This is a genomic window from Pseudoalteromonas sp. S408 (assembly GCF_005886645.1).
Taxonomy (GTDB): Bacteria; Pseudomonadota; Gammaproteobacteria; order Enterobacterales; family Alteromonadaceae; genus Pseudoalteromonas.
Genome location: NZ_PNDY01000011.1, coordinates 57,672 through 115,342, shown reverse-complemented (window position 1 = coordinate 115,342; position 57,671 = coordinate 57,672). Strand labels below are relative to the sequence as shown.

Sequence of the window (57,671 nt, the reverse complement as noted above, 5' to 3'; positions counted from 1 at the left end):
TTGCTATTCCCAGTTATATTGGTGCATTTACGCTTTACGCGGCATTTGGCCCTGGGGGAGAAATAAATAATCTATTAGGATTTGAAACACCCCCTATGTATGGGTTATCAGGTGCTGCAATAGTTATGACACTGTATACGTTTCCATTTGTAATGATGACGACCCGATCATCGTTATTAAGTTTAGATGCCAGCATGGTAAACGCAGCACGTACATTGGGTATGTCGATGACACAAAGTGTATTCAACGTTATTTTACCCCGTGTAGTGAATGGCATTGCTGCTGGGTCGTTATTAGTGGCACTTTATACTTTATCTGACTTTGGCACCCCAGCCATGATGCGTCTTGATACCTTTACACGTGTTATTTATGTTGAATACAACGCCTTTGCACTGGGTCGCGCAGCGATGCTGTCGCTTCAGTTAATGGTTATTGTAGGTTTTTTACTACTTATAGAATCACAAATAAAAACGGCTACTGAGCGCCATGGCCGCCCTCTTATTTTATTTCCAAATAAGCTACAACTAGGTGCTATATTTACTCTGTTCGCTCCTGCCCTACTACTGGCTATAGGTTTACCACTGGCCATATTTTTTATATGGCTTGCGAGAGATGGCGTAAGTAATTTTGACTTTACAATTGCATGGCACTCTACTTATGCGTCTGCGCTTGCTGCTATTGTGGCAGTTATCGTAGCTGTGCCAGTTGCACATGCAGCCCTCAGTGGTAAAGCTGGTCGAATTATGGAGCGAGTAACCTATTTTGGCTTTGGCATACCTGGCATTGTAATGGGCACGGCGCTCGTTTATGGCGGGTTACAATTACCATTTTTATATCAAACTTTAGGGTTATTAATCATAGCGTATATGCTACGTTTTTTACCCCTAGCGGTTGGTTCAATTCGCACCAGCACCGAACATTTAGATCCAAGCTTGGTGAAATCTGCTCGCGTCCTTGGCGCAAGCCCGCGTGAAGCCTTTACGCGTATTACCTTGCCTTTAACCATGCGCGGTATCGTGGCTGGTGGCGCATTGGTGTTTTTAGAATCAATGCGTGAACTTGAAGCAACCTTATTATTAGGTCCAACAGGGTTTGAAACTCTGTCTACTTATTTATGGCGTGTATACGAAGCTGGCTATTTTGGCCGAGCTGCCATTCCTGGGCTGTTATTAGTGGTGATCTCTGCTTGTGGTTTAGCTATTATGATGTCTGGCGAAAAACGTAACCAGTTTGAACATTAAGGATTAGAAGTAAATGCTATCTGTAAGTCAGTTGTCTATAGATTATGGCAGTAATCGTGTTGTAAGCGATTTAAATTTAACGCTTGGTGAAAACGAAATCCTAATGCTTGTTGGTCCAACCGGTTGTGGTAAAAGTACAATATTACAAGCACTCGCAGGCTTAATACCTATCTCTGAAGGTGAAATAAACGCAGATAAATGGCGTGCAACCCCTAATAAATCGGTGCCCCCTGAAAAGCGCAGTGTAGGTATGGTTTTTCAAGACTTTGCGTTATTTCCGCATTTAACGGTTGAGCAAAATATTTATTTTAAATTAAAAGATAACAGCGTTGCGAATCATTGGATTAACTTACTTGGTCTTGAAGAGTTTAGGACTAAGAAACCTGCAACTCTGTCTGGCGGTCAAAAACAACGTGTTGCTCTAGCACGTACCCTTGCCCACCAGCCAGAATTTGTATTACTCGATGAGCCGCTATCAAATTTAGACGCAGCTTTAAAAGACATGTTGCGTTGGGATATACGAAATGCACTTAAAAATGCGGGTGTGCCTGCTATTTGGGTAACACATGACCAAGAAGAAGCCCTATCTGTTGGTGACCGTGTTGGTATTTTGAAAGGCGGAAAAATACAACAAATTGACACTCCCGAAAAATGCTTTAGTACCCCCGCTAATCGTTTTGTTGCGCGTTTTTTGGGTGAAGCTAGCTTTATAAAAGGCACGTTAAATAATGGCCAAGCACTTACCGACATTGGTAATGTTCCCGCTCACGGTGTTGACTGCGCTCTAGGCGATGTTGATGTCTTATTGCGTCCAGACGATGTTTTATTAGTGCAAAGCAGTGTAGGTAATAATGGCGAAGTTATTTGGGTACGTTTTGAAGGCGGAAGCCGATTATGCGCAATAAAACTTGCCTGTGGTACTGTAGTTACTAGCCGTGTGAGTCATGAAGTGGTTGTTCACCCTGGTGATAACGTGCATGTTTCGCTAAGCACTTCTCATCCACTGGCGGCATTTAAAAGCTAGCGGATTAACCATGTTACTTTGGAGGAAACTATGAACGGACCAAACCCAAATAACCCATCCCCAATGCCAGGGTTTCCTCAAGTAGGTTATTTAAAAAATTTTATTACTTCACCTAATATCGAAGTGGGTGATTATACATATTACGACGACCCTGATGGGCCTGAACACTTCGAAAAAAATGTCCTTTATCATTTCGATTTTATTGGAGATCGTCTCATCATAGGTAAGTTTTGTGCGATAGCCAAAGATGTGACCTTCATAATGAATGGGGCAAATCATCAAAGTGCTGGTTTTTCTACCTACCCTTTTTTTATATTTGGTAACGGGTGGGAAAAGTCTGCACCCCAACTAGGTGATTTACCTTTTAAAGGCGATACTGAAATAGGGAATGATGTGTGGATTGGCTATAACGCCACCATCATGCCTGGGGTAAAAATAGGAAGTGGCGCAATCATTGCCAGTAAATCGGTAGTGACCAGCGATGTACCTGCTTATGCTGTCGTTGGTGGGAATCCAGCAAAAATAATCAAACAGCGTTTTGACGATAAAACGATTAGTGCACTGCTATCCATAGCATGGTGGGACTGGAGCAGTGACAAAATCACTACTCATTTAGATGCTATAACTCACAATAATTTAGATGTATTGTCTAAACTTTAGCACTACCACTCAAACATATACGCCATTTTACTTATCGTTTTAAGCGGCACATTATGCGAGTTACGTTTAGCGTATAGGTGCTGCATAGATTTATCTTTAACTTCACCCACAATCACTTCTTTTACTTGATAACCTAATGCAACAGCTGCTTGAGTGTATGCCACAAATTCCCATTTTTTAATATTGGTGTTGTCTACAATTACCAGCGGAATGTCTTGTGCGAGGGCCTGTATAAAACGGGCTAAATTTAAATTATGGTATTGGGGTAATTTAAATTTATCAAAGTGATATTCACCCTGCTCGTTTAAAAAGTAATCGTCTGTTGAGCAAATTAAATATTGGCTTTCATCTGCAGTCGCTAATTCGTCTGCTAAATTTTGTGCATAATACGACTTACCGCTTCCAGGTAGTCCACGTAAAATAAAAACTTGTTTCATAGCATCCATTTCTAAAGTAATGGTCATTATTGAGTAATCAAAAAATATATAATGCCACAAAATCGTTAAACTTCAGAGCAGCAAATAATAAACTTAGTCATTTGTGCCTTAAAATCGACTAAAAATAAACCGCATTGATAAAAACTTTTAAAGAGTTGCCCGCAACAGTTTTTTTATTTTACTTTACTAGGTAAGATACAGGGTTCTAGTACAGCACCTTCTATTAATAAAATAGAGCGTATGTGTTGTACATATTTAAATAAATAAAGTTAGGCAACTTATATCATTGGAGTGAAGATGAGCCATTTAGCGATTTCAGAGCTATTAAAAGGCAATGTTGCGGTAGACAGCCAAGTAACAATTAAGGGCTGGATCCGTACTCGCCGCGATTCAAAAGCAGGAATATCATTTTTAGCCGTTCATGACGGTTCGTGTTTTGATCCTATTCAAGCGGTAGTTCCTAATTCACTAAATAATTATGATGAAGTTACTAGCTTAACAGCCGGTTGTTCTGTATCGGTTACTGGTGTTTTAGTTCAATCTGCTGGCCAAGGTCAATCGTTTGAAATTCAAGCTAATTCAGTAAAAGTTTTAGGTTGGGTAGAAAACCCAGATTCATACCCAATGTCGGCAAAGCGCCACAGCATTGAATACTTACGCGAACACGCGCACCTTCGCCCTCGTACTAACATGATTGGCGCTGTTACACGTGTACGTAACTGCTTAGCACAAGCTATCCATCGTTTTTATCACGAGCAAGGCTTTTATTGGATCAGTACGCCAATTATCACAGCAAGTGACTGTGAAGGCGCAGGTGAAATGTTCCGTGTATCGACACTCGATATGCAAAACCTTCCACGTACAGATAAAGGTGATGTTGATTACAGCGAAGATTTTTTTGGTAAAGAAGCATTCTTAACTGTATCTGGCCAGTTAAACGGCGAAACTTACGCGTCTGCAATGTCAAAAATTTATACGTTTGGCCCAACTTTCCGTGCAGAAAACTCAAATACTTCACGTCACTTAGCTGAATTTTGGATGGTTGAACCAGAAGTTGCGTTTGCTGATTTAGAAGACATCGCAAAACTTGCAGAAAACATGCTTAAGTACGTATTTAAAGCGGTACTTGAAGAGCGCCGTGACGATATGGAGTTTTTTGCACTACGTGTTGAAAAAACAGCCATTAGCCGTTTAGAAGAATTTGTAGAAAAAGACTTTGCCCAAGTTGATTACACTGACGCAGTAGAAATACTTAAAGCCTGTGGTAAAAAGTTTGAGTACGCTGTTGAATGGGGTGTAGATTTACAATCAGAGCACGAACGCTACTTAGCAGAAGAACATTTTAAAGCACCTGTAGTAATTAAAAACTACCCACGTGATATTAAAGCATTTTACATGCGCCAAAACGAAGACGGCAAAACCGTTGCCGCTATGGACGTAGTTGCACCGGGTATTGGTGAAATTATTGGTGGTTCTCAGCGTGAAGAGCGTTTAGATGTGCTTGATGCGCGCCTTGAAGAAATGGGCTTAAACAAAGAAGACTACAGCTGGTACCGCGATTTACGTAAATACGGTAGCGTACCGCATTCAGGCTTTGGTTTAGGTTTTGAGCGCTTAGTTGCTTATGTAACAGGTATGGGCAACGTACGTGATGTAATTGCCTTCCCTCGTACAAAAGGCAGCGCAACGTACTAAAATTTAGATTAATAAGTTGTTTTAATATTTAAAACCAGCCAATTGGCTGGTTTTTTTATAACAATAACTTAGCGTATAAAAAAAGCCGCAGCACCCATAAGGCACCACGGCTTTCAACCAGAATAGTTTTAATAAATGACTATAGTGCGCTTTCTAATTGCGGTAACACATCAAATAAATCGGCAACGAGTCCGTAATCTGCAACTTGAAAAATAGGCGCATCAGGGTCTTTGTTAATTGCGACAATCACTTTTGAGTCTTTCATTCCCGCAAGGTGTTGAATAGCACCGCTAATACCCACAGCAATATACAGGTTAGGCGCTACAATTTTACCTGTTTGCCCCACTTGCATATCATTAGGTACAAAGCCTGCATCCACTGCTGCACGCGATGCTCCAATAGCAGCCCCCAGTTTATCTGCAACACCATTTAGTAATGCAAAGTTTTCACCATTTTGCATGCCACGGCCACCCGATATAACTACATCAGCTGCAGTAAGTTCAGGGCGCTCTGACTCAGTTTGTTCAACACTTACAAAACGACTTAACTGTGAAGCAGACACCATTTCTACAGTAGTAACAGGCGCTTGGGCTTGATCACCTTGAAGATCAAAACTACTTGCACGAACAGTAATAACTTTCTTGCTATCAAGTGATTTTACTGTGGCGATAGCATTACCTGCATAAATTGGGCGTTTAAACGTATCGGCATCGATTACAGCAATTATTTCAGATATTTGCGCTACATCTAAAAGCGCTGCAACGCGTGGCATAAAATTTTTGCCCGTGGTAGTGGCGCTTGCCACAATATGACTGTAGTTATCAGCAAGGCTCAATACTAAGTCTGTCATGCTTTCAGCTAGTTGATGCTCATAAACAGCGTTGTCTGCTGTAAGTACCGCATTAACACCTGCAATACTCGCTAGCTTTTCGCTCATAGCGCCTATATTTAAACCTGCAACAAGTACATCTACGTCTAAGCCTAATTTAACAGCGGCGTTAATTGTTTTTGAGGTTTCTGGTTTTAAGGCACCGTTATCGTGCTCTGCAATTACAAGTGTTTTCATTTAAATCACCTTTGCCTCTGTTTTTAATTTTTCTACAAGTTGTGCAACGTCTTCTACAATAATACCGCCACTGCGTTTAGCGGGTTCTTCTACGCTAACAAGCTGAACACGCGGTGTTAGGTCTACGCCTAAAGTATCTGCTGCTATTACATCAAGGGGCTTACGTTTTGCTTTCATTATGTTAGGTAGTGATGCATAACGAGGCTCGTTCAAACGTAAATCTGTCGTAACAATGGCAGGCAATGAAAGGGCTACCGTTTGCAAACCGCCGTCTACTTCACGCGTTACATTTACTTTGCCATCAGCGACAACGACCTTAGAAGCAAACGTACCTTGCCCACGATTAGTCAAGGCTGCAAGCATTTGCCCTGTTTGATTATTATCTGAATCAATCGATTGCTTGCCTAAAATTACAAGCTCAGGTGCTTCTTGCTCTACTATTTTTGCAAGTAATTTAGCAATGTGTAATGACTCTAATTTTTCATCGGTTTCGATGTGAATTGCTTTATCTGCACCCAGTGCAAGCGCTGTACGTAATTGTTCTTGCGACGTTTTAGCGCCAATAGTAACAGCTACCACTTCAGTGGCAGTACCCGCTTCTTTTAAACGGATGGCTTCTTCTATTGCTATCTCACAAAACGGGTTCATCGCCATTTTGACGTTGGCTAAATCTACGTCGCTGTTGTCACTTTTGACACGCGCTTTTACGTTGTAATCTATAACGCGTTTTATTGGTACAAGAACTTTCATAGGAACTCCATAATTATTTAAACCTACAACCTAACGTGTACGTCAACCTATTTATTTTATGAAATCAGACTACTTCCTGTTGACGTAAACGTCAACCTAAAATAACCTTTAACTATTCACAGCCTGTAACGAAAAATTTGCATTGTAATAAATAGGCTGAACACCTTATTCAAATACTGATGCAGTATTGAGTGAGTCCGTCATAAATAAAGAGGTTATTATGGTCGAACGTGAAACCATGGAATTTGATGTAGTTGTTGTAGGCGCTGGACCTGCAGGACTTGCCAGTGCAATAAAACTCGCACAACTTGCACAAGAAAAACAACAAGAATGCATGATTTGTGTTGTTGAAAAAGGCTCTGAAGTGGGTGCACATGTTCTGTCGGGTGCTGTTTTTGAAACCAAAGCTTTAGATGAGTTACTGCCCAAATGGCAAGAGCAAGGCGCACCAGTCACTACAAAAGTAACCAATGATGAAATTTATTGGTTTAATAATGAAGAAAAAGCAACGTCAATCCCCCACTTTGCTACACCTAAAACGTTTCATAATAATGGCAACTATATTGTATCAATGGGTAACGTATGCCGTTGGCTTGCAGAGCAAGCTGAAAGTTTGGGCGTAGAAATATTTCCAGGCTTTAGTGCACATTCACTTATTATTGAAGACGACACTGTAAAAGGCATTATTACAGGAGACATGGGTGTTGATAAAGACGGAAACGAAAAAGACGGTTACATGCCAGGCATGGAACTAAGAGCTAAATACACTATTTTTGCTGAAGGTTGCCGTGGACATTTAGGCAAACAACTTATAAACCAATTTGCGCTTGATGCTGATTCATCGCCTCAACATTACGGTTTAGGTTTTAAGGAAATATGGCAAGTAGATGAATCGAAACACCAAGAAGGAACGGTGGTTCATGGCACGGGTTGGCCGTTAAATGGTGATACAAGTGGTGGTGCATTTATGTATCATAGCGAAAATAATCAGGTCGTTGTTGGCTTAATTGTTGATTTAAATTACGCAAACCCACACTTAAGCCCGTTTGATGAATTTCAGCGAATGAAACATCACCCTGTTTTTAAACAGGTGCTTGAAGGCGGTGAGCGAATTGCTTATGGGGCGCGTGCTATTGCAAAAGGTGGATTGCATTCTTTACCTAAAATGCATTTTCCTGGTGGATTATTAGTTGGCTGTGATGCTGGTACTTTAAATTTTGCAAAAATTAAGGGAAATCACACAGCAATGAAATCAGGTATGGTGGCTGCTGAAGTCATTTTTGAAGCACTTCAAAATGAACAAGCAAATACTGACTTAAAAAATTACCGTATACGATTTGAACAGTCTTGGGCCTATAAAGAACTTTACCAGTCGCGTAACTTTGGCCCGGTAATGCATAAACTAGGTAAGTTTTTAGGGGGTGCATATAACACACTCGATCAGAATGTATTTAATGGTGCTTTACCGTTTACCTTTAAAGACAACGTACCAGACTACTCTACTCTTGTTGATGCTAACATTGCTGAAAAAATACATTACCCCAAGCCTGATGGGTCACTGAGTTTTGACAAACTTTCAAGTGTGTTTTTATCAAATACTAACCATGAAGAGTCTCAACCTTGTCATCTAAAACTTAAAAACGCATCAATACCAATACACGTTAACCTTGTAAAATATGATGAACCCGCACAGCGCTATTGCCCAGCGGGTGTTTATGAAGTGCAAGAAATAGAAGGTAAAAACGAGTTTGTCATTAATGCACAAAACTGTGTGCACTGTAAAACCTGTGACATTAAAGATCCAAGCCAAAACATAACATGGGTTACACCTGAAGGTGCTGGCGGTCCAAATTACCCCAATATGTAGTATCTTTTACATATAAATTATAAACATATCCTAAATTGCAGGGGCTTCGGCCCCTTTTTTGCGCTATGCTGATTAAATAATTAATAAAAAGAGTAAAGTTTATGCCGTCGTCAAATGTTGTTTTTCGTTTTTTAGCAGAGCCCACCGATGTTAATTTTGGAGGAAAAGTGCATGGTGGTGTGGTTATGAAGTGGATTGACCAAGCTGGCTATGCCTGTGCCGCTGGCTGGAGTGGTCATTATTGTGTAACCGTATCGGTGGCGGGTGTTAAATTCAGACGCCCTATTTTGGTTGGGCAAATAGTAGAAGTAGAAGCAAAAATAGCGCATACCGGTAAAACAAGTATGCAAATATTTATACAAGTTCGATGCGGCGACCCAAAAACACAAAACATGGTTGAAACCAACCATTGTGTAATAAGCTTTGTCGCCATGGATGAAACGGGTTACCCCGTTGCAGTGCCAGAGTTTAAAGCGATTACCAATGAAGACATAAAATTAGAAAATTACGCGATTAAGATGAAAGAAATTGCGATAGAAACCGAAAATTTACTTCATCAAGTGTAGTTACGCGTTAGCTAATTTTTGTACTGTAAAAATCACCTAATGCTTTGTAAAAAATACAATTTATTTAAAATCGCTAAGTGTCACTATTTAGCGATTTGTTTAATAAAAAACCTAACCAACCCAAAAACCTAACCCTAAATAACTAGCTCTGCTGGTTTTTTGATCTATTTAATCATTGGCATGTTCACTGCAACTAAGTAATTGAAGTTTGAATAAATCAAACCATATTATTTTTTTAAAGGAGCTATTTAATGATTAAATCACTTTCTCTTTCAGCACTAGCGCTTGCAACGCTTGGTTTTAATTCTGCAGCACAAGCAGATATTTCCGATTTTGATTCTCCGCGTATTTATACCGGTATAGGCTACGGACAATATTCTTTTGAGTTTGAAGACAGTGAAAACGATACTGACTTTGATGATGATGCCCAAATGCTAAAAGGATACATTGGTACACAATTTAATGAGTATTTGAGTGTAGAGCTGGCTTATCAAAATTTTGATGAAGTTAGCGACATTGACAGTAAAGCAGAGATTGATGGTGTGTCATTGGCCGCGCGCTTGGGTATTCCCCTAACTGAAAGCTTTTCTGTGTACGCCAAAGGTGGTTGGTTAGAATGGGATGCTGATATAAAACAAGAACTACCAATTGGAAGCATATCTACATCGCAAGATGGCGGTGATGCATTTTATGGTGCAGGTTTAGAGTTTGCCTTTTCAAGCAATGTACAAATGCGTTTAGAGTACGAACGTTACAAATTAGACGACGATATTGACCCTGATATGGATGTAGCATCTGTATCGTTGCAATACATGTTTTAAACTGTAAACATTATATTTAACAAAGGTAAGCTAAAGCTTACCTTTTTTTCATTAAATATAAACCGCTCAGTCTAAAAGCGCTTTTAAACCACTGGGTCTAAATAAAATTCTTTGTATTAATGCGATAGCATCTAAATACAGGTAGAATAAATCTCTATTCTATTTGTACTTGAGTGACATGAGCGATTACAGCATTTCGGCCGTTGGCCATATACAATCTCCCTATAAACAAAAGTTTGCCATTCCAAGACAGCCGCGTTTAGTGCCTGAAGCTAAAGCCAAACTTATTTTTGCGCCTGACTTTAATCGCGAAGAATTTGTACGCGGCATTGATGAATTTACACACATTTGGTTATTGTTTCGCTTTCATGAAACCGCAGATAAAGGCTACTCAGCCATGGTGCGCCCACCTCGTTTAGGCGGTAATGAACGCAAAGGTGTATTTGCAACCCGCGCTACTTTCAGACCAAACGCCATTGGTATGAGCGCAGTAAAGCTTGAGGGTATAGAATATAAAAATGGCCAACTAAGTTTATTACTTGCCGGAATAGACCTACTTGATGGCACGCCCATCATCGACATAAAGCCCTACTTGCCTTACTCAGATGCCATGCTTGACGCAAGTGCTGGCTTTGCAGATACACGCCCAGAAACACAAATGAGTGTAGAGTTTACCCCCGAGGTGACTTTATTCATTGAGCAGCAAACTCAATACCCTGATTTATTAAACTTTATTAGTAATGTTTTAAAACAAGACCCACGCCCTGCTTACAAAAAACAAAAAGACGGCGAACAGAGCTATGGAATGACTTTGTATAATTATAATATTCGCTGGCACGTTAATGGCGAGCACAACCTAGTAACAAGTATAGAAAAAAGCTAAATAACTCACTTAGCGCTTTTGTGTAAAAGCAACCGCTGGTAAACTTAAGCTCTATTAAAAGAACATATTACTCTATTTCGGAAAAATAATGCGTACCAGTCAATATATACTCGCAACACTTAAAGAAACGCCTTCAGATGCTGAAATTGTATCGCATCAGTTAATGCTTAGAGCCGGTATGATCCGCCGCGTCGCTTCGGGTTTATACACTTGGTTACCCTCTGGTTTACGCGTTTTGCGTAAAGTTGAAAACATTGTTCGTGAAGAAATGGACAAAGCAGGCGCAATAGAAATGCTGATGCCTGTTATTCAACCTGCTGATTTATGGGAAGAGTCGGGTCGTTGGAGCGAATTTGGTCCAGAGCTCATGCGCTTCACAGACCGTCATAATCGTGAATTTGCCCTTGGTCCAACACATGAAGAAGTGATCACTGATTTTGTTCGTAAAGAAGTGAATAGCTACAAGCAGTTACCGCTTACTTTATACCAAGTACAAACTAAAGTACGTGACGAACGACGCCCTCGCTTTGGTGTAATGCGCGCACGTGAATTCACCATGAAAGATGCTTATTCGTTTCATTTGAGCGAAGAATGTTTAAATAATACTTACCAAGCAATGCACAAAGCATACTGTAATATTTTTGAACGTTTAGGCCTAGATTATCGCCCTGTAATTGCCGATACAGGCTCTATTGGTGGTAGTGTATCTCACGAATTCCATGTTTTAGCCGAATCAGGCGAAGACGCTATCGCATTTAGTGATGGTAGCGATTATGCGGCTAACATTGAAAAAGCCGAAGCCCTTGCGCCAACAGAGCCACGTGCTGATGCGACAAAAGAGTTAAAAGCGTTCCCTACTCCAGATGCTAAAACAATTGAAGAGCTTAAAAAGCATTACGGTGTTAAACCACATCGTAGTGTTAAAACTTTAATTGTTTATGGTGCGCCAGATGAAAACGAACAACGCGGTTTAGTTGCCCTTGTTATCCGTGGCGATCACGAGTTAAACGAATTAAAAGCAGAAAAGCACCCGTTAGTTGACTCACCGCTTGAAATGGCAAAAGAAGCAGACATTATTGCTGCAATTGGTGCAAAACCAGGCTCACTGGGCCCTGTAGGATTAACAATGCCAATTATTGTTGACCGCACAGCCAACGTAATGGCTGATTTTGTCGCCGGCGCCAACAAAGACGATGAACACTTTAGTGGTATTAATTGGGACCGTGATGTAACCAACTACGACGTTGCTGATATTCGAAACATCGTAGAAGGCGACCCTAGCCCTTGCGGCCAGGGCACATTACAAATTAAACGTGGTGTTGAAGTAGGCCATATATTTCAACTTGGTACTAAATACTCAGACGCCATGAAAGCAGGCGTATTAAACGAAGATGGCAAAAACCAAGTAATGACCATGGGTTGTTACGGTGTGGGTGTATCGCGTATTGTGGCTGCTGCTATTGAGCAAAACAACGATAAGTACGGTATTATTTGGCCGCAGTCTATTGCGCCATTCGATCTAGCAATTGTACCAATGAACATGCATAAATCTCATCGTATTCCTGATATTGCTAACAACCTTTATCAAGGTTTGAAAGATGCTGGTGTAGATGTATTATTTGACGACCGTAAAGAGCGACCTGGTGTTATGTTTAACGACATGGAACTTGTAGGCGTGCCTTTCACGCTCGTAATTGGCGAGCGTAACCTAGACGAAAATAAAGTAGAACTTAAAAATCGACGCACAGGTGAAAAACTTATGATCGACATAGATACCGCAATCGAAAGCATTAAAGCGGCTATGCAGGCCTAAATACTTACTCGTCATTCAATAACGTTAATATAAAAACCGCTTTTTTAGCGGTTTTTTTTATGGCTGAATTTTGTGTCATATAGCTTTACTAAAAGTGTCGTGTAACTGTCATTTTTTCTCTCTAAAGTAATTTATAGTTAACAAAACTAATGAGGGACACTATGAAAGGCGCTGAACAACAAGCTAAATACCCTGCTATATGGATATCAGATGTTCACCTTGGCTATAAAGATTGTAAAGCTGATTATTTACTCAACTTTCTCAAATCTGTCGACACTGATGTTTTATATTTAGTGGGTGACATTATTGATTTATGGTCAATGAAGCGCCATTTTTATTGGCACCCTTCTCACTATCAAGTACTTAATTGCATTCAACAAAAAGCAGCCAACGGAACACAGGTAATATATATACCGGGAAACCACGACGAAACGTTTAGAAATTATATAAATCAAACCTTGTTAGGCATAGAAGTCCACCAGCAGTATATTCATGTAACTCAAGCCAATAAACGCTTTTTACTTGTCCACGGAGATGATTTTGATAGCGCAACTCGCTATAACAAAATTATTAGCATTGCAGGCGATGCAGGCTACGATTTACTTTTATTTTTAAATCGTTGGAGCAATAAAATAAGAAAGTTGTTTGGGGGTAATTACTGGTCGTTAGCGTCGTGGATAAAAGCACGGGTTCATAAAGCTCGTGAAGCAATAAATGCGTTTGAAGACGCCGCTATTCATGAAGCTAAAAAGCAAAATGTAGATGGTATTATTTGTGGGCATATACACCACCCTAAAATAAAAGTGTGCGACGGCATAGTGTATTGCAACGACGGAGACTGGATAGAAAACTGTACTGCATTAGTAGAACAAGCTGACGGTAAAATAGAACTACTTCACTGGTCAGACACACATGCAATTTTAGACAGCGCCGACATCTCTAACATATCATCGCCACTAATGAGTGATAACACGTCAAAATCCAATAAGTCAGCAGCATAATAACTGCTGACTTTAGTACACGTAATACGTTTTAATCCTTACCTTGATTCTAAAACAAAAAAGCACCACTTAAGTGATGCTTTTTTACAAACTGAAACACTATCTAAATAGTACATCTTCTCGGTTAAACCATTTAACACAAAATGCGAGTAGCGCCCCTGCAATAAGTACGGTTGCTAAAAATATTAGCCCTACAAAGGTGTAGTCAACAGTGCCTTTAATGATGTCTTTAATGGCTAATGCAACGTTAGTGACCGGGATAAATGCGGTTTTAGCTGTCAATTCCATATTTGGCATTATTGAAATAATGATAGGGAAAAACACACCCATACTTAACGGAGCCATATAATTTTGTGCTTCTTTAAACGTTCGCGCATAAATTGAGATAGCTAACGCTAAAGAAGAAAATATGGCAGCCAGTGGAAGTAATAATACAAAAATCATCAGTAAATCAGTTACCGCCAAGGTACTAAAGGCCGTTTTAATAAAGTCTAAGTCTGCAAACGCCAGTGCCACTGCAACCCAACACCCCATACTCACAACCGTAATAGTGGTTGATGCAATAGAGGTAGTCAGTAATGTAATAAACTTACCAAGTACCAGCTCTGTGCGTGTTATGGGTGTAAGTAACAATGTTTCTAATGTTCCGCGTTCTTTTTCACCGGCACCTAAGTCAATTGCTGGGTAAGTAGCTCCCATTAAAACCAATGGGATAAGTAAATAAGGTAAATAGGCACCTATTTTTTCGCCTAAGTTTTCACGTTTATCGGCTGTATCTACTTTCACAACTTCAATAGGGTTAAGAATAGATTTATGCGCAGACTCTTCTATCCCAAAGCTTTTTAACTTTTCGGCTTGTAATACGTCGCTGTATTCTTGCGCTAGCTCTTTGACCCGATCAAATAAAAAGTTTATTGATTTAGCATCGTTAAATACAACTTGCCATTTACTTTGCTCGCCGTTGTCGAGCGTTTTTACGGCATTACTTGGCAAGTAAATACCCATATCTATGTCACCGGCAGTAACACCTGCTTTGAGCTCTTCTATTGTATTAAAGGTTTTACTGCCTTTATAAAGTTCAAAGCTTTTGTGGTAAAACACTTTGTCGGTAAATTCTTGTGCGTATTCGCCGTTAATAATTACGTATGTATTCACTTTTTGATCGGCATCAAGAGCTGCTTGCGTACCAATAAATGCTACAATAGCAAAAATGACTGGAAAAATAAGTACTGGCAATAACACAACAAACATCAGCGTTTTCTTGTCGCGAAGGAGCTCTTTTAATTCCTTTTTATATACTTCAAACATTATGTTTCTCCGTTAATATGTTCATAAACGCTTGGTTTAACTCTTCACTGTTTCCGGCTTGTTTAAACGCTTCAACGGTGCCATCAAAGCAGCTTATGCCTTCGTTAATTACCGCTACGCGGTCACATAACAATGCAACTTCATCTAAATGATGAGTTGAGAAAATAACCGGCGTACCTTGTGCTTTTAAACCTTTGATAAATTCGATCACTGTTTGTGTGGTCATGATGTCTAGACCTGTTGTGGGTTCATCGAGCACAACCACCGCTGGGCGATGAACAACTGCACGGGCTATATTTGCTTTTTGTTTCATACCTGTTGATAAATTTTCAGCACGTTTATCTATAAATTTATGCATATCAAGTAACGTGAAAAGCTCATCACAACGTGAGGCTATATCGCTTTTTTTCATCCCGTGGAGTTTAGCAAAATATTCAATATTTTCTTTTACAGTTAAACGCCCGTATAAACCAGTAGAGCCTGATAAAAAGCCGATAGACTTGCGTCCTAAAAGAGGTTTTTTAACAATGTCGTTGCCAGCAATAGTAATAGAGCCTTCATCGGGCTTTAACGCCGTTGAGATCATTCTTAACGTGGTTGTTTTACCTGCGCCATTAGGGCCTAACAACCCTAATACTTCGCCTTCAGCACAGCGAAAGCTCACGTCTCGGACTGAATGAAAGTAGTCTTTATCTTCACGCGGATCGATATCATCTACTTTATTTTTTTTATGGTCTTTGGTTAGCTTAAAACGTTTTTTAAGCCCGGCAACTTCTATCATGCGCATGTCCTTCGTTTGGGTCTAAAGTAATCCGTATTATTGTAAAATGTGTCGTTTTCATTGTCTTCATGCCAGCCAGGTACACCTAATAATGGTAATGGCGAAAGCTGTGAGTTATCTGCTAAGCAATGATCTACTTTAATCTTCTCATAAAGTACTTGATCAAGGTACTGGTATTGCGTTGCTAAATCTTTACAAAATATTTCATCGGGCACATTTATAAACAATGCTTTTCCTGTAAGCCCAATATAGGGCCGAGTAAGCATTTCGTAATTTGCGTGACCAAACATAAAAGCCTGAATTGACTCTCCCCACTCATGCCGGTGCTCTACAAATGCTTTTTGCCATTGATGATCACGCAGCCAGATTTGCCATTTACTGTTGCTAATGGCAACTACAACACCACATTCATCAAATAGAGTTAGTGCGTTTCGATGTTTTGTGCGCTTAGTTAAACCATATTCGGCAATGTCTTGAACATGACGTTGGTTTATAAGTGATTTGGTTTTAGGAAATAAACACCAAATAAGTCCACCAAATAGGTCGTGCCAATTTTCTGTACGAGTGGGGACTTCACCGGTTTCAAAAATAACTTGTTCGTAGTAGCGATCTGCAAAGTCTATTTTGGCGTCGTCAACAAACTGTATGGGTAAATTATTTTCGTTCGTTGCGTTTAAATAAGGAGTAAACCATTTTGGTGAAGGCCATTGAGTTTGCTCGCTAAGTTTAAACAAGCTGTTTAGGTGATCGAATGCACCCGTTCTTAGGCAATTGGGTTGCCATTGTTCAGGAGGAGTAAAACGCTTCATTATTATAACTTTCTAACTTGTATAGGCCTTTAATTTTGTAACAGTTTACCGCAAAAACTAGCCCTACTTAATAGAAGTTAATATACTAATTTAATCTTAAAACAATAATCGAGTTAATATGAAACGCAATTTTTCTCTTACACTCCTTGCTGGCGCTGTTTTAGCTGGCTGTGCAACAACAAGCATTACTCCATCAGATGTTACCAATGGCTATAACAGTATTAAAGCCGATGAGTTAGCAAAACACATAAAAGTATTGGCATCTGACGAATTTGGTGGTCGTGCACCTTCTTCACCGGGCGAAAAGCTAACATTAGATTATTTAACAAATCAATTTAAAGCATTGGGTTTTGAGCCTGGCAATGGAAATAGCTTTTTACAAGAAGTACCACTTGTATCACTTGAAGCTGATTCAAATATGGTTTTATCAATTGGTGGCAAAGATTACCAATACAAAAAAGACATGGTTATGGGCAGTAGCCGCATTAGTGAAAAAGAAGGCATTGAAAACTCTGAGCTTGTTTTTGTAGGCTACGGCGTTAATGCACCAGAGTATAACTGGAACGATTACGAAGGAATTGACGTGAAAGGTAAAACCGTGGTCATGCTTGTGAACGACCCTGGTTTTGCAACTAAAGATCCAGCTTTATTTACCGGCGATGCCATGACTTATTATGGTCGTTGGACATACAAATATGAAGAGGCAAGTCGCCAAGGTGCTGCAGGCGCTATTATTATTCACGAAACAGCCCCCGCTTCATACCCTTGGTCGGTTGTAGAGAACTCGTGGAGTGGCGAGCAATTTGGTTTTCAAAAAGAAAACAACAATATGGATCGCGTTGCTGTTGAAGGCTGGGTAACAACTGATGTAGCTAAAGAGCTTTTCAGTAAAGCTGGTTTAGATTTTGATACCGTTAAACAAAATGCTGCTAAAGGTGCTTATAATGTTGATATGGGTGATTTAACCGCATCTGTTAATGTCAGCAATACAATTAAAACGTCAGTGTCTTACAACTTTATTGCGACATTACCGGGCAGCGAAATGCCAGATGAGCATGTAATATATTCAGCGCATTGGGATCACTTAGGCACAGATACAAGCCGCAAAGGTGACCAAATTTATAACGGTGCTCACGATAACGCAACGGGTACTGCAGGCTTAATAGAAGTTGCAGAGGCATTTACTAAATTACCTAAGCACCCTAGCCGCTCAATGACATTTTTAGCAGTAACCGCAGAAGAGCAAGGGTTACTTGGCTCTAAGTATTACGCCGCAAACCCTGTTATTGCCGCAAACAAGACGGTTGCTAATATCAACATGGACAGCTTAAATTTATTAGGCAAAGTGAAAGATATGAGCGTGGTAGGCATTGGTAAGTCTCAAATGGATGAGTTTTTAGCGAATGCAGCAAAAGATCAAGGCAGAACTTTATCGGGCGATCCTAAACCATCGTCGGGTGGTTATTACCGTTCTGATCATTTTGCGTTTGCTAACATGGGCATACCTGCAATGTACGCTGGTGGTGGTACACAAGCAGCGGATGAAGAAACAGCCAATTATCGTAAACGAATGAGCTTAGTATTACGCGGCTGTTACCACCAGCCTTGTGACCGTTACCGCGATGAGTGGGATTTATCGGGCGCTGTTCAAGACTTACAATTATTTTATAAAGTCGGTTTTGATATTTCTGAGCAAAAGCAATGGCCTACTTGGAATACAAACTCAGAATTTCAACGCAAACAGCCTAAAATTTAACATCGAAAAACTCAAAGTGAGTAATCGATTTAAATAAACAAATGATATTGATTATCATTTACTAAAAATATACAGTGTTACCCTGTTTATTAAATTGGTAACACTGTATGACCTCGATAGTACAAATAGGACTAATTACGCCCGCTTCAAAACGCTTTGTTAGCCAAAATAAACGTTTATTACTCCCTCTTTTTTTGTTGATATGCTTTGCTGTGCCATCACTTCGTGATATTGCCATTACCGCACTAAGCGACGCGTTTTTTCAAGTCAGTGTATTTGTTGCTGCTACGTTACTGATTTATTACTTCGCTATTGAGCGTTTACCTCAATTGGAGCTTAGTTATCTAAGTGCCAAGTCACCGGCATTAGAGGTCTTTTTTGCGGCTTTACTAGGTGCCTTACCCGGCTGCGGGGGCGCTATAATAGTGGTTACACAATTTACCAAAGGCCAAGCAAGCTTTGGTGCAATTGTTGCCGTACTAACAGCGACAATGGGCGATGCTGCATTTTTACTTTTAGCTACACGCCCTTCTGAGGGCGCTGTAATAATGGCTATAGGATTAGTTGTTGGAACAATATGTGGTGCTGTTGTTAATACAGTTCATAAACACGACTTTTTACGCCCTTCTTTAACAGAACAAACGCGCCAAGTTAAAATATTGCCTACCCACATTATCAGAGTCAGTAAGCCTATTTGGATGTTGGCGATTTTTCCAAGTTTAATCATCGCGTTTTTAATCGCATTTAAAGTGGACTTTAATCAATTTGGAGAGTACACAAACACTGGTATACATTTTTTTGGTGCGGGCATGGCTCTGTTTATTGTCACGGTATGGGCTTACTCGTCTAAAGGCGAAACATATAAACAAATTACCAGTGAGGAGGATGAGTGTAATCCACCCTCTAAAGTGATTAAAGTGCTCCAAGACACACACTTTGTGACTGCATGGGTAGTGGCATCATTTATGTTATTTGAAATACTCGTAAATGTAGCCGGACTTGATTTAAAAACATGGTTTGCCCATTACGCTTATTTAGCACCGCTGATTGCTGTATTCATTGGTTTTTTACCAGGTTGTGGGCCGCAAATAATTGTCACCACGCTTTATATACAGGGCATCATTCCATTTAGTGCTTTAACAGCCAATGCAATTTCAAACGACGGAGATGCGTTATTTCCTGCAATTGCGTTAGCCCCAAAAGCCGCAATAATAGCCACTTTATATACAGCACTTCCTGCTCTGGGGGTTGGCTATGGTTTATATTTTATTTCGTATTAAATTTTAGGCATAAAAAAGCTCAGCGAACGCTGAGCTTTTTTAGGTTAAAACTTTACTTTATACAGCAGCAGGTTCTGCAGCTAACTCTTTTGGATTAGGGCCATAATCGTTCTCGCCTTCATGTGAGTCTTGTGCAAGGAATACAATTAATACAATCCAACCTATGATTGGCACTAACCAAAGTAACTGCCACCAGCCAGAGCGACCAGTATCGTGTAAACGACGTGCGCCAGCACTTAATTGAGGTATTAACAATGCTAGGCTATAAATAGTGCCAATCACAGCTACGCCCATCAGCTCATCAACCAGGCCCAGAGCTATAGATATCAAAAGGTTGATTAAGTAAAACATCCAAAATGCTTTGCGGCGGTTACGTCCTGAAAAATCTGCGTAGCTACGCAGTGCATTCATATAATGTTCCATAATATTTCCTTAGTGTTATTTTTTATATTCCCTAACGGGGTTAGTTTTATTACTTTCTAGCAACACTTGTATCTTAAATAAAAACAGGCTCTTTTAAAACAAAAAACCAGCAAACTGCTGGTTTTTTATAAGTTTAATTTTTAACTCATTGCCATCATCATTGCCGACGGATTTTCTAAGTACGATTTCCATAGGTTATTAAAGCGAGCAATTGTTCCGCCATCAATAACGCGATGGTCGCCAGACCAACTAACTTGCATTATTGCCTTACTTACAACATGGCCGTTTTTATCAAAGCGTGGTAGGTGTTGCAATTTCCCAAGCGCTACAATGGCAACTTCTGGTTTATTAATAATTGGCGTGGCAATTGTGCCGCCAATTGCACCTATGTTTGAAATGCTAATAGTACCGCCTTTTAAGTCTTCAGGTGGTACTCGCCCTTCGCGAGCAGACTCAGTTAGCCGTGTAAGCTCATTGGCCACATCAACAATATTTTTACTTTGACACGACTTAATATTTGGTACCAGCAAGCCAATTTTAGAATCGACGGCTATACCAATATTATGATCGTCAAAATAAGTAAGTTCTGAGCAATCTTCATTTACTTTAGAATTAAGAACCGGGAATTCTTTCATCGCAAGCGAAAGGGCTTTAACAAAGAAAGGCATCATAGTGAGTTTAACGCCTTGTGCTTTATACTGCTCCTTCATTGAAGATCTTAGTGCAATAAGGTCTGTTAAATCTATTTCATCACAAAATGTAAAATGTGGAATCGTTGAAACAGAAGCAACCATTTGTTTTGCCATCGCCGCTTTTATGCCTTTAATTGGCTCGACACGCACACCAGGGGTCTGCGTTTTACTTTCTGTGTTTACTACATTGGCATTAAGTGGTGACGTATCAATACTGTTTGGTACTTCACCTTTAATAAACTCTTCTATATCTTGCTTATAGATACGTCCATTTTTACCACTACCCGGTACTTGTGTTAAATCAACATCAAGCTCACGGGCTTTACGTCTAACAGCCGGTGATGCAACCGCTTTTGTGTTGACCACTTTTACTGGTTTATTCACTTTTACTGGTGCTGCTTGCTCTGCTGCATTTGTTTGCGCTTTTACTACGGCTTGGTTTACATCTATATTTTGTTTAGGTGCAGTTCCAGCAATAGTCATCTGAAACAATGGGCTATGTACTTTAGCTATTTCACCTTTTTGATAATAAAGCTTTTGAACAGTACCTGTGTATTTTGCTGGTATTTGCACAAGGGCTTTATCAGTCATTACATCACAAACAGCCTGATCTTCTTCAATTTCATCGCCTTCGGCGACTAACCAGTCGACTATTTCACATTCGACAATCCCTTCGCCAATATCTGGTAAAATAAAATCTTCTAATTGTTCAGTTGCACCATTGTTGCTTTGTGGTGCATTACTGGGCTGTTGTTTTTCAACACTGGCCTCTTCGCCAGCTACATTCATTGCAAACAAGGGTGCATGTACTTTGGCAATTTCGCCTTTTTGATGGTAGAGCTTTGTAATTACTCCATCGTGCACAGCAGGTATTTGTACCAGTGCTTTATCAGTCATTACATCGCAAATAGGTTGATCTTCACAAACGCTATCACCCTCTTGTACCAGCCATTCAACCACTTCACACTCAACAATGCCTTCACCAATATCGGGTAATATAAAATCTTTAGCCATGGTATCCCCTAAAAATCCATTGATTGTTTAATTGCGGCTAACACTTTGAGCGCATCAGGCACATACTCTTTCTCTAGTGCCAATGGGTATGGTGTATCTAAACCACACACACGTAGAATAGGCGACTCTAAATGGAGGAAGCATGCTTGTTGAATTGAAGCAGCAATCTCTGCGCCAAACCCATTTGTAATAGGTGCCTCATGGCTTATTACCAAACGACCTGTCTTAGTCACTGATTTAGCAATCGTATCTATATCCCACGGCAAAATACTGCGTAAATCAATTACCTCACAATTTATGCCTTGCTCGCTTGCTTGTTTTGCAGCGTCTTCAATAATTTCCATTTGAGCGCCCCAAGCAAGGACTGTAATGTCAGTACCTTCTTGCACAACTTCAGCTTTACCTAACTCTATTGAATAATCTTCTTCAGGTACTTCACCCGTCGATGCGCGGTACAAACGTTTGGGCTCAAAAAATATAACCGGATTGTCATCTTTAATACTTGCACGCAGTAAACCCTTAGCTTGATATGGATTACGTGGTACGACTATTTTTAAACCAGGCGTATGTGCAAAGTAAGCTTCTGGTGATTGCGAATGATACAAACCACCTGCAATACCACCACCATATGGGGTGCGTATAGTTAAGTTACCAACATTAAACTCGTTTCCGCTTCTATATCTAAACTTAGCCGACTCGTTTACTATTTGGTCAAATGCTGGAAAGATATAATCTGCAAATTGAATTTCTGCTAGTGCTGGTGCACCAAAAGCCGCTAAACCATTGGCAAAACCCAATATACCTTGCTCTGTTAGAGGCGTGTTGAATACACGGTGTTTACCGTATTTTTCTTGCAAACCTGAGGTTGCTCTAAATACACCGCCAAAATACCCGACATCCTCGCCAAATATGCACGCTTGCGGGTGTTCATTCATGGTTATATCAAGAGCAGAATTAATTGCATGTAGCATGTTCATTTTAGCCATTACTTAATTCTCCCTGCAGTAACTGGGTAAGCATCTGGGTGCTTTTGTATATGTTCTTTTAGTTCATTATATTGACGAACAAGTGATGGGATAGGTGTGTCGTAAACATCTGACACCAATTCCTCTAAAGCAGGCTTTTGCACTACTTCTGCACGCTTTAGGGCGGCTAAAATATCTTCACGTATAGACTCTTTCGCTTTTAAATCGTCTTCTTCGTTAAGCCACTCTTGTTTTACTAGCCACTTTCTAAATTTTTCTATTGGGCAGGTTTTATAATTCGCTTCTTCGTCTTTTGAACGATAGCCACTTGGATCATCTGACGTAGAGTGCGCACCTAAACGATAAGCTATTGATTCAATTAAAACAGGTTCGCCTTGTGTAGAGGCAATTTCACGGGCTTTTTGCGTTGCTGCAAACACAGCTAGTGCGTCTGTACCATCTACCCTAATTGTTTTTATGCCATAACCCACGCCACGCGAAGCAATACCATCACCTTTAAATTGCTCATCTGCTGGGGTCGAAATAGCATAACCGTTGTTACGTGCAAAAAATATCACGGGTGCTTTATGCACTGCAGCCATGTTTAATCCGGCATGAAAGTCACCTTCAGATGCAGCGCCTTCGCCAAAGTAACAAATAGTCACGTTGTCAATGGTGCTTGCAAGTTCGCCTGTTTTTGCATCTATATGCTTTACTTTTTGTCCATATGCATACCCTGTCGCTTGTGGTATTTGTGTGCCAAGTGGAGAAGAAATTGTCATATAATTTAATTCGTTAGAACCATAATGAATTGGCATTTGACGACCTTTGCCTAAATCTAATTCATTTGAAAACATTTGGTTCATAAATTGGTCTAGCGTAAAACCGCGGTAATGAAGTGCAGCTTGCTCACGGTATTGCGCCATTATCATGTCTTCTTGATCAAGCGCAGCAGCAGATGCCGTAACGGCAGCTTCTTCGCCTAAGCATTGCATATAAAAGCTTACACGCCCTTGACGTTGAGCACCTTGCATACGCTCATCTAATAAACGTATAAAACGCATAGTTTCATAAAGTTTAATTGCAGTATGTTTTGAAATAGCGGGTGCTGTCGCACTTGGGTGAATGTCGCCATCCTCAGTTAAAATACTAAGGGTTGGAATATTAAGCGCATTGCCGTCAATAAATTCAAGCGTATGGTTAATATTCAGCGATACGTTATTTGGATTACTCATAACCTACCTTCTGTTGTTGTCAGTAACATAGTGCCCCTATTACATTATTATTATGGGTGATTATTGCTGAATAAACTTTGCAATATCTGCACTATATTTAATTAAAGCTGCCAACACTTTACGTTAACGTAAAGTGTTATTCAACAAATCTGTGACGAAACAAAAGTAAATATTGGTTAAATATGTGGCAAGTTAACAATACAGCTACTTAAATTTATAGTAATCAGTGAGTTAACTTGCGGCTTAAAGAGGTCTAATGAGTTTAATTATACAAAGTTACTGTCTATTTCCATTGGAACAACTGTTAATAATGCACGTTGTCCTAGTGCTACTTTTGCATTTGGGAATATAATGGCCTCGCCTTCAACGTCTGCATAATAGGGAGTATCACCGTCTGTTGCGAGGAGTTCTCCTTTTGCAAAACCAGTAAAGTTCTCTGCATCATCAGAAAAAGGGAAACTAAAATTATCTTGAGTGCGATTAATTGTACGGTGAACAGCGAACAGCTCAAAGTCTTTTGCATTAAAATGCGGGTATTCAACTTCACTTTGACTAATTAATGCAATTAACGTTTTTTTGGTTTTTTCAAAACGAGTCATGTCGTTTTGCCCAAATGGTTTTACTTGCCCAAGCTCAACTGTGAACGAATCTGCACCATGTACAAACGATGAATAATAACTAAATGTGGTTGCTGGCGACTTCATCATTAAAACGGTATTTACACCACAGCTTAATAAAAACTGTAGCTGTGATTTTTTCCATGGTTTACCATGCAAAAATGGATACACGGCAAACTTTTCATTTTTAGACCCGCGTATAGCCGTATGCAAATCGTAATGACTACGCTCACTGCCCTTTTCGCCTCTAGCAAAAAAGTCACTTACATAACCTTCAAGTTTTGCCGCTCGAACACGTTCGTCGTTCATTTCAATACCATCAACTGTGTGGTGGCCATTAAATAAACGGTTAAGGTTTTCTTCTACAAAACGCAAACCAATATTAATAGATTTAGGGTTACCGTATATAAAAAGCACTCTTTGTTTAAGCTCAAGCTTTTGCAAAATAATTTGTTTTATTAGCTCATCACAAATTTCAATAGGCGCTGTTTCGTTACCGTGTACGGCACTTGATAACACAATATCTTTTGATGTAGTGAGCGCAGGCTGAAACTCAATAACGCCCGTATCGTGAACATTAACTTGGGTACCATTTTTAAGCATAAAGTGGCTAGGCGCTAAATGCCATTCGTTATTTCGGCTAATGGTTAGAAAATCACCGGTTGATTGTAATAAATTTAAATAATCGGGTGTGGCTGACATAATAAAAGCCCTTTATAGTGTGAGAGATACAAAAAAACGGCTGAATAATTCAGCCGTTTTTACATAGTTTAAGCGGTATCAGCTAATTACTGAGTCAACTAACTTTTTAGCTTCTTTTTCTAAAAGAGCTAAATGTGCTTCGCCTTTAAACGATTCTAGGTATATTTTATAAATATCTTCAGTACCCGATGGGCGAGCAGCAAACCAGCCGTTTTCTGTAACAACTTTTAAGCCGCCAATGGCCGCATCATTACCTGGGGCATGAGTTAGCTTTTGTAAAATAGGCTCGCCAGCTAATGTATCGGCTTTTACATCGTCTGCACTTAATGCTTTTAAGCGCGATTTTTGGGCGCTGCTTGCTGGTGCATCTAAACGCTTATAAAGTGGGGAACCAAACTCTTGCTCTAACTCTTTATAAAGCGCTGATGGTGTTTTACCGGTTACTGCAAGTATTTCAGCTGCAAGTAGCCCCATGATAAATCCGTCTTTGTCGGTACACCATACGCTGCCATCAAAACGTAAAAACGCAGCGCCTGCACTTTCTTCGCCACCAAAAGCAAGATTTCCTTTATTAAGGCCTTCAACAAACCATTTAAAGCCTACTGGCACTTCTTTTACTTTACGCGCATTACGCGCAACGACACGATCAATCATCGAGCTCGAAACGAGTGTTTTGCCTATTTCTACGCTGCTATCCCACTCGCGGTGTTTTAATAAGTAATCAATAGCGACAGCTAAGAAATGATTAGGGTTCATTAAACCATCTGGAGTAACAATGCCGTGGCGGTCGTAATCAGGGTCGTTGCCAATCGCTATATCAAAATCATCTTTCAATTTAATTAAGTTAGCCATTGAGTAAGGTGATGAGCAATCCATACGGATTTTGCCATCTTTATCAAGTGGCATAAATGCAAAACGCGGATCGACACTGTCGTTTACTACGGTTAAATCTAAATTGTATTTTTGTGCAATTACAGGCCAAAAATTAATTCCTGAACCACCTAGTGGGTCAATGCCCACTTTAATTCCTGCATCACTAATCGCTTTAAGATTAACGATATTTTCTAAATCGTTAATATACGGCGTCATTAAATCTTCGTAGCGAATAAAACCTGAACGAGAAGCTTTAGCAAATGGAAATAATTCAACCTCAACTAAATCTTCAAGTAATAATTTGTTAGCCCTGTCTTCAATCCAGTTTGTTACGTCTGTATCAGCAGGCCCGCCGTTAGGTGGGTTATATTTAAAGCCACCATCTTCAGGAGGATTATGCGAAGGCGTAACAACAATACCATCAGCCAATTCATTTGGATTAAGTTTGTTATGGCAAACTATCGCGTGGCTAATAACAGGAGTGGGTGTAAAGTCGCCGTCTTGCTGAGTAATTACCTGTACTTCGTTAGCCACAAGCACTTCTATTGCAGAGTTGAACGCAGCTTCACTAAGCGCATGTGTATCTTTACCTAAAAATAACGGTCCAAAAATATCGTTTTGCTTACGGTAATCACAAATTGCTTGGGTAATTGCTAAAATATGGGATTCATTAAATTTCACATCATATGAGCAACCGCGGTGTCCAGATGTACCAAAGGCAACACAATGCTCTGGGTTTTGCTCTAAATCTGGCTCATTTAAATAGTAGGCCGAAACTAATTTAGGAACATTAACAAGTGCCGATTGTGGTGCAGTTTTGCCTGCGCCTGAGTGAATAGCCATTATATTTCCTTACAGGTAATCGCGAATTTTTTCAGCTTGCTCTGCACTGTATCCTAGGCAAAGCGCAACTTCGTGAAGCATCATCTTTTTGCGTGTTGTATTAGAGTTAGTCATAACCCAATATTCACTGTCGGTGATATTTTTTGGATTCATGCTACTTCCACTATTTACTAAATCTTCTTTACTTGTTGCAAAGTAAACACGGTCGCGGCCTTTAATATCAAGCACAGCCGAAAAATCAGATTTATGAGTGCGATAAAATGCACTTAAAATAAACAAAAAACGACCCACAACGCCTTTCTGCATTGCCAGTTCTTCTTTATTTAGTACATTAAAAACGTTAGCATTTTTTTGCTTCACTGGTGTGACAGTTTTGGGGGTCTCAGTGTCCGCTTGTTGAAGCTCTGGCTCAACAGATACTGAAGATGCCGCAGATGCAGTGGTTAATTGTTGATTTTTTATTATTTCTACGTCGGCGGTTAATTGTTTTTCGCCGCTCATATTTAATAAACGACGCAAAATTGTGGATGCACTTTCACCAATACTTTGCGTGTTGCTGGCAATGTATTGATATAACTCGTCGTCTATGTCGATTTGTTTCATGGTCTTCCTGTCATTACGGGTCACATTTTTTTCTCACGCCTGATTATACCCAATCCAATAATAAATGCGAGTTACAACAAGCACTCCCAATCATTTCAAGCATACATACCCGATTAAGCCTGTTTTACTAGATCGATAGGTTAAGTTTTAGCAGATCTATCTGATAAATTGGTTTAAAAGGCACTATTTTTTGCTTTTTTATGTATAGCTCGGCAAACTAAGTCAATATTTGTAGGAGCAATGTATGAAGCTAAATTATAAGCAACTTGGGCAAGGTCCAAATGTTATTTTAATACATGGACTTTTTGGTTCTTTAGAAAACCTCAACGTAATTGCTAAGCCTTTAAGTGAAAACTTTACAGTCACTAATGTAGATTTGCGTAATCATGGCCTATCACCTCACAGTGACGAGATGAATTACCCTGCTATGGCAAAAGACATTGTGGAGTTACTACAACACTTAAATATAGACAAAGCACATATAATTGGCCATTCGATGGGGGGTAAAGTGGCAATGGAACTTGCATTAACTCAACCGCAATTGATTGAAAAATTAGTTGTACTGGATATTGCACCCGTTACCTACCCGCCACGACATACTGAGATATTGAAGGCACTTAACGCAGTTGCCTCTGAAAATATTGAAGACAGAAAGCATGCAGATGTAATAATGCAGCCTTTTATAGATGAGCTAGGAGTTCGTCAGTTTTTACTAAAAAGCTTAGCTAAAAATACAGCCGGAAACTTGACGTGGCGATTTAACTTACCTGTTATTGATAAAAAATATTCAGAAATACTCTCAAACGTTAATGAAAACAATTCTTGTTTATGTAATGCTCTTTTCATTAAAGGAAATGACTCTGACTATATTTTACCCGAGCACCGTACAGCAATTACTACCCGTTTTAAAAACACCTATGCAAAAATCATTCATGGTGCCGGGCATTGGTTGCATGCCCAAAAGCCAATTGCAGTTAATAAAGCAATTAGTGATTTTTTGATTCAAAATTAAAGTTATTTTAATCGCTTGTTTTTAGATGTACGTACTAAATAAATGAATATTTTTATGCTATAATACGCGCCGTTTAATTTAAAGGTTATACGTTGATGGTCAGTCAGTTAATTAACGAATTTGATACCCTAGGGTTGTACTTTGGCTTAGCCGGTATTTTGATATTCATCGGCTTGGCGATTAAAGACGTACTTAAAAGTGGTAATGTACCAAAGTTTGGTCGCTATATAGTATGGACCGTACTCTTTTTAGGCTGTTCAGGCTTTATTGCTAAAGGACTTATTCAAGTATTTTGGCAAGGCGCAGGTGTAGGTTAGGCATGGCGAAGTCAGAAACAGATAGAACAACGCTTGATTTATTTGAATACGAAAAACGACCAGGCAGACCCAAAACAAACCCCCTTTCTCGGGATATGCAGTTAAAGGTTAATAAACGTAATCAAATAAAAAGAGATAAAGCACGTGGTTTAAAACGTGTTGAATTTAAAGTTTCATCGCAGTTATATCAAGCATTAAGTGATATGGCAGATGCACAAAATATTAGCCGCAGTGCGCTGATTGAAACGATTTTACAAGAAAGATTGGCTATTGATACATAAAAGGTTTTAAATCCATGGCAAGTGTAGGCATTTTTTTCGGAAGTGACACAGGTAACACAGAACACGTAGCAAAAATGATCCAAAAAGAATTGGGTAAAAAGCTGGTGGCTGTTCATGACATAGCAAAAAGCTCTAAAGAAGAGATTGCAGAATTTGATTTAATCTTATTTGGTATTCCAACTTGGTACTACGGCGAAGCACAATGTGACTGGGATGACTTTTTCCCTGAACTTGAAGAAGTAGACTTTGAAGGCAAACTTGTTGCTATTTTTGGTTGTGGTGATCAGGAAGATTATGCTGAGTACTTTTTAGATGCTATGGGCATGATCAACGATATTGTTACTGAGCGTGGCGCTATTGTTGTAGGACATTGGTCTACAGAAGGCTACGATTTTGAGGCTTCAAAAGGCATGGCCGATGACAAGCACTTTGTTGGTTTAGGGATTGATGAAGACCGTCAACCAGAGCTTACTGAGCAGCGCGTTAAGGCTTGGTCAGCACAGGTATTCGATGAAATGTGTTTAAGCGAACTCGCAGACTAATTCACACAACATATCGCTAACTGTTTAAATAGTTATCAAACAGTTAGCGTTTTCTTTATTTGCTGCAATATAAATCAATTCTTCTTTGCACTTAAGGCCTATGCACGTTATCCTATTTGTTGCTTATGTGTCGTGAGCATCTTTGCAAGATGTCTAGTATAACCAAATAAAATTGAGACAGATTTAATGACTGATCATAACTTGGAACTTAAAAAAGCCGGTTTAAAAGTAACTTTACCGCGTATTAAAATTTTAGAGATTTTACAATCTCCAGATAACCAACACATCAGTGCTGAAGATGTTTACAAAATTCTTTTGGATTTAGGTGAAGAAATAGGCCTTGCAACAGTATACCGTGTACTGAACCAATTTGATGATGCAGGCATTGTAAGCCGTCATCATTTTGAAGGTGGAAAATCGGTATTTGAATTATCAGGCAGTACTCACCACGATCATTTAGTTTGTTTAAAGTGTGGCAAAGTTGTTGAGTTTGAAGATGAAATGATTGAACGTCGTCAACTTGAAATTGCTCAAGAAAACGGTATTACATTAACCAACCATTCTTTATACCTTTACGGCGAGTGTGATGACAAAGCTGCATGTAAAGCATTTAGCGACGCAAACAGCTAATATAATTTAGTTATAAAAAAACCTGCCAATGGCAGGTTTTTTTGTGTCTAAATTACTACACCCGTAAATTAAAAGGTATAGTAATAATCAACCTATTGAGTTTTAGACCAAGAATCACGCAGACCCACTGTTTGATTAAACACGATATTGTCTGATTTAGAGTCTCGTGAAAAGTAACCCGTTCGTTCAAACTGAAAGCCCTGCTCTGCTTGAGAGTTAGCTAATGAGGGTTCAAGTTTGGCATTATCTAATACAACTAACGACTCAGGATTCAATGTTGTTTCAAACTCCTCAGCTGCTGCTGGATTTGGCACATTGAACAAGCGATCGTATAGACGAACTTCAGCAGTGATGGCCTGTGAGGCCGATACCCAGTGAATAACGCCTTTAACTTTACGACCATCACTTGGGTTTTTACCTAGCGTTTCGTTGTCGTAAGTACAGTAAATAGTCGTTATTTCATCGTTTTCGTCTTTTTCAACTCGGTTAGCTTTAATGACATAAGCACCACGTAAACGAACTTCTTTATCGAGCACTAAACGTTTAAATTTATTATTAGCCTGCTCTTTAAAGTCTTCTCGTTCAATGTATATCTCACGAGTAAATGGTACGTCACGTCGGCCCATTTCTTCTTTATTAGGGTGATTAGCCACCGATAAAGTTTCTATGCTCTGGGCATCATAGTTTTCAATAACCACTTTAACCGGATCGAGTACAGCCATGGCACGCGGGGCATTTTCATTTAAGTCATCACGAATACACGCTTCTAGCATACCCATTTCAACCATATTTTCTTGCTTAGTTACGCCTATTCGTAAGCAAAACTCACGAATTGAAGCCGGTGTATAACCTCGACGACGTAGGCCTGCAATGGTAGGCATACGAGGATCATCCCAACCTTCAACCATATTATTAACAACTAGGTCATTTAACTTACGCTTAGACATAATTGTATATTCAAGGTTTAAACGAGAAAACTCTATTTGCTGCGGATGACACTCAATGCTGATGTTATCAAGTACCCAGTCGTATAAACGGCGATTGTCTTGAAACTCAAGAGTACATAATGAGTGAGTAATGCCTTCAATTGCATCAGAAATACAATGCGTAAAATCGTACATCGGATAAATGCACCACTTATCAGCAGTTTGATGATGATGAGCAAAACGAACACGGTATATAATTGGATCGCGAAGCACCATAAACGAGCTTGCCATATCAATTTTCGCACGCAATACACATTCCCCCTCTTTGAAGCCCCCTGCACGCATTTTTTCAAATAGTGCGAGGTTTTCTTCAGGAGATGTATCTCTGTATGGGCTGTTTTTACCTGGCTCCGTTAAAGTGCCGCGGTATTCACGTGCTTGGTCTGCAGTTAAAAAACAAACATAGGCTAAACCTTTGTTTATAAGTTCAACGGCATAACCGTATAGAGTGTCAAAATAATTAGAAGAATACTTTATTTCACCATCCCAATTAAACCCTAACCACTGAACGTCTTCTTTTATAGAATTAACGTAGTTAATGTCTTCTTTTTCTGGGTTTGTATCATCAAATCGTAAATTACATAAGCCGTTATAATCTTTTGCAATACCGAAATTTAAACAAATTGATTTTGCATGACCAATATGTAAAAAACCATTGGGCTCAGGTGGAAAACGCGTATGCGTTGCAGCATGCTTTTTACTTGCTAAGTCTTCATCAATTCGGGTTCTAATAAAGTTACTTGGGCGATTCTCAATTTCCGCCATAGGAGTACGATCCTCTAAATATTACTTATTAACAAAACTAATGCATTATTACAAAAACAGTCACTAACATACAGCAATAGATTACGCTTTATCTTACTTATTGATTAACTTTAATCCATCTAATCTGTTTTTAACGAATAAAGTTTGTTTTAGCGCAATATTTAATTCATAGAAGCGCTTTATAGTGCGTCAATACCGTACTTTATAAGGATTAAGAGATGGCTACACTTAACCAGCACCGTGTTTATATACCTAGTAATGCACGTGCTAATCATTACTTACTTGCAGAAGTTACCCCTAACGATAGTTTTTACGAAAGCTTTAACTCAATAAACTGTTGTTACGAAAGAATAGCACGACAATTATTTGCAGCATGCGATGAATATGAGCTGCATAATGTGCATATTTTAGCAAACGACAAACTTCCTGTTGTCAGGTTTCATGATGAGTCTTATCAGTTAGAGACTAATAAGCAAATGCTTATTTTTTATAACCCGCGCTATCACGAAGCACACAAACTCTATTATTCAACCGACACGCAAAGTAAAAAAGTGCGCTTACTCTTTTTAGCTACGGGTGATGATATACGAGCTAACTCCGCTGTATTTCACAGAAAAGTCCAAAAAGTATTAACGCTTATGCAAGAACAGTTATTTATTGATCAACCACAATTTAAAGTTCGTGATCATCAACATTTAACTTATGACTTATTTGCCAAAAATAAAGGTAATAAAGAAACCTACGGCTACAAATTGAGGAGTTTGTATCCTAGGTATCAAAATCGTCACTGTGAAATACCTAAAGACCATGCCGAGATGACATACGCGACATTTTCTATTCCTGTTTCAAGGGCTATTAAAACTCAATTTCAAACTTTAATTAACAATGGCGACTTTAATGAATTTTATGATTACTTTTTAGATAGCTTTAAGCGATGTTGTGAAGTGAATAAGCTCACCCATGGTGCTTTAGTGGCAAATGGTGCTAAACCAATTATTCGTAATAGCAAAGTCGATATAAATGAAGGAAATGAAGAACTTCAAAAATTAAGCTTTGAACTAGACAACGAAGAGCAACAAGTAAAATATTTTTACAATAACAAAAAGTTAGTCGAAACAATGCATTTTGTAATCGTTGCTACAAAGCAAAACAAGCAAGAAATTGGTTACGGTAAATTTATGAATCAGGTTGAAAAAACGATTTTTAGTCTTTGTGATGAGCTAGATATAAATAAAGAACGACAAGATTTAACGGTTAGATTTTTTCAACATATAAGTTACCCATTTTAATTGGGTACATAAACAAAAAGGCTCGCTAAATGCGAGCCTTTGCAAAGATTAAACTAAGCTGATTACCAGCCTGTTTTCTCTTTAAGTGCTTTACCGATATCAGCAAGTGAACGTACAGTTTGTACGCCAGCAGCTTCTAATGCAGCAAATTTCTCATCAGCAGTACCTTTACCGCCTGCGATGATTGCGCCAGCGTGACCCATGCGCTTACCTTCTGGTGCAGTAACACCAGCAATGTAAGATACAACAGGTTTAGTTACGTTAGCTTTGATGTACTCTGCAGCTTCTTCTTCTGCAGTACCACCAATTTCACCAATCATTACGATTGCTTCAGTTTGTGGATCTTTTTCGAACATTTCTAGAACGTCGATAAAGTTAGTACCTGGGATTGGATCACCACCAATACCAACACACGTAGACTGACCAAAACCAGCATCTGTAGTTTGCTTAACCGCTTCGTACGTTAAAGTACCAGAACGAGAAACAATACCTACTTTACCAGGCTTGTGGATGTGACCAGGCATGATACCAATCTTAGTTTCGCCCGGAGTGATAACACCTGGACAGTTAGGACCGATCATACGAGTACCTGTTTGATCTAGTTTAACTTTAACGTCAACCATATCAAGCGTAGGGATACCTTCGGTAATACAAACAATTAGCTCGATGCCAGCATCGATTGCTTCTAAGATTGCATCTTTACAGAAAGGTGCTGGTACGTAGATAACTGAAGCAGTTGCGCCAGTTTCTTGTACTGCATCACGTACTGTGTTGAATACAGGAAGACCAAGGTGCGTTTGACCGCCTTTACCTGGGCTAACACCACCAACCATTTGAGTACCGTACTCAAGCGCTTGCTCTGAGTGGAAAGTACCTTGGCCACCAGTGAAACCCTGACAGATAACTTTTGTATCTTTATTGATTAATACAGACATTATTTGCCCTCCGCAGCAGCAACAACTTTTTCAGCAGCGTCTGTTAATGATTCAGCAGCGATGATGTCTAAGTCAGAGCTCTTAAGAACTTCACGACCTAATTCAGCATTAGTACCTTCTAAACGTACAACTACAGGTACATTTACGCCAACTTCTTTAACTGCGCCAATGATGCCTTCAGCAATCATGTCACAACGAACAATTCCACCAAAGATGTTAACTAAAACAGCTTTAACATTGTCGTCAGAAAGGATGATTTTGAATGCTTCAGAAACACGTTCTTTAGTCGCACCGCCACCAACATCTAGGAAGTTAGCTGGCTTGCCGCCATGTAGGTTTACGATGTCCATAGTACCCATCGCTAGGCCTGCACCGTTAACCATACAACCTACGTTACCATCTAATGCTACGTAGTTAAGCTCAAAGCTTGCTGCATGTGCTTCACGTGCATCTTCTTGAGATGGATCGTGGAACTCACGGATTTTTGATTGACGGTAAAGCGCATTACCATCGATACCGATTTTACCGTCAAGACAGTGAAGGTTACCTTCGTCTGTGATTACTAACGGGTTGATTTCAAGAAGTGCGAAATCGAAATCGTTAAACATTTTACCAAGACCCATGAAGATCTTAACGAACTGTTTCATTTGTGTTGGGTTAAGACCCAATTTGAAACCAAGTTCACGTGCTTGGTAAGCTTGAGGACCAACTAATGGATCTATCTCAGCTTTGTGGATAAGTTCTGGTGTTTCTTCAGCAACAGTCTCAATTTCAACACCGCCTTCAGTAGACGCCATGAAAACAACTTTGCGAGAAGCACGGTCAACTACTGCACCTAGGTACAATTCGTTGGCAATGTCTGTACAGCTTTCTACTAAAATTTTAGCAACTGGCTGACCATTTTCGTCTGTTTGGTAAGTAACTAGGTTTTTACCTAACCAGTTAGCTGCAAACGCTTTAACTTCATCGATAGTTTTAACTAGCTTTACACCGCCAGCTTTACCACGTCCACCTGCGTGAACCTGAGTTTTAACAACCCACATATCACCGCCGATTTTTTCAGCAGCTGCTGCAGCTTCTTCAGGTGTATCGCAAGCGAAACCTTGAGAAACTGGTAAACCATATTCGGCAAAAAGTTGTTTTGCCTGATACTCATGCAAATTCATGATGCTTTATCCAATTTTTTATACTAAAAGAGCTGAATACTTTTTCAAATAAACAACTATCCCAAATTGCGCACCTAGTATAGTTGCCAAGGCTTAACATGAAAACCCCAGTACGACCAAAGGCGCAAAAAAAAAGCTGTGAACATCCATTCACAGCTTACATTTTATACAACTAGATTAAACATCTAGTAATAAACGTGTTGGATCTTCTAGTAACTCTTTAATTGTTACTAGGAAACCAACAGATTCTTTACCATCTATTTGGCGATGATCATAAGAAAGTGCCAAATACATCATAGGGAGAATTTCAACTTTACCATTTACTGCCATTGGACGGTCTTGGATTTTGTGCATTCCCAAAATTGAAGACTGTGGCAAATTAATGATAGGCGTAGATAGTAGCGAGCCGAATACACCACCATTTGTAATTGTAAAGTTACCACCCGTCATATCGTCAAGTGTTAGCTTACCGTCACGACCTTTAAGTGCTAGTTCACGGATACCTTTTTCAATTTCAGCAACTGATAACTTATCGCAATCTTTAAGAACTGGTGTTACTAAACCACGAGGTGTAGAAACAGCAATACTGATATCAAAATAATTGTGATATACAATATCGTCGCCATCAATAGATGCATTTACATCAGGGAAGCGTTTAAGTGCTTCAGTGACTGCTTTCACGTAAAAAGACATGAAGCCTAAACGAATACCGTGACGCTTTTCAAAAACCTCTTGGTACTGCTTACGAAGATCCATAATTGGTTTCATATTAACTTCGTTAAACGTAGTTAACATTGCAGTAGAGTTTTTAGCTTCAAGAAGACGGTTAGCAATCGTTTTACGTAAGCGTGTCATAGGAACGCGTTTTTGAGTACGATCACCCATTGGTGCAGCTGGAGCAGCTGACTCTGCTTTCTTAGCTGATGGTGCAGGTGCTTTTAAGAAAGTATCAACGTCTTCTTTAGTTACACGACCGTTTTTACCCGTACCTTTAATTTTAGAAGCGTCTAAGCCTTTCTCAGCAATTAAACGACGTACTGATGGCGTTAATACATCAGAGCTGTCAGCTGAATCAGCAGCAGGTGCAGCTTCTTGTTTTGCAGCAGGAGCTGCGGCTGTGCCACCGGCTTTAACTGAACCGATAACTTGTTCACCAAGAACAGTGTCGCCTTCAGCGTTAATAATATCACCCATAATACCGTCTTCTTGAGCTACCACTTCAAGAACAACTTTATCAGTTTCGATATCTACCAAGTTTTGATCGCGTGTTAACGCGTCGCCAGGTTGTACATGCCATGTAGCAATTGTTGCGTCTGCAACTGATTCCGGGAGTACAGGTACTTTAATATCCACTTCTTTACCTTCTGATGCTGGTGCTGATGGCGCCGCTGGCGCGTCTTCTGATTTTTCTGATTTGTTTGAAGATGTGCTTTCACTCGCAGGCGCTGCATCAGCATCGCCGAGCAAGCCCATAACTTGATCACCAAGTACAGTAGCACCTTCTTCTTGAGATATTTCTGTAATTACACCGTCGTGTTGTGCAACTACTTCTAACACTACTTTGTCTGTTTCAATGTCTACTAAGTTTTGATCGCGAGTTACTTTGTCGCCAACACTTACATGCCATGTAGCAACGGTAGCATCCGCAACCGACTCAGGAAGAACAGGAACTTTAATTTCTGTGCTCATCGCTTATCCTTTATTTTCTATAGTAAGCGCGTCGGCAACGAGCGCTTGTTGTTCTTTAGTATGTACTGACATGTAACCACACGCTGGTGACGCAGAAGCTTTACGGCCTGCGTATTTTAACTTAGCACCTTGTGGAATTGCATCAACAAAATGATGCTGAGAACAGTACCATGCACCTTGGTTTTGTGGCTCTTCTTGACACCATACAAAATCAGTAACGTGTTGGTAACGTTCCATAATAGTTTTCATTTCGTCATGTGGGAACGGGTATAATTGCTCTACACGAACGATGGCAATATTATTTTGTTCCAGCTTACGACGCTCTTGAAGTAACTCGTAGTAAACTTTACCACTACAAAATACAACGCGTTCAACGTCATCAGATTTAATATCATCAACTTCGTCGATCATATTATGGAATACACCATTTGAAAGTTCTTCAAGTGAAGAAACAGCAAGTGGATGGCGTAGTAACGACTTAGGTGTCATAACAATCAGTGGTCGACGAAGAGGTCTGACCGATTGACGTCGTAACATTGCGTAAACTTGCGCTGGTGTAGACGGAACACAAACTTGCATATTATGATCAGCACAAAGCTGCAAGAAGCGCTCTAGACGTGCAGAGCTATGCTCTGGACCTTGGCCTTCATAACCATGAGGTAACAAAATGGTAAGACCACATAAACGGCCCCATTTTTGCTCGCCTGAACTCAAGAATTGGTCAAATACAACCTGTGCACCATTTGCAAAGTCACCAAACTGAGCTTCCCAAAGTACAAGAGAAGTTGGCTCCGCAGTCGCATAGCCATACTCAAATGCAACAACAGCTTCCTCAGAAAGTACCGAGTCAAAAACTTGGAACGTGCCCTGATCTTCGCTTAAATGCTGCAAAGGGAGGTAAGTTGCACCGTCTTTCTGGCTGTGAACAACTGCGTGACGATGGAAGAACGTACCTCGACCAGAATCCTGGCCAGTCATTCTAATATCTGTGCCTTCGGTTGCGATAGTTGCATAAGCAAGAGTTTCTGCCATCCCCCAATCAAGCGGCTTTTCGCCAGCGGCCATAAGCTTACGATCTTCGTAAATCTTTTTAACACGCGATTGAGCTTTATATTGTTCTGGGTAACTAGCTACCTTTTCACCAAGCTCTTTAAGCTTTTCTACCGAAACGCTTGCGTCGTAATCTACATCCCAATCGTGGCCTACGTATTTAGCCCAATCTGAAGAATGAGACGTTTCTGGCTGAATTTCAGATACAACACAATTGCCGTCATCTAATGCATTGCGGTACTCATCTGCAAGGGCTTTAATTTCCTGCTCTGTAAAAGAACCCTCAGCAATTAACTGATCGGCATATACCAGACGTGGAACTGGGTGTTTTTTAATTTTTTGGTACATTAAAGGCTGAGTAGCATTTGGCTCATCAGCTTCATTGTGGCCATGTCGGCGGTAACAAACTAAATCAATAACCACATCACGCTTGAATTTATTTCTGAAATCAAGTGCTATCTGCGTTACAAATGCAACTGCCTCAGGATCATCAGAATTCACGTGGAAAATAGGCGACTGTACCATTTTTGCAATATCAGTACAGTAATCTGTAGAGCGAACATCGTCTTGTTTAGAAGTAGTAAAACCAACTTGGTTATTTACAACAATTCGAATGCTGCCACCACAACTAAAGGCATTAGTTTGAGAAAGATTAAACGTTTCTTGAACCACACCCTGACCTGTTACAGCAGAATCACCATGAATAGTGATCGGGAGCGCTTTTATTCCCGTACTGTCACCCAAACGATCTAAACGAGCGCGTACAGAACCCATAACTACTGGATTAACTATTTCAAGGTGAGAAGGGTTGAAGGCCAAAGCCATGTGAACATTGCCACCTTTAGTAGCAAAGTCTGATGAATACCCCATATGGTATTTAACATCACCAGAGCTAAGGGTTTCTTTATGCTTACCGGCGAATTCATCAAAAAGCTCTGATGGATTTTTACCTAAAACGTTTACTAAAACATTTAATCGTCCACGGTGAGCCATGCCTATTACAGCTTCTTGTTGGCCACTTTCGCCAGCGCGGTGAATAAGTTCTTTTAGCATAGGTACCAGCGCGTCTCCACCTTCTAGTGAAAATCGTTTAGCACCTGGGAACTTAGCACCTAAATATTTTTCAAGACCATCAGCAGCGGTTAATCCTTTAAGGATACGTAGCTTTTCTTCTTTTTCGAATTTAGGCCTAGATTGAACAGATTCTAAACGCTGTTGTAACCAACGCTTTTCTTCTGTCGATGTGATGTGCATATACTCTGCACCGATAGAGCCACAGTATGTGGTTTTAAGCGCTTGGTATAGTTCACCTAAAGGCATAGAGTCTGAACCAACCGCAAAAGACCCTACATTAAACTCTCGCTCAAAATCAGCTTCTGATAAGTCGTGGTAATCTAGCTCTAAATCTCGAACACGCTCTCGTTCCCAAATACCCAATGGATCTAGGTTTGCATTTTGGTGACCACGAAAACGGAAAGCATTAATAAGTTGTAGAACTTTAACCTGTTTTAGGTCACCGCCACTACCCTCTGCTACCACTACTTCTCTATGCTTGTTTTTTGCAAGCTGTGCAAACTGTGCACGAACTTCTGAATGTTTTACTTCAACATCCACACCATTAACTTTTGGTAATTGTTCGAACACTTCTCGCCATTCATCTGGCACAGAAGTCGCATCGTCTAAATACGCTTCATAAAGCTCTTCTACATAAGCAACGTTGCCGCCGTTTAAATGTGAAGATTCTAACCATGCCTTCATCACACCTTCGTGCATTTATAAGCCCTTTTCTTTAGCGCAGAAATTAATAGTTATAATAACAAGATGGCTAATAATTAATACTAGCCATCTTACGTTTCTATATAATTAAACCGAACGGTTTAGTAACATAGATTTGATTTGCCCTATTGCTTTAGTCGGGTTAAGACCCTTAGGACAAACGCTAACACAGTTCATGATACTGTGGCAACGGAACACACTGAACGCATCGTCTAAGTCTGCTAAACGCTCTTCTGTTGCTGTATCTCGGCTATCAGCCAAGAAACGGTAAGCATGAAGAAGGCCTGCTGGACCAATGAACTTGTCTGGATTCCACCAGAACGAAGGACACGATGTTGAACAACATGCACATAAAATACACTCATATAAGCCGTCTAATTTGTCACGCTCTTCAATAGACTGAAGACGCTCACCAGCAGCAGGCGTGTCATTAATTAGATACGGTTTAACTTTTTCGTATTGAGTGTAGAACTGACTCATGTCAATAACAAGGTCACGTACCACTGGTAATCCAGGAAGAGGACGAACTACTATTGTACCTTTACCGTTATTTTGCAACGTTGATAAAGGAGTAATACATGCTAAACCATTCTTACCATTCATGTTAACACCGTCAGAACCACACACGCCTTCACGACATGAACGACGGAATGAAAGTGAAGGATCTTGCTCTTTTAAAAGTAAAAGTGCATCCAACACCATCATGTCGTGCCCATCGTCTATTTGCAAGGTGTAATCTTGCATACGAGGTGCGTTGTCAACATCTGGATTGTAACGATAAACTGAAAATTGTACTTGTGCCATCGTCTCGCTCCTAGTATGTACGTGCTTTAGGTGGAAATGCTTCACGCGTCTTAGGCGCGTAGTTAACTTCACGCTTACTCATTTCATCCGTAACCGGATTATATACTGAGTGACATAGCCAATTCGTGTCATCACGATCTGGGAAGTCAAAGCGAGAGTGCGCACCACGGCTTTCTGTACGGAAGTTTGCAGCTACTGCTGTTGAGTAAGCTGTTTCCATTAAGTTATCAAGCTCAAGACACTCGATACGCTGCGTGTTGAAGTCTGACGACTTATCGTCAAGACGTGCATGCTGTAGTCGTTCACGAATTTCTTTAAGTTCTTGTAAACCAGTAGCCATAGAGTCACCTTCACGGAATACCGAGAAGTTAAGCTGCATACATTGTTGAAGATCTTTCTTAATTTGAACAGGATCTTCACCTTGCCCAGCTGTTGAGTTTTCCCAACGATTATAACGAGCAAGTGACGCTTCTAAGTCTGACTCAGACGCCGCTTTAGATACCTCGACATCTCTTAGGTATGTGCCTAAGAAGTTACCCGCAGCTCGACCAAATACAACTAAATCTAGTAACGAGTTACCACCAAGGCGGTTTGCACCGTGTACAGATACACACGCAATCTCGCCAACCGCAAATAGACCTTCAACTACTTTTTCATCGCCTTGAGCGTTGATTTGAAGTACTTGACCATTTACGTTAGTTGGTACACCACCCATCATGTAATGACATGTTGGTATAACTGGAATCGGCTCTTTAGCTGGATCAACGTGAGCAAATGTTTTTGCAAGATCACATACGCCAGGAAGACGTAAGTTAAGTGTTTCTTCACCTAAGTGGTCAAGCTTAAGCTTGATATGTGGACCCCAAGGACCATCACAACCACGACCTTCACGTATTTCGGTCATCATTGAACGTGCAACAACATCACGAGATGCTAAGTCTTTTGCGTTAGGTGCATAACGTTCCATGAAACGCTCGCCATCTTTATTTAAAAGATAACCACCCTCACCACGACAGCCCTCAGTTACAAGCGTACCTGCTCCTGCAATACCTGTCGGGTGGAACTGCCACATTTCCATGTCTTGCATAGATATGCCAGCACGCGTAGCCATACCAACACCGTCGCCAGTGTTTATATGAGCATTTGTGGTTGAGGCGTATATGCGACCTGCACCACCAGTAGCGAGAACAACTGCCTTTGATTTGAAATAAGTGATTTCACCTGTTTCAATTTCAATTGCAGTACAGCCAACAACATCACCATTATCGTTTTTAACTAAATCAAGTGCATACCACTCAGAGAATACATTTGTTTTGTTTTTAACATTTTGTTGATAAAGGAGATGTAATAAAGCGTGACCAGTACGGTCAGCTGCGGCTGCAGTACGTGCTGCTTGCTCACCACCAAAATTTTTCGATTGGCCACCAAACGGACGTTGGTAAACACGGCCATTTTCAAAACGAGAAAATGGTAAACCCATGTTTTCTAATTCAGTAATAGCTTCTGGGCCAGTTTGACACATGTATTCAATAGCGTCTTGGTCACCGATAAAATCGGAACCTTTAACGGTATCGTACATATGCCATTCCCAGTTATCTTCGTGTGAATTACCAAGCGCTACTGTAATACCGCCTTGAGCGGATACAGTGTGTGAGCGTGTTGGGAATACTTTAGATATTAATGCACACGTTTTGCCAGATTCAGTAATAGCCAAGGCAGCGCGCATACCTGCACCACCAGCACCGATTACTACGGCGTCAAATTCACGAACAGAATATTTCACTTAAACACCCCATAATACAATTAGACCAATAGCTACGTAAGCAACGGCCATTAGGTTTAGAACAAACCCTAAAAATGCGCGTAACTTTGAGTTTTTAACATAGTCTGTTAAAACCTGCCAAAGGCCAATGCGGGTATGAACCATGATGCATATTAGAGTTACTAACGTAAACCCTTTCATAGCTAGGTTAGAGAAGAGGCCTGTCCAGGCTTCGAAAGTGACTTCTGGCGTCGCTAAAAAATAGCCGATAATAAAAATAGCATATGCGCTAATTATTAATGCCGTGGTACGTAAAGATACATAATCTTGTACACCATCACGTTTAAGAGTTGCTTGATTTAAGACCATATCCACACTCCCGCCAATACAGCGAATACAACGCCAAGAGCCATTGCAATTTTAGCGCTTAGGTTACCTGACTCAAGTTCTTCCCAGTGTCCCATATCCATTACCATATGACGGATACCACCAATTAAGTGATAACCTAGTACTGAAATGGTGCCCCAAGCTATAAATTTGGCAATAAATCCGTTAAACAGACCCTTGACGAATTCAAAACTTTCAGCTGACGAGAGAGACTCAGACCAAGCCCAAATGACAAACGTTAAAGCAAAAAATAATGCAACACCGGTGACGCGGTGAAAAATTGATGCTTTAGCCGTTGCCGGCATAGATATAGTTGTTAGATCTAGATTTACAGGTCTTTGCTTTTTCACAGTTACTTGCCCATCTTGCTCACAGTGGAGCTCATCTACTTGCTTTTCTAAAAACCCACCAAATGTTTCTGGTGGAACTATCAAGATAAACGAATTAAAACACTAAAAGTTCACATTAATGTAAATTTTTTGGTGTAAAAATATCTTTACCCAAATACAATACGGTTTAAAACCTCCGTTAGTATATATACCCACAAGGCTTTTTACAATTCTTGTTTATTTAGAGATGTTTGCGAATTAGCCAATAGTATAATACTTATATGATACAGAATATTTATTATACAAATGTGCATAATGTTTATAAAAATTGACTTTAACCCCCTCTTTCACGTTAAAATGCGTAGATGTGCTTAAAACAGATTTCAGAACTTTAAAAATCTAAAAATCAGAATAGATATCTTAATAGGAGATACATAGCGATGGCAGATAAAAAAGCCACAGTTCATATTGATGGACTTGATCCAATCGAACTTCCAATTTATCAAGGCACTGCTGGCCAAGATGTAATCGACGTACGTACGTTAGGTTCACACGGCCACTTTACTTATGACCCAGGCTTCATGTCGACTGGTTCTTGTGAATCTGCAATCACCTATATTGATGGTGGTAAAGGTGTTTTACTTCACCGTGGTTACCCAATTGAGCAACTAGCTGAAGAGTCAGATTACATCGAACTTTGCTATTTATTGCTCAATGGTGAATTACCATCAAAAGAGCAATACGATGCATTTGCTGAGAAAATCACTCGCAGTACTATGCTCGATCAAAAAATTGCCAACTTCTTCCAAGGCTTCCGTTTTGACGCACACCCGATGGCTATGCTTTGTGGTGTTGTTGGTGCTCTTTCTTCTTTTTACCATGAAGATCTAGATATCACTGATGCTGAACAACGCAAAACAAGTGCTGTTAGATTAGTTGCTAAATTACCAACAATTGCAGCAATGGCTTATAAAACAAATATTGGCCAACCTTTTGTATATCCACGTAACGATTTAAGCTATGCAGAAAACTTCTTACACATGATGTTCTCTGTTCCAGCTGAAGAGTACAAAGTAAATCCAATTACTGCTAAAGCCATGGATAAAATATTCATGCTTCACGCTGACCACGAACAGAATGCTTCGACGTCTACAGTTCGCCTTGCTGGTTCTTCAGGTGCTAATCCTTATGCATGTATTGCGGCAGGTATCGCATCTTTGTGGGGCCCTGCTCACGGCGGCGCAAACGAAGCATGTTTAAACATGTTAGAAGAAATTGGTTCAGTAGATCGTATTGACGAGTACGTTGCTAAAGCAAAAGATAAGTCAGACCCGTTCCGCCTAATGGGCTTTGGACACCGTGTTTACAAAAACTTTGACCCACGCGCTACAGTAATGCGTCAAACGTGTCATGAAGTTTTAGAAGAGTTAAACATTCAAGATCCACTTCTAGATATCGCTATGAAGCTTGAGCAAATTGCTTTAGAAGACCCGTACTTTGTTGAGAAGAAACTATACCCTAACGTAGACTTCTACTCTGGTATTATCTTAAAAGCGATTGGTATTCCGACAAGTATGTTCACTGTAATTTTTGCAATGGCTCGTACTGTTGGTTGGATCACTCACTGGGATGAAATGCTTTCTCAGCCTGGTCATAAGATCAGCCGTCCACGTCAAATGTATACTGGTTACACTGCCCGTGACTACGTATCTACTGACAAACGCTAATACTATTTAGCTATAAAAGGCCGCTTTTGCGGCCTTTTTTGTTTTTGGCTACTTGAGTTTAAATTCAAAGTGGCTACAATCCTCGCCAACAATGATAAGGTTGATATTACCATGCCAGAATTAAAGTTTGACATAACGCGTGTGCGACAAGATTTCCCCACATTAAATCAAAGTATTAACGCCTGCCCGCTCGTTTATTTAGATTCTGGTGCAACAACACAAAAACCGCAATGTGTGATAGACACTACTGCTAAGTTTTACACTGATGAAAATGCAAATGTTCATCGGGGGCGCCATACCCTGAGTGAAAATGCGACAATTCAATACGAAAATGTAAGAGCACAAACAGCCACTTATTTTGGTGTTAACAGTAGCGAAATTGTATGGACTAAAGGCGCCACCGAGGCAATTAATCTTGTCGCAAATGGATTGCGTAAGCAAGTCACGGCAAACGATACAATTATAATTACCCCCATTGAGCACCATGCTAACCTTGTACCTTGGCAGGTGCTTGCCCAGCAAACCGGTGCAAAGTTAGCTGCAATGCCACTTAACAAAGATGGAACATTTGATACTGAGCTCTGTTTAAAATTTATCAAAAAGCAAAAGCCTGCAATAGTTGCAATTTCTCATGCATCTAATGCTTTAGGCAATATTACTGATTTGCCCGCTATTATTGAGTGTGCAAAATCACTTGGTGCTATTGTGGTTGTTGATGGTGCACAAAGCGCCATGCATCTGAAACCAAACTTAAAAATTCTAGATTGTGACTTTTATGTTTTTTCAGCCCACAAAATGATTGGCCCAACAGGTGTGGGTGGTTTATACGGGCGCTATGAGCTCTTAAACGACTTAACACCTTATCAGACGGGCGGAGAAATGATTCAAACCGTCACCCTGTATGAAAGCGTCTATAGAGATGCTCCTGCTAAATTTGAGTCTGGTACCCCCAATATAGCTGGGATCACCGCTTTTGGTGCAGCTCTTAGCTACTTAAGCCAATTTCGTCATGCTGAAATATTTGAACATGAACAAGCAGTATTTAATTATGCGCACTCAAGATTAGCTAAAATAGATGGCATTTATTTATACAGCTCAATAAAAAATAATATTGGTACGCTTTGTTTTAACTATAAAGACGAACATCCGTTCGATTTGGCAACATTACTTGACGGTTATGGCGTTGCGGTAAGAGCTGGTCATCATTGTACTCAACCATTAATGGCACACTTAGGAATTAACGGCAGTGTCAGGGCAAGCTTTGCATTTTACAATAATTACAGTGATGTAGATAAGTTTATAGATGCACTTCAAGCGTGCATTGCAATATTAGACTAATTTGGGATAACTAATGACAAATACATTTAACAAGGTGAGTGAGTCAATAAGAAGCGCATCTGTATGGCAGCAAAAGTACCGTGAAATCATGCTACTTGGTAAAACATTACCTAGCTTACCTACAGCGCTTAAGATTGATGATGCTTTAGTACCGGGTTGTGAAAGTAAAGTATGGATGTATGTAGAATTTGACCTCACAGAAAACGTTCTAGTTGTTGCAGGTGATTCTGACACACGAATAGTTAAAGGGTTACTTGCACTTATCCTAGCGCTTTATAACGGACTAACGCCGGAACAGGTTTTACAAGTTAATGCTTACAATGAATTCGAAAAGCTTGGATTAATAAGCCACTTAAGTCCTTCTCGTGGCAACGGTATTAAAGCCATGGTTGAAAAAATTCAAACCATGGCAAAGCAAAAATTAATCTAAAATTGTTTTTATCTCTCTGCTACGTTTATCTAAGAATTTACGAACAGCTTTGGCCGTTACAAAAAAACCAAAACTGCCTGTAATCATAGTTACAGAGCCGAATCCATTATTGCAATCCATATTCATCGAGCCATCAGCCCCCTGTTTAGCACTACATACTGTGCCATCTACAGCAGGATAAACTAATTGCTCTGTTGAATACACACAATCGATATTAAACTTTCGTTTGGGATTATTACTAAAGTTATACTGCTTACGTAGTATGTAGCGTACCTTTGCAAGTAAAGGGTCTTGCGTTGTTTTAGCTACATCACCAAATGTAATTTGGCCAGGGTCTGTTTGCCCACCTGCTCCACCCGTTGTGATAATTGGTAACTTATTTCGTTTACAATGTGCAATTAACGCTGCTTTTTCTTTTACGGCATCGATACAATCAATAATATAATCAAAACCTTTAATATGTTCTTTAATATTGTCGATTGTAATAAAGTCATCTATTACATTAACGTCGCACTCAGGATTAATTAATTCGCAACGAGCTTTCATCGCATCTACTTTAGCTTGGCCAATTGTACCTGATAAAGCATGAATTTGACGGTTTACGTTTGTTGCACATATGTCATCAAGATCTATAAGTGTTATTTTTCCTACGCCAGTACGGGCTAGTGCTTCAGCAGCCCAACTGCCAACACCACCAATGCCAACAATACAAAAATGTGCTTCTTGCAGCCAATTAAATTGCTGATGGCCATATAAACGTTTAATACCGCCAAAGCGGATGTCAGTTATTTTTTCACTCATTTACCAATCCAGTTGCCATGGCGAGCGCCATGCTTGAAAATTTTCATGTTGTACTAAAGCCATAAACTCATCATCGTTGCTTGGTAATTGCATATATTGTAAATGTTCACCCTTCCAATTAAAGCTCAATGCATAAGCATGCAAATAAGTTCTGTTGGACTGCGTCCCCGTATAAGCAATATCACCCAATATTGGTGCTCCAATACTTTTTAAAGCGACCCTTAATTGGTGCGTTTTACCGGAAAAAGGCTTTAAAATAAACGCCCTAAAACCTGGTTTAAAACTAATAGAATAAAAACGAGTAATCGCAGGATTTAATTTTGATACCAAAAGTTTATAAGTGCCACGCCGAGACTTTATCATGTCTCCTTTAACCCACCCTTGCTTTTTTTTAGGTTTTGAATCTGTGATAGCAAGATAAAATTTATCGATAGCATGCTGTGTAAAAAGCGCTGTTAAATCTGCAGCAGCGTCTTTATTTCTAGCTAAAATAATTAGACCCGACGTTACTTTATCTAATCTATGCACTGCGTAAAGTTTTTCGTTAACTTGCCGCTCTGCTAAAACAACAAAGCCAGGCCCATCTTCTGAATGAAAGCTAAGTTCTGCAGGTTTTTCTATAATATAAAAATCAGCATGTTTACATACCACGTTTAATATTAAGCTCATTCAAAGATCACACGTTTTTGCTTTGTAAAAAGGCGATTACCTTAGCTAAATCTTCGGCGGTATCAACGCCTGCGTGAGGGGCTATTTTAGCTTGCTCTATTTTAATAGTATAACCATGGTACAAAACACGCAGCTGTTCTAATGACTCTAATAACTCCAAAGGTGAAACACTAAGTGCAATATATTGATTAATAAAACCCGCTCTGTATGCGTAAATGCCAACGTGGCGCTGAAATGAGGAAAGTTCTAATTCAGTTTTTTCGTCTAGCATAGCATTTCGATCAAACGGAATACTGGCACGCGAAAAATACAACGCGTTTTTGTTTATATCACTTACAACTTTGACAGCATTAGGATTAAATACTTCGTCTTTATCCTCAATAGCGACACTTAACGTTGCCATAGGTGCTGATGATTCATCAAGTAACTTAGCTACTTGTAAAACGTTATCTGGTGCTAAAAGTGGCTCATCACCTTGAACATTCACAACTATGGTGTTGCTATCTAAATTTAATAAAGCAACCACTTCAGCTAAGCGTTCAGTGCCTGATTGATGATCTTCACGTGTCATTACTACGTCGTTAGTAAACGTACTTACTGCATCAAACACTTTTTGATGATCGGTTGCTATTATTACTTGGCTTGCACCTGATAAACATGCTTTATCATAAACGTGCTGAATCATTGGCTTGCCACAAATATCCGCCAATGGTTTACCTGGTAACCTAGTTGAAGCATAACGCGCAGGTATTACAACTACGAATTCCACTTTTCAACCTCATCTAAAGATAACTCTCTTGCTTCATTTTCTAGTAATACCGGAATATCATCTTTAACAGGGTATGCTAATTTTGCAGCAGTACTAATTAGTTCATTGTTATCTTTGTCAAAACGTAATTTTCCCTTACATACTGGGCAAGCAATTATTTCGAGTAATTTAGTATCAAAGGCCATTTAGGATCCCTTTTTCTTTTAATATTAAAGTTAATTTGTTTATTACAGCCTGTGTTGGCTTTGCATCTACTGGTAAATAATACCAGTTATCTTTGGCGAACTCGCCGCATTTAACTGCGTCTTTTTCGGTCATTAGAACATTGTCGTTGCCAAATTGTTTGAAATCCTCAGCTGTATACGCATAGTGATCTCTAAAATGATTTGAAGACAATAGTGTTATGCCCTGTTTTATTAGGGTATTTTCGAAACGTTTAGGGTTTCCTATAGCACTAACTGCATGGCCTTTTGTAATCGATTCAGCAACAGGGATGGAGTTTTTAACTGATTTGAGCGCTGCGGGTTGTAATGTATAGTTGTTATTACTTTGTCCACCATTTTCAACAACCAAATCGACCGATTTTAAACGTTGTGGGGTTTCTCGTAATGGTCCAGCAGGCATTAATAACCCATTTCCAAATTGCCGTTCACTATCTACAATACAGCATTCAATAGTCCGTGCCATTTTATAATGCTGCATGCCATCATCTGAAATAATGATATCTAAATTATATTCACGTACCAGTAACTCAATATTGTGTTGCCGATTTGGGCCTATCGCAATTGGGCATTTAAGACGATGAAACAAAAGTTTAGGCTCATCACCCGCCTCAGATGCTGACGTGTTATTAGTAACAATTAAAGGGTAACTACCTGCTTTTCCACCATAACCACGGCTGATCACTCCAACTGATAACCCTTGCTTTGTTAAAAAGTCATAAAGCCATAACACAAACGGTGTTTTACCATTTCCACCTACACTTATATTACCGACTACGATTATGGGTATTTTGCTTTTAAATTGCCTAAGTATTCCCACACTGTACAACCACTTTCTTGTAATCGAAATTAGCCAAAATAAAACTGACAATGGCAACAATAGTAATGTTATTAGCCCAACCGGTTTATACCAGCTTTTTTCAATGGTATTCACGAGTGATCGCCAAACTGCATTTTACATAGTGCTGAATAGGTTCCATTGTTTGAGAGTAGGCTCGTGTGGTCACCACTTTCAATAACGCGGCCATTATCAATAACGTAAATTTTATCGCTGTTTTCAATTGTAGATAGCCGATGTGCAATTACGATGGATGTTTTATCCTTCATTAAGTCATCAAGCGCATGTTGAATCAGTTTTTCTGATTCTGTATCCAATGCAGATGTTGCCTCATCTAATATTAAAATAGGGGCATCTTTTAAAATAGCTCTGGCTATAGCAATACGCTGACGTTGACCACCAGAAAGCATCACCCCATTTTCTCCTACCATTGTATTTAGCTTTTCAGGTAAATCTTTTACAAACTCCCACACGTGAGCTTGCTTAGCCACTTTTTGTAACTCAGTCTCTGAAATTTCTCGCTGTATTCCGTAACATATATTGTTAGCAATAGTATCGTTAAACAAAACAACCTGTTGCGATACTAGAGCAAATTGGCGGCGCAAATCCGTAAGTTTATAATCACTAAGAGGAACTCCATCTAAGAGAATTTCACTAGGTAGATCTAAATCATAGTAACGAGGCAATAAATTTGAAATTGTTGATTTACCGGAGCCCGACCGCCCAACTAACGCAATGCTCTGGCCAGCCTCAATTGTAAGTGTTAAGTCATTTAACACAGGCTCGTCTTTTGTTGGATATTTAAAGGTCACATTTTTAACCTCAATTAAACCTTTGGCCTTCTTAACTGATACCGTGCCTGTATCTTTTTCTATGTTTTCGTCAAGAATTAAAAATATGCTCTGTGCTGCAGAAATACCACGCTGCATATCACTATTAACATTAGCTAATTGTTTTAGCGGGCGAAGTAACATCATCATAGATGAAATAAGCACAACAAAGTCGCCTGAGCTGATTGTATCTATCATTGAAGGCATTGATACCACCCACAAAATAACTGCCATAGCGCTCGCTGCAAGTATTTGAATAATTGAAACGCTCAGCGCTTTAGTAGCATCCATTTTTATACGTTGCTGGCGATTATGATTATTAATTTTAGAAAACTTACTCACTTCTTGTTCTTGCCCACCAAAACCATGAATCACTTTGTGGCCGCTTAACATTTGCTCTGAGCTTCTTGTAACTTGACCCATAGCAGATTGAATGTTTTTAGAAATATGACGAAATCGCTTAGATACAATGGCAACAATTAAGGCAACTAAAGGAATAATAACTAAAAATATAAGTGATAGCTGCCAACTGGTATAAAACATCAGTGCAAGTAAAAATATAACAAACGCCCCCTCACGCACTACTATTAATAATGCTTTAGTAATCGCTTGTTGGACTTGCTCTGTATCAAACGTGATTTTAGAGATTAAATCACCCGTTGAGTTCTTATCATGAAAAGATACGGGGAGATGTAAAATATGGTCGAATAATTCCTGGCGTAAAGAACGAACAACTTGCGAGCCAACGTAACTGAGGCAATAAGACGACATAAAATTGAAAATACCACGACCAATAACCAAAGCAATAACCACAAAAGGGGCATACTTTAATACTTCGGTATTACGTTGATTTAAACCTTCATCGATAAATGGTTTCATTAATTGAATAAATAGTGCATCCATACCTGAATATCCAATCATGCCGACAACAGCAACAACGGCTACACTTTTAAAGGCTCCAACGTAGGAAATTAAACGCTTGTAAATTTGTGTAGTACTTTGATCCATAACACTCTCTTTTTACAATTACAGCCCCTATTGTATCCTTGCTTGAACTAAAACAAAACGTCAATCTTTTATAAACCAGTAGCTTTGCTGAGTTCTTGCTGAAATAACAGACGTATCACCTTTATAGAACTCTATCGTGATTTGCCCTTGAACACCGGTGCTATATTGCAAGGCATCAATTTTATTATAACGTTCAACAACTTCAGCTTTGGGAAATTGCCACTGTCCTTTATAAGCACTAGAGTGAATAACGACCTGTGGCATAACTGCATTAATAAATTCATTACTTGATGACGTATTACTTCCATGATGTGGACTCAGTAAAACGGTGCTCTTTAAAGCATCACTGAGGTTTACCAGCTGAAATTCTCTATTTTTTGAAATATCGCCCGTTAGTAGAACGCTATGCTCCTCATCTGAAACTTTAATCACGCAAGATTCATCATTTTCATTACCAAATAGCTCTGTTGGAAAGCTTTTAATTTTAAGCCCCACCATGTTTAACTCATTTTGTATGCAGCTCTTTTTAGGTCCATCAGGGTGAAATTCATTAAATGAAAACTTTAACCCAGCATCGATAAAATGCATCACACCGCCTGAATGGTCGTTATCAAGATGACTAACGACCGAATGAATAATTGTTATGTTGTTTGCTTCAATAAAAGGCAACAAAATACTCTTAGCCCGACTAAAACGATTAAAGTAACTTGGCCCAAAATCATAAATAAACCCCTTTTTATCTTTTTCAATAAGCACCATAAGGCCATGACCTACATCAAACACATGTAATTTCCATTTAGGCTTATCAGTCAGTAAAGAGTCGATATAAAGTATAGTTAAGGGTAAAAAAATGAGCCGTTTGTATGGTGCAAAATAAAATAGTGCAAGAGTAAGATAAACATAAATAATGACACCTCCCCCCATAAAGCCAAGGTTTAGCCAACCAAAACCTGACGGTAGTTTATTTAAACAGGCGAAAATAAACGCTAAACCACTATCTATAAAAATAATAGCGATACTAATATCAAACACAGCACTGATAGCCGTTAATAAGATTAAACAGGGCATTAAAATAAATGAAAGAAATGGAATAGCGACTAAATTTATGACTAAACCAGCAATGCTAACCCCATTAAAGAAATATAAAGACAAAGGCAGTAAACTAATGAATAGTGTGGCCTGAATAGCAATTAGAGCAAAAACCATTTTTAAAAATACATTGTTAAAGGTAGGTATTTTTTTTATAACTAAAAATATAACCGCGACTGCAAAAAATGAAAAATATAATCCAGGATTCAACACATTAAACGGATTAACTACAAGTACAATAACAAGCGCGAATAAAATACTGCGCCATCTCATCGGCTGTCTTTGCAAATTGTACAATAGCAAATAACAGCCAAGCATAATTAGGGCTCTTGTTGCAGAAACCAAAAAATTGCTTAAATACACATAAACAAACGCTAGTACAAAACCTACCACGCTATATACAATTGAGAAATTAAGCGTTTGATTGTTTACAAATTTAACTTGTATGAATACAAACTTTGTAATAAAAAAACCAAAACCAAATATCAACCCAATATGTAAACCGGAAATGGCAAGTAAATGGCTTAAACCAAGTGATTGCATAAGCTGCTTATCACTCGGCGTCATCAACGACTTATCTCCTGTTAATAACGCATAATAAAGCCATTTTAGTGTTGTATTTTCATATGTGACTTTAATAAAGCTTCTGTAGTTTTCAACGGTGCTTTGCACTAAAGTGCTTTTAATTTTTAACTCTTTATTAAGGACTTTACCTTTAAAAAATACTCGCTGCTTGAATGCATACAATTCATTATCAAATACATTAAAGTTTTTCGTACTTCTAAATTTTTTTAGATTAACACTCGCTTCAAACTTATCATTGGTACGCAGTGGTTGTTCTACATTAACACTTAGCATCGCGCTTGGTGCGGTGAAATCAGAGTAGTATTGGCCATTAATTTTAACTAATTTCGCTTTGATGTATTGTGGAGCCTTGCTTGAAACTACTTCTTGAATGACAACTTCGACTGGATACGCGTACTTATCATGTTTTATTATGTGGTTAAAGTCATAAAACATAAAATAATGAACCACAACTAGGCAAATACCTAAAATAAAGCCTAACAATACGGACAAAAACGGCTTAAAATAAGCACCTATTATTACAATAGAGATTGTAATAATAGAAAACTCGAGCGTTTCGTAATAAAACACGGTTGAAATACAGCCAATTACCAAACCAAGACTGATCCACACTGATGTAAATGGTTGCTTTAAATGGCTAAGAAAACTATCCAAAGATTTTTACCCGATCCGAATAAAATTAGACATCACAAATCGTTAAAAATTTTTGGTAAACTTTTGCAAGACGCTAACCTTTGGCACTTAAACCGGCGCTCTGCACGCGGGGCCTTTGCAGTTGGTTTATTTTTTGCGTTCATCCCTGTTCCTTTTCAAATGGTTTTAGCCGCAGCAACCGCTATTGTGTTTAGAGTCAACTTACCTATCTCAGCAACACTTGTTTGGCTCACTAATCCGCTGACTATGCCACCTATTTTTTATGGCTCTTATCTCGTAGGTACGCTAGTTTTAAATCAGCCAGAGCAACACTTTGCCTTTGAGCTTAACTGGGCTTGGTTCGAGCAAAGTATCGAAACTATTGGCCCTGCATTCCTTGTAGGCTCGCTTGTATGCGCTTCTATAGCATCAATTGTCGGTTATTTTGGAATTGATATTTTATGGCGTCGCTCTATTGTTAATGCAAGAGCAGCTCGTAATAAACATTAGTATTCACCTTATTATAGACGAAAAAAAACCCAGCTGACTAGCTGGGTTTTTTGTTAAAAAATTTACTTAAAAACGAAATATGCGTCTAAAACCAACTAATGGTAATAACAAGAACGCTAACCAAGACATACTCGCTGAACTTCTTTCATAAACTTCAGCTTCTGGCGGTGCACAATTTTCAATTGAACCATTCTCAAGTGGTGTTAATTTAACTGCAACAGCTACACTTTCAAATTCTATATTGCCATTTACATCGGTAACTATTCCGCCGAGCGTATCACGCTTTTCTACGGTTTTGGTTGCAACACCAAACACTTCGTTATTCTCATTAATAACATTCGCTTCTACGACCGTATATGGATAATCAGTCTCACCGTCTGTTTCATAACAAGGTAAAAGATCATTTAAATTGGTTATTTTGTCTTCACCAATTTTATAAATAAATGCAGCTTTGTCGCGTGAACTGTCCGATCCACCTAACTCGCTCTCACCCACAATGTAACCTTGATTATTTATATCGTTAGCAGTCGAGTTTGCAGCTAAAAAGAAGTTTGTAGGGTAAACCGTGTTGCCTGTGGCGATATCATGATAAAAGAATTTTCTTATCCGAGTGTTTTCAACTATTCGAGTTGCATAACCAGCAATGATATTATCATCATTTATTGCTGAAGAAATTCCAGTTTGACTAGAGTCATTTTCTTGCTCAATAAAGGTAACAACCTCTCCATCTTTGAAGTACACAGGCATTGTAACGAATATATTATCATTATTTTTATAACGTGTATGTGAAGAGCCTACTGCAGTACCATTCGCATTTACTGCAAAAGCCGTACTGGTAAATGTGTCCTCTTCTATTTCATCTTCATCAGGAGTTAAAGCTAAACCAAGTTCTTCTACAGAAGTAATATTAAGGGAGGCGTCCAACTGCCATTTCACTGCTCGCTTGTTAAAAATCCCACCAAGAAAATTACTATTTAATAGGTTAATACAAGAAGAAACAGGTTCATCTTCGCCATCGCAGTTCTCATCAATATCTTCTAATCTATCGAAATTAATATCCGTTGATATATTACCTACAACAATATACCCATTATTAGTTTTGACAATATCATTGGCTCGGCTTGTACCGCCGTATTCATTGAACTCAGGTACAAGAGGCACTTCTGTACCATTAGCACCTATTACAATGCCTCGTTCTATAAAATCATGCGTAAACCAAATTTCAGCATCGTCTTCACCATCGGGCGTAAAAGAGACTTTATCATAAGGCGCACTGCCCCATCCGACTGAAACACCGTCTTCACTCACTGCATTGTAAACATTAAAGGTAGAGCGTGTTAAACCATCATAGTCTACTGAGGCAATATCAAAAAGAGGCTGTTCAACTACTACATTTTCACTAAATCTAATACCGGTAAACGAATTTAGTTTTTGATATTCAAAATTAGTCGATAAACCAGACAAAAACCTAACCATAAAATTGTGTGCATCAGGATTAGTGGAAGCTGCATTATTATTTTCAATATCATCAAGTGTAAAAGTTATTACCTTATCACTCAGTTCAAAAATTGAAACTTCATTATCATATGCATTTTCTATAAGGTTATCAGTGAAATCTATATAGCTAATATCAATGGGTAAATTATATAATCCATTTGTTAAACCAATTATGTGTCCACTCTCACTTGCATCAGTAACATAAGAAAACTTCGCATTATCAGGAGTCCCTAATTCACTTAATTGGTATGTTGCACTAATAGCTGATGTACTCAATGTTGCTAAGATACTGGCAGCGAGTAATTTATATTTCATTTTAGTCCTTACTACTGATTCTGTAATTCTTCAAGTTCTTCCCATCGCTCAAAAGCGGCTTCAAGGTCAGACTCAAGTTGTGCTAAATGGTTCAATGCTTTGGTTGTTATGTCACTGTCTTGTTTAAAAAAGTCAGGATCGCCTACCACGTTTTGTTGAGCTTCTACGTCAGCTTCAAGTTGCTCCATTTTATTCGGCAACTGTTCTAATTCAAGTTTTAATTTGTAAGATAGCTTATTCGTTTTAGCGGCTGGCTTTGCAACTGGGGTCGGTTGCTTTTCTACTTTTTTTACACTTAGTTTAACCGTTTGTTTTTCTTGTTCTGCTAAATAACTTACATAGGCTTCATAGTCACTATAACCACCGACTATATCTGTTACTTTGCCGCTTCCTTCAAACGCCCACACACTAGAACACGTATTATCAATAAATTCACGGTCATGGCTTACAATAATTACGGTGCCTTGATATTGATTGATAATGTCTTCTAACAGCTCAAGTGTTTCAATGTCTAAATCATTTGTTGGCTCATCCAACACCAGAATATTCGATGGTTTTAAAAAAAGCTTAGCAAGTAATAATCGATTTTTCTCGCCGCCAGATAAGGCCTTAACGGGTGTTCTCGCTCGTGCAGGTGGAAACAAAAAGTCTTGTAAATAACCTAATACATGACGAGAGCGGCCGCCCATCATCACTTCTTGTTTTCCTTCGGCAACATTGTCTTGAACCGTTGCTTCTTCGTCTAATTTTTCACGGTATTGGTCAAAGTAAGCAAACTCTAAGTTAACACCCTGCTTAGTTTCCCCGCTGTCAGGTGCTAAATCACCAAACATAAGTTTTAATAGTGTCGTTTTACCTACACCATTAGGTCCAACTAATCCAATACGATCGCCACGCATTACTAAGGTAGAAAAATCGCTTACAATCGTTTTTTCTCTAAAAGCATGAGATAAATGTTTCGCTTCA

At 39.3% G+C, this 57,671-nt stretch carries 53 protein-coding genes (2 of these 53 cut by a window edge); 22 read left to right on the top strand and 31 right to left on the bottom strand.

The features are described 5' to 3' along the window. The 3 genes in view from CWB62_RS10330 to CWB62_RS10320 are tightly spaced (at most 30 nt apart) and all read left to right on the top strand, a layout consistent with a single transcriptional unit that may run on beyond the window. Window positions 1–1,241 carry the 3' portion of an ABC transporter permease gene (locus CWB62_RS10330; protein ID WP_138527590.1) on the top strand. The gene continues 259 nt to the left of window position 1, outside the view, so 1,241 of the gene's 1,500 nt are visible here — the last part of the coding sequence; its start codon lies beyond the left edge, outside the window; its stop codon occupies window positions 1,239–1,241. A gap of 13 nt (window positions 1,242–1,254) precedes the next feature. After that, on the top strand, window positions 1,255–2,265 hold the full coding sequence (locus tag CWB62_RS10325) for an ABC transporter ATP-binding protein (RefSeq protein WP_138527589.1): 1,011 nt from the start codon (window positions 1,255–1,257) through the stop codon (window positions 2,263–2,265). Window positions 2,266–2,295: 30 nt separating this feature from the next. Beyond that, a complete protein-coding gene (locus CWB62_RS10320; protein WP_138527588.1) occupies window positions 2,296–2,925 on the top strand; it encodes a Vat family streptogramin A O-acetyltransferase in 630 nt (209 codons plus the stop codon). A gap of 2 nt (window positions 2,926–2,927) precedes the next feature. Here CWB62_RS10320 and CWB62_RS10315 read toward each other — a convergent pair whose 3' ends face one another. Next, window positions 2,928–3,362 carry an ATP-binding protein gene (locus CWB62_RS10315; protein WP_008131176.1) on the bottom strand — a complete coding sequence of 145 codons (435 nt, stop codon included), beginning with the start codon at window positions 3,360–3,362 and terminating at the stop codon, window positions 2,928–2,930. 297 nt (window positions 3,363–3,659) lie between these two features. On the opposite strand from CWB62_RS10315, the gene asnS reads away from it, so the two are divergent. Beyond that, window positions 3,660–5,057 carry an asparagine--tRNA ligase gene (asnS, locus tag CWB62_RS10310; protein ID WP_138527587.1) on the top strand — a complete coding sequence of 466 codons (1,398 nt, stop codon included), beginning with the start codon at window positions 3,660–3,662 and terminating at the stop codon, window positions 5,055–5,057. A gap of 139 nt (window positions 5,058–5,196) precedes the next feature. Here the strand turns inward: asnS and CWB62_RS10305 are convergent, their stop codons facing one another. Beyond that, window positions 5,197–6,123: an electron transfer flavoprotein subunit alpha/FixB family protein gene (locus tag CWB62_RS10305; protein ID WP_138527586.1), complete on the bottom strand. Its 927-nt coding sequence runs from the start codon at window positions 6,121–6,123 to the stop codon at window positions 5,197–5,199. Next, complete coding sequence (locus tag CWB62_RS10300) at window positions 6,124–6,873, bottom strand: electron transfer flavoprotein subunit beta/FixA family protein (protein WP_058405589.1); 750 nt, start codon at window positions 6,871–6,873, stop codon at window positions 6,124–6,126. Between the two features lie 220 nt (window positions 6,874–7,093). On the opposite strand from CWB62_RS10300, the gene CWB62_RS10295 reads away from it, so the two are divergent. The 6 genes from CWB62_RS10295 to CWB62_RS10270 all read left to right on the top strand — a co-directional run bounded on the left by CWB62_RS10295 (window position 7,094) and on the right by CWB62_RS10270 (window position 13,824). Next, a complete protein-coding gene (locus tag CWB62_RS10295; protein ID WP_138527585.1) occupies window positions 7,094–8,740 on the top strand; it encodes an electron transfer flavoprotein-ubiquinone oxidoreductase in 1,647 nt (548 codons plus the stop codon). Window positions 8,741–8,841: 101 nt separating this feature from the next. Then, window positions 8,842–9,306, top strand: coding sequence for an acyl-CoA thioesterase (locus CWB62_RS10290; RefSeq protein WP_058553217.1), 465 nt, complete (start codon window positions 8,842–8,844; stop codon window positions 9,304–9,306). 251 nt (window positions 9,307–9,557) lie between these two features. Next, window positions 9,558–10,127: an outer membrane beta-barrel protein gene (locus CWB62_RS10285; protein ID WP_058405586.1), complete on the top strand. Its 570-nt coding sequence runs from the start codon at window positions 9,558–9,560 to the stop codon at window positions 10,125–10,127. 178 nt (window positions 10,128–10,305) lie between these two features. After that, entirely contained in the window at window positions 10,306–11,010 is a 705-nt protein-coding gene (tsaA, locus tag CWB62_RS10280) for a tRNA (N6-threonylcarbamoyladenosine(37)-N6)-methyltransferase TrmO (RefSeq protein ID WP_138527584.1), read from the top strand. An 88-nt stretch (window positions 11,011–11,098) separates the two neighbouring features. Next, on the top strand, window positions 11,099–12,823 hold the full coding sequence (locus tag CWB62_RS10275; RefSeq protein WP_138527583.1) for a proline--tRNA ligase: 1,725 nt from the start codon (window positions 11,099–11,101) through the stop codon (window positions 12,821–12,823). Between the two features lie 161 nt (window positions 12,824–12,984). After that, window positions 12,985–13,824: a UDP-2,3-diacylglucosamine diphosphatase gene (locus CWB62_RS10270; RefSeq protein WP_138527582.1), complete on the top strand. Its 840-nt coding sequence runs from the start codon at window positions 12,985–12,987 to the stop codon at window positions 13,822–13,824. A gap of 99 nt (window positions 13,825–13,923) precedes the next feature. On the opposite strand, the gene CWB62_RS10265 is transcribed toward CWB62_RS10270, so the two are convergent. From CWB62_RS10265 to CWB62_RS10255, 3 genes are read right to left on the bottom strand one after another with little or no spacing between them, the layout of a single operon-like run. After that, window positions 13,924–15,132: an ABC transporter permease gene (locus CWB62_RS10265; protein ID WP_058405582.1), complete on the bottom strand. Its 1,209-nt coding sequence runs from the start codon at window positions 15,130–15,132 to the stop codon at window positions 13,924–13,926. Beyond that, a complete protein-coding gene (locus tag CWB62_RS10260; RefSeq protein ID WP_058405581.1) occupies window positions 15,125–15,913 on the bottom strand; it encodes an ABC transporter ATP-binding protein in 789 nt (262 codons plus the stop codon). Before CWB62_RS10260 ends, CWB62_RS10265 begins: the two co-directional genes overlap by 8 nt. Further along, on the bottom strand, window positions 15,910–16,722 hold the full coding sequence (locus CWB62_RS10255; RefSeq protein ID WP_058405580.1) for a DUF3025 domain-containing protein: 813 nt from the start codon (window positions 16,720–16,722) through the stop codon (window positions 15,910–15,912). Before CWB62_RS10255 ends, CWB62_RS10260 begins: the two co-directional genes overlap by 4 nt. 118 nt (window positions 16,723–16,840) lie before the next feature. Between CWB62_RS10255 and CWB62_RS10250 the strand changes: the two genes are divergently transcribed. Next, entirely contained in the window at window positions 16,841–18,478 is a 1,638-nt protein-coding gene (locus CWB62_RS10250) for a M28 family metallopeptidase (protein WP_138527581.1), read from the top strand. 107 nt (window positions 18,479–18,585) lie between these two features. After that, window positions 18,586–19,758, top strand: a complete 1,173-nt coding sequence (locus tag CWB62_RS10245; RefSeq protein WP_138527580.1) for a putative manganese transporter — start codon at window positions 18,586–18,588, stop codon at window positions 19,756–19,758. A gap of 57 nt (window positions 19,759–19,815) precedes the next feature. Here the strand turns inward: CWB62_RS10245 and CWB62_RS10240 are convergent, their stop codons facing one another. From CWB62_RS10240 to seqA, 7 genes are all read right to left on the bottom strand, one after another. Then, window positions 19,816–20,181, bottom strand: a complete 366-nt coding sequence (locus tag CWB62_RS10240; RefSeq protein ID WP_058405577.1) for a DUF805 domain-containing protein — start codon at window positions 20,179–20,181, stop codon at window positions 19,816–19,818. A 140-nt stretch (window positions 20,182–20,321) separates the two neighbouring features. Beyond that, window positions 20,322–21,887: a dihydrolipoyllysine-residue acetyltransferase gene (locus CWB62_RS10235; RefSeq protein ID WP_138532853.1), complete on the bottom strand. Its 1,566-nt coding sequence runs from the start codon at window positions 21,885–21,887 to the stop codon at window positions 20,322–20,324. A gap of 8 nt (window positions 21,888–21,895) precedes the next feature. Next, window positions 21,896–22,873 carry an alpha-ketoacid dehydrogenase subunit beta gene (locus CWB62_RS10230; protein WP_058405575.1) on the bottom strand — a complete coding sequence of 326 codons (978 nt, stop codon included), beginning with the start codon at window positions 22,871–22,873 and terminating at the stop codon, window positions 21,896–21,898. Beyond that, complete coding sequence (locus CWB62_RS10225; RefSeq protein ID WP_058405574.1) at window positions 22,873–24,087, bottom strand: thiamine pyrophosphate-dependent dehydrogenase E1 component subunit alpha; 1,215 nt, start codon at window positions 24,085–24,087, stop codon at window positions 22,873–22,875. The genes CWB62_RS10230 and CWB62_RS10225 overlap by 1 nt, the downstream gene beginning before the upstream one ends. Before the next feature lie 266 nt (window positions 24,088–24,353). Continuing rightward, a complete protein-coding gene (gene astE / locus CWB62_RS10220) occupies window positions 24,354–25,406 on the bottom strand; it encodes a succinylglutamate desuccinylase (protein ID WP_138529163.1) in 1,053 nt (350 codons plus the stop codon). Window positions 25,407–25,484: 78 nt separating this feature from the next. Then, window positions 25,485–27,122: a phosphoglucomutase (alpha-D-glucose-1,6-bisphosphate-dependent) gene (gene pgm, locus CWB62_RS10215; RefSeq protein ID WP_058553204.1), complete on the bottom strand. Its 1,638-nt coding sequence runs from the start codon at window positions 27,120–27,122 to the stop codon at window positions 25,485–25,487. 9 nt (window positions 27,123–27,131) lie between these two features. After that, entirely contained in the window at window positions 27,132–27,725 is a 594-nt protein-coding gene (gene seqA / locus CWB62_RS10210; RefSeq protein WP_138529166.1) for a replication initiation negative regulator SeqA, read from the bottom strand. 244 nt (window positions 27,726–27,969) lie between these two features. On the opposite strand from seqA, the gene CWB62_RS10205 reads away from it, so the two are divergent. From CWB62_RS10205 to fur, 5 genes are all read left to right on the top strand, one after another. Beyond that, a complete protein-coding gene (locus tag CWB62_RS10205; RefSeq protein ID WP_138529168.1) occupies window positions 27,970–28,737 on the top strand; it encodes an alpha/beta fold hydrolase in 768 nt (255 codons plus the stop codon). Between the two features lie 95 nt (window positions 28,738–28,832). Beyond that, complete coding sequence (locus CWB62_RS10200; protein WP_006793041.1) at window positions 28,833–29,054, top strand: DUF2788 domain-containing protein; 222 nt, start codon at window positions 28,833–28,835, stop codon at window positions 29,052–29,054. 2 nt (window positions 29,055–29,056) lie between these two features. Continuing rightward, window positions 29,057–29,335, top strand: a complete 279-nt coding sequence (gene ybfE / locus CWB62_RS10195) for a LexA regulated protein (protein ID WP_002962928.1) — start codon at window positions 29,057–29,059, stop codon at window positions 29,333–29,335. Window positions 29,336–29,349: 14 nt separating this feature from the next. Beyond that, on the top strand, window positions 29,350–29,877 hold the full coding sequence (gene fldA, locus CWB62_RS10190; protein ID WP_058405570.1) for a flavodoxin FldA: 528 nt from the start codon (window positions 29,350–29,352) through the stop codon (window positions 29,875–29,877). A gap of 186 nt (window positions 29,878–30,063) precedes the next feature. Further along, window positions 30,064–30,507, top strand: a complete 444-nt coding sequence (gene fur / locus CWB62_RS10185) for a ferric iron uptake transcriptional regulator (RefSeq protein WP_006794887.1) — start codon at window positions 30,064–30,066, stop codon at window positions 30,505–30,507. 92 nt (window positions 30,508–30,599) lie between these two features. Here the strand turns inward: fur and glnS are convergent, their stop codons facing one another. Next, a complete protein-coding gene (gene glnS / locus CWB62_RS10180; protein ID WP_138529170.1) occupies window positions 30,600–32,258 on the bottom strand; it encodes a glutamine--tRNA ligase in 1,659 nt (552 codons plus the stop codon). Between the two features lie 218 nt (window positions 32,259–32,476). On the opposite strand from glnS, the gene CWB62_RS10175 reads away from it, so the two are divergent. After that, window positions 32,477–33,547 (top strand): DUF3083 family protein, encoded by a 1,071-nt coding sequence (locus CWB62_RS10175; protein ID WP_138529172.1) that lies wholly within the window; start codon window positions 32,477–32,479, stop codon window positions 33,545–33,547. A 62-nt stretch (window positions 33,548–33,609) separates the two neighbouring features. On the opposite strand, the gene sucD is transcribed toward CWB62_RS10175, so the two are convergent. From sucD to sdhC, 8 genes are all read right to left on the bottom strand, one after another. Continuing rightward, on the bottom strand, window positions 33,610–34,482 hold the full coding sequence (sucD, locus tag CWB62_RS10170; protein ID WP_008127375.1) for a succinate--CoA ligase subunit alpha: 873 nt from the start codon (window positions 34,480–34,482) through the stop codon (window positions 33,610–33,612). Beyond that, the gene (gene sucC, locus CWB62_RS10165) at window positions 34,482–35,648 is read right to left on the bottom strand and encodes an ADP-forming succinate--CoA ligase subunit beta (RefSeq protein ID WP_138529174.1); all 1,167 of its coding nucleotides are present in this window, start codon (window positions 35,646–35,648) and stop codon (window positions 34,482–34,484) included. Before sucC ends, sucD begins: the two co-directional genes overlap by 1 nt. Before the next feature lie 177 nt (window positions 35,649–35,825). Further along, window positions 35,826–37,337 (bottom strand): 2-oxoglutarate dehydrogenase complex dihydrolipoyllysine-residue succinyltransferase, encoded by a 1,512-nt coding sequence (gene odhB / locus CWB62_RS10160; protein ID WP_138529176.1) that lies wholly within the window; start codon window positions 37,335–37,337, stop codon window positions 35,826–35,828. Between the two features lie 3 nt (window positions 37,338–37,340). Beyond that, entirely contained in the window at window positions 37,341–40,160 is a 2,820-nt protein-coding gene (gene sucA / locus CWB62_RS10155; RefSeq protein WP_058405565.1) for a 2-oxoglutarate dehydrogenase E1 component, read from the bottom strand. A gap of 90 nt (window positions 40,161–40,250) precedes the next feature. Beyond that, on the bottom strand, window positions 40,251–40,967 hold the full coding sequence (locus CWB62_RS10150) for a succinate dehydrogenase iron-sulfur subunit (RefSeq protein ID WP_006794722.1): 717 nt from the start codon (window positions 40,965–40,967) through the stop codon (window positions 40,251–40,253). Between the two features lie 10 nt (window positions 40,968–40,977). Continuing rightward, window positions 40,978–42,750 carry a succinate dehydrogenase flavoprotein subunit gene (gene sdhA / locus CWB62_RS10145; RefSeq protein WP_058405564.1) on the bottom strand — a complete coding sequence of 591 codons (1,773 nt, stop codon included), beginning with the start codon at window positions 42,748–42,750 and terminating at the stop codon, window positions 40,978–40,980. Continuing rightward, on the bottom strand, window positions 42,751–43,098 hold the full coding sequence (sdhD, locus tag CWB62_RS10140; RefSeq protein WP_058553197.1) for a succinate dehydrogenase, hydrophobic membrane anchor protein: 348 nt from the start codon (window positions 43,096–43,098) through the stop codon (window positions 42,751–42,753). Beyond that, a complete protein-coding gene (gene sdhC / locus CWB62_RS10135) occupies window positions 43,089–43,466 on the bottom strand; it encodes a succinate dehydrogenase, cytochrome b556 subunit (protein WP_074210168.1) in 378 nt (125 codons plus the stop codon). The genes sdhD and sdhC overlap by 10 nt, the downstream gene beginning before the upstream one ends. Window positions 43,467–43,885: 419 nt before the next feature. Here sdhC and CWB62_RS10130 point away from each other — a divergent pair, with 419 nt between their 5' ends. From CWB62_RS10130 to CWB62_RS10120, 3 genes are all read left to right on the top strand, one after another. Further along, a complete protein-coding gene (locus CWB62_RS10130) occupies window positions 43,886–45,172 on the top strand; it encodes a citrate synthase (protein ID WP_058405563.1) in 1,287 nt (428 codons plus the stop codon). Between the two features lie 111 nt (window positions 45,173–45,283). Then, the gene (locus CWB62_RS10125) at window positions 45,284–46,510 is read left to right on the top strand and encodes an aminotransferase class V-fold PLP-dependent enzyme (RefSeq protein WP_138529178.1); all 1,227 of its coding nucleotides are present in this window, start codon (window positions 45,284–45,286) and stop codon (window positions 46,508–46,510) included. 13 nt (window positions 46,511–46,523) lie between these two features. Beyond that, on the top strand, window positions 46,524–46,940 hold the full coding sequence (locus CWB62_RS10120; protein WP_138529180.1) for a SufE family protein: 417 nt from the start codon (window positions 46,524–46,526) through the stop codon (window positions 46,938–46,940). On the opposite strand, the gene tcdA is transcribed toward CWB62_RS10120, so the two are convergent. Genes tcdA through CWB62_RS10085 form a run of 7 tightly spaced genes read right to left on the bottom strand, consistent with a single transcriptional unit; the run spans window position 46,932 to window position 54,404 of the window. Continuing rightward, complete coding sequence (tcdA, locus tag CWB62_RS10115) at window positions 46,932–47,741, bottom strand: tRNA cyclic N6-threonylcarbamoyladenosine(37) synthase TcdA (RefSeq protein ID WP_138529182.1); 810 nt, start codon at window positions 47,739–47,741, stop codon at window positions 46,932–46,934. The genes CWB62_RS10120 and tcdA overlap by 9 nt on opposite strands. Further along, complete coding sequence (locus tag CWB62_RS10110; protein WP_138529184.1) at window positions 47,742–48,410, bottom strand: TIGR01621 family pseudouridine synthase; 669 nt, start codon at window positions 48,408–48,410, stop codon at window positions 47,742–47,744. Between the two features lie 7 nt (window positions 48,411–48,417). Next, window positions 48,418–49,179 carry a 3-deoxy-manno-octulosonate cytidylyltransferase gene (gene kdsB, locus CWB62_RS10105; protein WP_138529186.1) on the bottom strand — a complete coding sequence of 254 codons (762 nt, stop codon included), beginning with the start codon at window positions 49,177–49,179 and terminating at the stop codon, window positions 48,418–48,420. Next, window positions 49,167–49,364, bottom strand: coding sequence for a Trm112 family protein (locus CWB62_RS10100; protein WP_138529188.1), 198 nt, complete (start codon window positions 49,362–49,364; stop codon window positions 49,167–49,169). The genes kdsB and CWB62_RS10100 overlap by 13 nt, the downstream gene beginning before the upstream one ends. Next, on the bottom strand, window positions 49,354–50,334 hold the full coding sequence (gene lpxK, locus CWB62_RS10095; protein ID WP_138529190.1) for a tetraacyldisaccharide 4'-kinase: 981 nt from the start codon (window positions 50,332–50,334) through the stop codon (window positions 49,354–49,356). Before lpxK ends, CWB62_RS10100 begins: the two co-directional genes overlap by 11 nt. Further along, on the bottom strand, window positions 50,331–52,076 hold the full coding sequence (gene msbA, locus CWB62_RS10090) for a lipid A export permease/ATP-binding protein MsbA (protein ID WP_138529192.1): 1,746 nt from the start codon (window positions 52,074–52,076) through the stop codon (window positions 50,331–50,333). Before msbA ends, lpxK begins: the two co-directional genes overlap by 4 nt. 60 nt (window positions 52,077–52,136) lie before the next feature. Then, window positions 52,137–54,404, bottom strand: a complete 2,268-nt coding sequence (locus CWB62_RS10085) for a DNA internalization-related competence protein ComEC/Rec2 (RefSeq protein ID WP_138529194.1) — start codon at window positions 54,402–54,404, stop codon at window positions 52,137–52,139. Between CWB62_RS10085 and CWB62_RS10080 the strand changes: the two genes are divergently transcribed. Beyond that, window positions 54,384–54,893 carry a DUF2062 domain-containing protein gene (locus tag CWB62_RS10080; protein WP_138529196.1) on the top strand — a complete coding sequence of 170 codons (510 nt, stop codon included), beginning with the start codon at window positions 54,384–54,386 and terminating at the stop codon, window positions 54,891–54,893. The genes CWB62_RS10085 and CWB62_RS10080 overlap by 21 nt on opposite strands. Before the next feature lie 66 nt (window positions 54,894–54,959). On the opposite strand, the gene CWB62_RS10075 is transcribed toward CWB62_RS10080, so the two are convergent. Next, entirely contained in the window at window positions 54,960–56,705 is a 1,746-nt protein-coding gene (locus CWB62_RS10075) for a DUF3466 family protein (protein ID WP_138529198.1), read from the bottom strand. 11 nt (window positions 56,706–56,716) lie between these two features. Next, window positions 56,717–57,671 carry the 3' portion of an ATP-binding cassette ATPase Uup gene (uup, locus tag CWB62_RS10070; RefSeq protein WP_138529200.1) on the bottom strand. It continues 959 nt past the right edge of the window, so 955 of the gene's 1,914 nt are visible here — the last part of the coding sequence; the start codon falls outside the window, past its right edge; the stop codon is at window positions 56,717–56,719.

Bases quoted from the DNA above. Each gene is read 5' to 3' on its own strand.
- CWB62_RS10200 (WP_006793041.1), top strand. From the start codon at position 28,833: ATGGTCAGTCAGTTAATTAACGAATTTGATACCCTAGGGTTGTACTTT.
- odhB (WP_138529176.1), bottom strand. From the start codon at position 37,337: ATGAGCACAGAAATTAAAGTTCCTGTTCTTCCTGAGTCGGTTGCGGAT.
- CWB62_RS10130 (WP_058405563.1), top strand. From the start codon at position 43,886: ATGGCAGATAAAAAAGCCACAGTTCATATTGATGGACTTGATCCAATC.
- CWB62_RS10100 (WP_138529188.1), bottom strand. From the start codon at position 49,364: ATGGCCTTTGATACTAAATTACTCGAAATAATTGCTTGCCCAGTATGT.
- CWB62_RS10175 (WP_138529172.1), top strand. From the start codon at position 32,477: ATGGCTACACTTAACCAGCACCGTGTTTATATACCTAGTAATGCACGT.
- CWB62_RS10205 (WP_138529168.1), top strand. From the start codon at position 27,970: ATGAAGCTAAATTATAAGCAACTTGGGCAAGGTCCAAATGTTATTTTA.
- CWB62_RS10270 (WP_138527582.1), top strand. From the start codon at position 12,985: ATGAAAGGCGCTGAACAACAAGCTAAATACCCTGCTATATGGATATCA.
- tcdA (WP_138529182.1), bottom strand. From the start codon at position 47,741: ATGAGTGAAAAAATAACTGACATCCGCTTTGGCGGTATTAAACGTTTA.
- ybfE (WP_002962928.1), top strand. From the start codon at position 29,057: ATGGCGAAGTCAGAAACAGATAGAACAACGCTTGATTTATTTGAATAC.
- CWB62_RS10290 (WP_058553217.1), top strand. From the start codon at position 8,842: ATGCCGTCGTCAAATGTTGTTTTTCGTTTTTTAGCAGAGCCCACCGAT.
- sdhD (WP_058553197.1), bottom strand. From the start codon at position 43,098: ATGGTCTTAAATCAAGCAACTCTTAAACGTGATGGTGTACAAGATTAT.
- CWB62_RS10110 (WP_138529184.1), bottom strand. From the start codon at position 48,410: ATGAGCTTAATATTAAACGTGGTATGTAAACATGCTGATTTTTATATT.
- seqA (WP_138529166.1), bottom strand. From the start codon at position 27,725: ATGAAACAAATCGACATAGACGACGAGTTATATCAATACATTGCCAGC.
- glnS (WP_138529170.1), bottom strand. From the start codon at position 32,258: ATGGCGGAAATTGAGAATCGCCCAAGTAACTTTATTAGAACCCGAATT.
- sucA (WP_058405565.1), bottom strand. From the start codon at position 40,160: ATGCACGAAGGTGTGATGAAGGCATGGTTAGAATCTTCACATTTAAAC.
- sucC (WP_138529174.1), bottom strand. From the start codon at position 35,648: ATGAATTTGCATGAGTATCAGGCAAAACAACTTTTTGCCGAATATGGT.
- CWB62_RS10150 (WP_006794722.1), bottom strand. From the start codon at position 40,967: ATGGCACAAGTACAATTTTCAGTTTATCGTTACAATCCAGATGTTGAC.
- msbA (WP_138529192.1), bottom strand. From the start codon at position 52,076: ATGGATCAAAGTACTACACAAATTTACAAGCGTTTAATTTCCTACGTT.
- sucD (WP_008127375.1), bottom strand. From the start codon at position 34,482: ATGTCTGTATTAATCAATAAAGATACAAAAGTTATCTGTCAGGGTTTC.
- CWB62_RS10295 (WP_138527585.1), top strand. From the start codon at position 7,094: ATGGTCGAACGTGAAACCATGGAATTTGATGTAGTTGTTGTAGGCGCT.
- CWB62_RS10235 (WP_138532853.1), bottom strand. From the start codon at position 21,887: ATGGCTAAAGATTTTATATTACCCGATATTGGTGAAGGCATTGTTGAG.
- CWB62_RS10125 (WP_138529178.1), top strand. From the start codon at position 45,284: ATGCCAGAATTAAAGTTTGACATAACGCGTGTGCGACAAGATTTCCCC.
- CWB62_RS10120 (WP_138529180.1), top strand. From the start codon at position 46,524: ATGACAAATACATTTAACAAGGTGAGTGAGTCAATAAGAAGCGCATCT.
- CWB62_RS10255 (WP_058405580.1), bottom strand. From the start codon at position 16,722: ATGAAGCGTTTTACTCCTCCTGAACAATGGCAACCCAATTGCCTAAGA.
- CWB62_RS10285 (WP_058405586.1), top strand. From the start codon at position 9,558: ATGATTAAATCACTTTCTCTTTCAGCACTAGCGCTTGCAACGCTTGGT.
- tsaA (WP_138527584.1), top strand. From the start codon at position 10,306: ATGAGCGATTACAGCATTTCGGCCGTTGGCCATATACAATCTCCCTAT.
- fur (WP_006794887.1), top strand. From the start codon at position 30,064: ATGACTGATCATAACTTGGAACTTAAAAAAGCCGGTTTAAAAGTAACT.
- CWB62_RS10225 (WP_058405574.1), bottom strand. From the start codon at position 24,087: ATGAGTAATCCAAATAACGTATCGCTGAATATTAACCATACGCTTGAA.
- CWB62_RS10080 (WP_138529196.1), top strand. From the start codon at position 54,384: ATGGCTAAGAAAACTATCCAAAGATTTTTACCCGATCCGAATAAAATT.
- astE (WP_138529163.1), bottom strand. From the start codon at position 25,406: ATGTCAGCCACACCCGATTATTTAAATTTATTACAATCAACCGGTGAT.
- CWB62_RS10300 (WP_058405589.1), bottom strand. From the start codon at position 6,873: ATGAAAGTTCTTGTACCAATAAAACGCGTTATAGATTACAACGTAAAA.
- CWB62_RS10265 (WP_058405582.1), bottom strand. From the start codon at position 15,132: ATGTTTGAAGTATATAAAAAGGAATTAAAAGAGCTCCTTCGCGACAAG.
- CWB62_RS10305 (WP_138527586.1), bottom strand. From the start codon at position 6,123: ATGAAAACACTTGTAATTGCAGAGCACGATAACGGTGCCTTAAAACCA.
- CWB62_RS10245 (WP_138527580.1), top strand. From the start codon at position 18,586: ATGACCTCGATAGTACAAATAGGACTAATTACGCCCGCTTCAAAACGC.
- CWB62_RS10315 (WP_008131176.1), bottom strand. From the start codon at position 3,362: ATGAAACAAGTTTTTATTTTACGTGGACTACCTGGAAGCGGTAAGTCG.
- fldA (WP_058405570.1), top strand. From the start codon at position 29,350: ATGGCAAGTGTAGGCATTTTTTTCGGAAGTGACACAGGTAACACAGAA.
- CWB62_RS10275 (WP_138527583.1), top strand. From the start codon at position 11,099: ATGCGTACCAGTCAATATATACTCGCAACACTTAAAGAAACGCCTTCA.
- CWB62_RS10230 (WP_058405575.1), bottom strand. From the start codon at position 22,873: ATGGCTAAAATGAACATGCTACATGCAATTAATTCTGCTCTTGATATA.
- CWB62_RS10325 (WP_138527589.1), top strand. From the start codon at position 1,255: ATGCTATCTGTAAGTCAGTTGTCTATAGATTATGGCAGTAATCGTGTT.
- CWB62_RS10240 (WP_058405577.1), bottom strand. From the start codon at position 20,181: ATGGAACATTATATGAATGCACTGCGTAGCTACGCAGATTTTTCAGGA.
- CWB62_RS10260 (WP_058405581.1), bottom strand. From the start codon at position 15,913: ATGATAGAAGTTGCCGGGCTTAAAAAACGTTTTAAGCTAACCAAAGAC.
- asnS (WP_138527587.1), top strand. From the start codon at position 3,660: ATGAGCCATTTAGCGATTTCAGAGCTATTAAAAGGCAATGTTGCGGTA.
- pgm (WP_058553204.1), bottom strand. From the start codon at position 27,122: ATGGCTATTCACTCAGGCGCAGGCAAAACTGCACCACAATCGGCACTT.
- CWB62_RS10075 (WP_138529198.1), bottom strand. From the start codon at position 56,705: ATGAAATATAAATTACTCGCTGCCAGTATCTTAGCAACATTGAGTACA.
- CWB62_RS10320 (WP_138527588.1), top strand. From the start codon at position 2,296: ATGAACGGACCAAACCCAAATAACCCATCCCCAATGCCAGGGTTTCCT.
- CWB62_RS10250 (WP_138527581.1), top strand. From the start codon at position 16,841: ATGAAACGCAATTTTTCTCTTACACTCCTTGCTGGCGCTGTTTTAGCT.